General features: G+C 59.4%; 52 protein-coding genes (1 of these 52 only partly in view). 23 read left to right on the top strand and 29 right to left on the bottom strand.

Annotated elements, in window-relative coordinates:
• Positions 1-753, top strand: partial view of a mechanosensitive ion channel family protein gene (locus AC1RP7_RS18730; protein ID WP_493183108.1) — the 3' portion only. 546 nt of this gene lie to the left of the window's left edge; 753 of the gene's 1,299 nt are visible here — the last part of the coding sequence; the start codon falls outside the window, past its left edge; it ends in the stop codon at positions 751-753.
• Positions 754-885: 132 nt separating this feature from the next.
• On the opposite strand, the gene AC1RP7_RS18725 is transcribed toward AC1RP7_RS18730, so the two are convergent.
• Positions 886-1,530 (bottom strand): hydrolase, encoded by a 645-nt coding sequence (locus AC1RP7_RS18725; RefSeq protein WP_008018228.1) that lies wholly within the window; start codon positions 1,528-1,530, stop codon positions 886-888.
• Positions 1,531-1,689: 159 nt separating this feature from the next.
• On the opposite strand from AC1RP7_RS18725, the gene AC1RP7_RS18720 reads away from it, so the two are divergent.
• The gene (locus tag AC1RP7_RS18720; protein ID WP_349737029.1) at positions 1,690-2,577 is read left to right on the top strand and encodes a LysR family transcriptional regulator; all 888 of its coding nucleotides are present in this window, start codon (positions 1,690-1,692) and stop codon (positions 2,575-2,577) included.
• Positions 2,578-2,638: 61 nt separating this feature from the next.
• On the opposite strand, the gene AC1RP7_RS18715 is transcribed toward AC1RP7_RS18720, so the two are convergent.
• The 4 genes from AC1RP7_RS18715 to AC1RP7_RS18700 all read right to left on the bottom strand — a co-directional run bounded on the left by AC1RP7_RS18715 (position 2,639) and on the right by AC1RP7_RS18700 (position 6,595).
• On the bottom strand, positions 2,639-4,072 hold the full coding sequence (locus AC1RP7_RS18715; RefSeq protein ID WP_489339973.1) for a S41 family peptidase: 1,434 nt from the start codon (positions 4,070-4,072) through the stop codon (positions 2,639-2,641).
• 163 nt (positions 4,073-4,235) lie between these two features.
• Positions 4,236-5,102 (bottom strand): carboxylate/amino acid/amine transporter, encoded by an 867-nt coding sequence (locus tag AC1RP7_RS18710; protein ID WP_493183110.1) that lies wholly within the window; start codon positions 5,100-5,102, stop codon positions 4,236-4,238.
• Positions 5,103-5,446: 344 nt separating this feature from the next.
• Entirely contained in the window at positions 5,447-6,046 is a 600-nt protein-coding gene (locus AC1RP7_RS18705; protein ID WP_046043697.1) for an FMN-dependent NADH-azoreductase, read from the bottom strand.
• Between the two features lie 234 nt (positions 6,047-6,280).
• Positions 6,281-6,595, bottom strand: coding sequence for a hypothetical protein (locus tag AC1RP7_RS18700; RefSeq protein ID WP_057715974.1), 315 nt, complete (start codon positions 6,593-6,595; stop codon positions 6,281-6,283).
• 49 nt (positions 6,596-6,644) lie between these two features.
• On the opposite strand from AC1RP7_RS18700, the gene AC1RP7_RS18695 reads away from it, so the two are divergent.
• The 5 genes from AC1RP7_RS18695 (at position 6,645) to aqpZ (ending at position 11,880) form a co-directional block, all read left to right on the top strand.
• Positions 6,645-7,568 carry a PA3225 family LysR-type transcriptional regulator gene (locus AC1RP7_RS18695; protein WP_057715975.1) on the top strand — a complete coding sequence of 308 codons (924 nt, stop codon included), beginning with the start codon at positions 6,645-6,647 and terminating at the stop codon, positions 7,566-7,568.
• Between the two features lie 14 nt (positions 7,569-7,582).
• A complete protein-coding gene (locus tag AC1RP7_RS18690; protein ID WP_493183112.1) occupies positions 7,583-8,386 on the top strand; it encodes an alpha/beta fold hydrolase in 804 nt (267 codons plus the stop codon).
• A gap of 3 nt (positions 8,387-8,389) precedes the next feature.
• Positions 8,390-8,953, top strand: a complete 564-nt coding sequence (locus AC1RP7_RS18685) for a peptidylprolyl isomerase (RefSeq protein ID WP_057715977.1) — start codon at positions 8,390-8,392, stop codon at positions 8,951-8,953.
• 94 nt (positions 8,954-9,047) lie between these two features.
• Positions 9,048-10,880: an ABC transporter ATP-binding protein gene (locus AC1RP7_RS18680; RefSeq protein WP_493183114.1), complete on the top strand. Its 1,833-nt coding sequence runs from the start codon at positions 9,048-9,050 to the stop codon at positions 10,878-10,880.
• 301 nt (positions 10,881-11,181) lie between these two features.
• Positions 11,182-11,880, top strand: coding sequence for an aquaporin Z (gene aqpZ / locus AC1RP7_RS18675; protein ID WP_090453724.1), 699 nt, complete (start codon positions 11,182-11,184; stop codon positions 11,878-11,880).
• 11 nt (positions 11,881-11,891) lie between these two features.
• Here the strand turns inward: aqpZ and AC1RP7_RS18670 are convergent, their stop codons facing one another.
• Positions 11,892-13,016 (bottom strand): GNAT family N-acetyltransferase, encoded by a 1,125-nt coding sequence (locus tag AC1RP7_RS18670; RefSeq protein WP_493183116.1) that lies wholly within the window; start codon positions 13,014-13,016, stop codon positions 11,892-11,894.
• Positions 13,017-13,297: 281 nt separating this feature from the next.
• On the opposite strand from AC1RP7_RS18670, the gene AC1RP7_RS18665 reads away from it, so the two are divergent.
• Positions 13,298-14,629: a putative porin gene (locus AC1RP7_RS18665; protein ID WP_057715980.1), complete on the top strand. Its 1,332-nt coding sequence runs from the start codon at positions 13,298-13,300 to the stop codon at positions 14,627-14,629.
• Positions 14,630-14,939: 310 nt separating this feature from the next.
• On the opposite strand, the gene AC1RP7_RS18660 is transcribed toward AC1RP7_RS18665, so the two are convergent.
• The 3 genes from AC1RP7_RS18660 to aceK form a co-directional block, all read right to left on the bottom strand.
• The gene (locus AC1RP7_RS18660; RefSeq protein ID WP_057715981.1) at positions 14,940-16,061 is read right to left on the bottom strand and encodes a beta-ketoacyl-ACP synthase III; all 1,122 of its coding nucleotides are present in this window, start codon (positions 16,059-16,061) and stop codon (positions 14,940-14,942) included.
• A gap of 322 nt (positions 16,062-16,383) precedes the next feature.
• A complete protein-coding gene (gene hrpA / locus AC1RP7_RS18655; protein ID WP_493183118.1) occupies positions 16,384-20,295 on the bottom strand; it encodes an ATP-dependent RNA helicase HrpA in 3,912 nt (1,303 codons plus the stop codon).
• Between the two features lie 178 nt (positions 20,296-20,473).
• Positions 20,474-22,192 (bottom strand): bifunctional isocitrate dehydrogenase kinase/phosphatase, encoded by a 1,719-nt coding sequence (gene aceK / locus AC1RP7_RS18650; protein WP_057715983.1) that lies wholly within the window; start codon positions 22,190-22,192, stop codon positions 20,474-20,476.
• A 159-nt stretch (positions 22,193-22,351) separates the two neighbouring features.
• Between aceK and AC1RP7_RS18645 the strand changes: the two genes are divergently transcribed.
• A complete protein-coding gene (locus AC1RP7_RS18645; RefSeq protein WP_057715984.1) occupies positions 22,352-23,260 on the top strand; it encodes a DMT family transporter in 909 nt (302 codons plus the stop codon).
• Between the two features lie 78 nt (positions 23,261-23,338).
• On the opposite strand, the gene AC1RP7_RS18640 is transcribed toward AC1RP7_RS18645, so the two are convergent.
• From AC1RP7_RS18640 to cysK, 3 genes are all read right to left on the bottom strand, one after another.
• Positions 23,339-24,202 carry a DMT family transporter gene (locus AC1RP7_RS18640; RefSeq protein ID WP_493183120.1) on the bottom strand — a complete coding sequence of 288 codons (864 nt, stop codon included), beginning with the start codon at positions 24,200-24,202 and terminating at the stop codon, positions 23,339-23,341.
• A gap of 481 nt (positions 24,203-24,683) precedes the next feature.
• Positions 24,684-25,622 carry an aspartyl/asparaginyl beta-hydroxylase domain-containing protein gene (locus tag AC1RP7_RS18635; RefSeq protein WP_493183121.1) on the bottom strand — a complete coding sequence of 313 codons (939 nt, stop codon included), beginning with the start codon at positions 25,620-25,622 and terminating at the stop codon, positions 24,684-24,686.
• A gap of 263 nt (positions 25,623-25,885) precedes the next feature.
• Positions 25,886-26,860 carry a cysteine synthase A gene (cysK, locus tag AC1RP7_RS18630; RefSeq protein ID WP_057715987.1) on the bottom strand — a complete coding sequence of 325 codons (975 nt, stop codon included), beginning with the start codon at positions 26,858-26,860 and terminating at the stop codon, positions 25,886-25,888.
• A 99-nt stretch (positions 26,861-26,959) separates the two neighbouring features.
• Between cysK and AC1RP7_RS18625 the strand changes: the two genes are divergently transcribed.
• From AC1RP7_RS18625 to AC1RP7_RS18615, 3 genes are all read left to right on the top strand, one after another.
• Positions 26,960-28,066: a DUF748 domain-containing protein gene (locus AC1RP7_RS18625; RefSeq protein WP_493183123.1), complete on the top strand. Its 1,107-nt coding sequence runs from the start codon at positions 26,960-26,962 to the stop codon at positions 28,064-28,066.
• A 145-nt stretch (positions 28,067-28,211) separates the two neighbouring features.
• Positions 28,212-29,057, top strand: a complete 846-nt coding sequence (locus AC1RP7_RS18620; protein ID WP_057715989.1) for an AAA family ATPase — start codon at positions 28,212-28,214, stop codon at positions 29,055-29,057.
• A gap of 11 nt (positions 29,058-29,068) precedes the next feature.
• Positions 29,069-30,247, top strand: a complete 1,179-nt coding sequence (locus tag AC1RP7_RS18615; protein ID WP_008055445.1) for a vWA domain-containing protein — start codon at positions 29,069-29,071, stop codon at positions 30,245-30,247.
• Between the two features lie 100 nt (positions 30,248-30,347).
• Here the strand turns inward: AC1RP7_RS18615 and AC1RP7_RS18610 are convergent, their stop codons facing one another.
• The 4 genes from AC1RP7_RS18610 to AC1RP7_RS18595 form a co-directional block, all read right to left on the bottom strand.
• On the bottom strand, positions 30,348-31,274 hold the full coding sequence (locus AC1RP7_RS18610) for a 5-oxoprolinase subunit C family protein (RefSeq protein WP_493183125.1): 927 nt from the start codon (positions 31,272-31,274) through the stop codon (positions 30,348-30,350).
• Entirely contained in the window at positions 31,271-31,975 is a 705-nt protein-coding gene (locus tag AC1RP7_RS18605) for a 5-oxoprolinase subunit B family protein (protein ID WP_154860798.1), read from the bottom strand. Before AC1RP7_RS18605 ends, AC1RP7_RS18610 begins: the two co-directional genes overlap by 4 nt.
• Positions 31,972-32,724 carry a 5-oxoprolinase subunit PxpA gene (locus tag AC1RP7_RS18600; protein ID WP_057715992.1) on the bottom strand — a complete coding sequence of 251 codons (753 nt, stop codon included), beginning with the start codon at positions 32,722-32,724 and terminating at the stop codon, positions 31,972-31,974. Before AC1RP7_RS18600 ends, AC1RP7_RS18605 begins: the two co-directional genes overlap by 4 nt.
• 73 nt (positions 32,725-32,797) lie before the next feature.
• Positions 32,798-34,084 (bottom strand): MFS transporter, encoded by a 1,287-nt coding sequence (locus AC1RP7_RS18595; protein WP_429522377.1) that lies wholly within the window; start codon positions 34,082-34,084, stop codon positions 32,798-32,800.
• Between the two features lie 146 nt (positions 34,085-34,230).
• Between AC1RP7_RS18595 and AC1RP7_RS18590 the strand changes: the two genes are divergently transcribed.
• Positions 34,231-35,145, top strand: a complete 915-nt coding sequence (locus AC1RP7_RS18590) for a LysR family transcriptional regulator (RefSeq protein ID WP_057715994.1) — start codon at positions 34,231-34,233, stop codon at positions 35,143-35,145.
• A gap of 155 nt (positions 35,146-35,300) precedes the next feature.
• Here the strand turns inward: AC1RP7_RS18590 and AC1RP7_RS18585 are convergent, their stop codons facing one another.
• The 3 genes from AC1RP7_RS18585 to AC1RP7_RS18575 are packed head-to-tail and all read right to left on the bottom strand — an operon-like array spanning position 35,301 to position 37,161.
• Positions 35,301-35,843 (bottom strand): DUF2937 family protein, encoded by a 543-nt coding sequence (locus tag AC1RP7_RS18585; protein WP_349737014.1) that lies wholly within the window; start codon positions 35,841-35,843, stop codon positions 35,301-35,303.
• An 11-nt stretch (positions 35,844-35,854) separates the two neighbouring features.
• A complete protein-coding gene (locus tag AC1RP7_RS18580) occupies positions 35,855-36,631 on the bottom strand; it encodes a class II glutamine amidotransferase (RefSeq protein WP_090453698.1) in 777 nt (258 codons plus the stop codon).
• 32 nt (positions 36,632-36,663) lie between these two features.
• Positions 36,664-37,161: a hypothetical protein gene (locus AC1RP7_RS18575; RefSeq protein WP_057715997.1), complete on the bottom strand. Its 498-nt coding sequence runs from the start codon at positions 37,159-37,161 to the stop codon at positions 36,664-36,666.
• 213 nt (positions 37,162-37,374) lie between these two features.
• Here AC1RP7_RS18575 and AC1RP7_RS18570 point away from each other — a divergent pair, with 213 nt between their 5' ends.
• Positions 37,375-39,429, top strand: a complete 2,055-nt coding sequence (locus AC1RP7_RS18570) for a S9 family peptidase (protein ID WP_493183127.1) — start codon at positions 37,375-37,377, stop codon at positions 39,427-39,429.
• Positions 39,430-39,646: 217 nt separating this feature from the next.
• Positions 39,647-40,120 carry a Crp/Fnr family transcriptional regulator gene (locus tag AC1RP7_RS18565; protein WP_057715999.1) on the top strand — a complete coding sequence of 158 codons (474 nt, stop codon included), beginning with the start codon at positions 39,647-39,649 and terminating at the stop codon, positions 40,118-40,120.
• Here AC1RP7_RS18565 and AC1RP7_RS18560 read toward each other — a convergent pair.
• Positions 40,117-40,407: a hypothetical protein gene (locus AC1RP7_RS18560; protein ID WP_057716000.1), complete on the bottom strand. Its 291-nt coding sequence runs from the start codon at positions 40,405-40,407 to the stop codon at positions 40,117-40,119. The two genes, AC1RP7_RS18565 and AC1RP7_RS18560, sit on opposite strands and share 4 nt — an antisense overlap.
• A gap of 95 nt (positions 40,408-40,502) precedes the next feature.
• On the opposite strand from AC1RP7_RS18560, the gene AC1RP7_RS18555 reads away from it, so the two are divergent.
• From AC1RP7_RS18555 to AC1RP7_RS18540, 4 genes are all read left to right on the top strand, one after another.
• Entirely contained in the window at positions 40,503-41,189 is a 687-nt protein-coding gene (locus AC1RP7_RS18555; RefSeq protein ID WP_493183128.1) for a spermidine synthase, read from the top strand.
• Between the two features lie 50 nt (positions 41,190-41,239).
• A complete protein-coding gene (locus AC1RP7_RS18550; protein ID WP_007898702.1) occupies positions 41,240-41,611 on the top strand; it encodes a YajD family HNH nuclease in 372 nt (123 codons plus the stop codon).
• Between the two features lie 193 nt (positions 41,612-41,804).
• Entirely contained in the window at positions 41,805-42,275 is a 471-nt protein-coding gene (locus tag AC1RP7_RS18545) for an RNA methyltransferase (protein WP_007993783.1), read from the top strand.
• A gap of 80 nt (positions 42,276-42,355) precedes the next feature.
• The gene (locus AC1RP7_RS18540; protein ID WP_493183130.1) at positions 42,356-42,742 is read left to right on the top strand and encodes a YgaP family membrane protein; all 387 of its coding nucleotides are present in this window, start codon (positions 42,356-42,358) and stop codon (positions 42,740-42,742) included.
• Positions 42,743-42,870: 128 nt separating this feature from the next.
• Here the strand turns inward: AC1RP7_RS18540 and AC1RP7_RS18535 are convergent, their stop codons facing one another.
• A complete protein-coding gene (locus tag AC1RP7_RS18535; RefSeq protein WP_493183132.1) occupies positions 42,871-44,100 on the bottom strand; it encodes a hypothetical protein in 1,230 nt (409 codons plus the stop codon).
• Between the two features lie 35 nt (positions 44,101-44,135).
• Positions 44,136-44,585: a YcgN family cysteine cluster protein gene (locus AC1RP7_RS18530; RefSeq protein ID WP_008015986.1), complete on the bottom strand. Its 450-nt coding sequence runs from the start codon at positions 44,583-44,585 to the stop codon at positions 44,136-44,138.
• 164 nt (positions 44,586-44,749) lie between these two features.
• Between AC1RP7_RS18530 and AC1RP7_RS18525 the strand changes: the two genes are divergently transcribed.
• Entirely contained in the window at positions 44,750-45,343 is a 594-nt protein-coding gene (locus AC1RP7_RS18525; RefSeq protein WP_340314871.1) for a nitroreductase family protein, read from the top strand.
• Positions 45,344-45,466: 123 nt separating this feature from the next.
• Here the strand turns inward: AC1RP7_RS18525 and AC1RP7_RS18520 are convergent, their stop codons facing one another.
• From AC1RP7_RS18520 to AC1RP7_RS18500, 5 genes are all read right to left on the bottom strand, one after another.
• Positions 45,467-46,399, bottom strand: a complete 933-nt coding sequence (locus AC1RP7_RS18520) for a D-2-hydroxyacid dehydrogenase (protein WP_102671295.1) — start codon at positions 46,397-46,399, stop codon at positions 45,467-45,469.
• Between the two features lie 119 nt (positions 46,400-46,518).
• Positions 46,519-46,812, bottom strand: a complete 294-nt coding sequence (locus AC1RP7_RS18515; RefSeq protein WP_057716006.1) for a YcgL domain-containing protein — start codon at positions 46,810-46,812, stop codon at positions 46,519-46,521.
• Positions 46,809-47,942, bottom strand: coding sequence for a ribonuclease D (gene rnd / locus AC1RP7_RS18510; RefSeq protein WP_057716007.1), 1,134 nt, complete (start codon positions 47,940-47,942; stop codon positions 46,809-46,811). The genes AC1RP7_RS18515 and rnd overlap by 4 nt, the downstream gene beginning before the upstream one ends.
• 232 nt (positions 47,943-48,174) lie before the next feature.
• Positions 48,175-49,824 carry a phosphoethanolamine transferase gene (locus tag AC1RP7_RS18505; RefSeq protein ID WP_493183138.1) on the bottom strand — a complete coding sequence of 550 codons (1,650 nt, stop codon included), beginning with the start codon at positions 49,822-49,824 and terminating at the stop codon, positions 48,175-48,177.
• Positions 49,825-50,014: 190 nt separating this feature from the next.
• On the bottom strand, positions 50,015-51,397 hold the full coding sequence (locus AC1RP7_RS18500; RefSeq protein WP_349737002.1) for a glutamine synthetase family protein: 1,383 nt from the start codon (positions 51,395-51,397) through the stop codon (positions 50,015-50,017).
• Positions 51,398-51,894: 497 nt separating this feature from the next.
• Here AC1RP7_RS18500 and AC1RP7_RS18495 point away from each other — a divergent pair, with 497 nt between their 5' ends.
• The 3 genes from AC1RP7_RS18495 to AC1RP7_RS18485 all read left to right on the top strand — a co-directional run bounded on the left by AC1RP7_RS18495 (position 51,895) and on the right by AC1RP7_RS18485 (position 55,062).
• Positions 51,895-53,079 (top strand): cyanate transporter, encoded by a 1,185-nt coding sequence (locus tag AC1RP7_RS18495; protein ID WP_489339955.1) that lies wholly within the window; start codon positions 51,895-51,897, stop codon positions 53,077-53,079.
• A 13-nt stretch (positions 53,080-53,092) separates the two neighbouring features.
• The gene (locus AC1RP7_RS18490; RefSeq protein WP_493183134.1) at positions 53,093-54,010 is read left to right on the top strand and encodes a DMT family transporter; all 918 of its coding nucleotides are present in this window, start codon (positions 53,093-53,095) and stop codon (positions 54,008-54,010) included.
• A gap of 113 nt (positions 54,011-54,123) precedes the next feature.
• Positions 54,124-55,062, top strand: coding sequence for a LysR family transcriptional regulator (locus AC1RP7_RS18485; protein ID WP_493183136.1), 939 nt, complete (start codon positions 54,124-54,126; stop codon positions 55,060-55,062).
• 3 nt (positions 55,063-55,065) lie between these two features.
• Here AC1RP7_RS18485 and AC1RP7_RS18480 read toward each other — a convergent pair whose 3' ends face one another.
• Both AC1RP7_RS18480 and AC1RP7_RS18475 read right to left on the bottom strand, forming a co-directional pair.
• The gene (locus AC1RP7_RS18480; RefSeq protein ID WP_090453683.1) at positions 55,066-55,431 is read right to left on the bottom strand and encodes a 5-carboxymethyl-2-hydroxymuconate Delta-isomerase; all 366 of its coding nucleotides are present in this window, start codon (positions 55,429-55,431) and stop codon (positions 55,066-55,068) included.
• A 58-nt stretch (positions 55,432-55,489) separates the two neighbouring features.
• Positions 55,490-56,416: a LysR substrate-binding domain-containing protein gene (locus AC1RP7_RS18475; RefSeq protein WP_492588649.1), complete on the bottom strand. Its 927-nt coding sequence runs from the start codon at positions 56,414-56,416 to the stop codon at positions 55,490-55,492.
• Between the last annotated feature and the right edge of the window lie 227 nt (positions 56,417-56,643).

Raw genomic sequence — 56,643 nt, 5'->3', positions numbered from 1 at the left:
CTGTTGGTCTACAAGGACACGCTGCTATCGTTCGTTGCCAGCGTGCAATTGACCAGCAACGACATGCTGCGGGTCGGCGACTGGATCGAGATGCCCCAGGTGGGCGCCGATGGCGATGTGGTGGACATCACCTTGCACACGGTCAAGGTGCAGAACTTCGACAAGACCATCGTCTCGATCCCGACCTGGCGCCTGATGTCCGAGTCGTTCAAGAACTGGCGCGGCATGCAGGCTTCCGGCGGCCGCCGGATCAAGCGCAGCCTGTTCATCGATGCCAGCGGCGTACGCTTTCTGCGTGACGACGAAGAGCTGAAGCTGTCCCAGGTGCACTTGCTCACCGACTACATGACCCGCAAACAGGCCGAACTCAAGGCCTGGAACGAAGCCCAGGGCAACGTCGCGGCCATGTCGGCCAACCGCCGGCGGATGACCAACATCGGCACGTTCCGCGCCTATGCGCTGGCCTACCTGAAGAGTCACCCGGAGATCCAGCCGAACATGACCTGCATGGTGCGCCAGATGCAGACCACGGCCCAGGGTATTCCGCTGGAAATCTACTGCTTTACCCGCACCACGGCGTGGGCCGATTACGAGCGGATCCAGGGGGATATTTTCGACTACCTGCTGGCGGTGCTGCCGGAGTTTGGCTTGAGCCTGTACCAGCAGCCGAGCGGTACGGATTTACGTGCGGGGATATTGCCGGCGGTGCTGGGCTCGAGCCATCTTCCCGAAGCCGAAAAACGCAGAATGTAGCACCACAAAAAAATGTGGGAGCGGGCTTGCTCGCGAATGCGGTGGGTCATTCAACATTGATGTCGACTGACACTCCGTTTTCGCGAGCAAGCCCGCTCCCACAAGGGTTACATCGTTTTCAGAATTTGCGGGCTACTTGACCTGCCGCTGCGGTGCCTTGTGCACCATGGTGTAGGCGTAATCCACGCCCATGCCGTACGCGCCGCTGTGTTCCAGCACCAGCTCCATCACCGCCTCGTAAGTATCCTTGTGCGCCCAGTCACGCTGGTATTCGAGCAGCACTTGCTGCCAGGTCACCGGTACCGCGCCGGCCTGAATCATCCGTTGCACCGACATGTCGTGGGCCTCTTTGCTGGTGCCACCGGAAGCGTCGGTGACGATGTACACCTCGTAGCCTTCAGCCAGGGCTTCCAGTGCCGGGAAGGTCAGGCAGACCTCAGTCCACAGCGCCGCGATGATCAGTTTTTTGCGCCCCGTGGCTTTCACCGCGTCAACCAGTGCCTTGTCTTCCCAGGAGTTCATCGAAGTGCGTTCGATCGGCTTTTGATCCGGGTGCACAGCCAACAATTCCGGCCAGATGTAACCGCTGAAACTTTCGGTTTCGACCGAGGTGTAGATGGTCGGTACGTTGAAAATCTTCGCCGCCTTGGCGAGGCCGACGGTGTTGTTCTTCAGGGTCTGACGGTCGATGGACTGAACGCCGAATGCCATTTGCGGCTGGTGGTCGATCAGGATCAGGGCGGAGTTGGTTGGGTTGAGCAGTTCACGAATAGACATGGCGCGTTCCTTTTGATGTCGATATTTTCGAATGAATTCAGGGTTAGTCGACGTTGCCGCAAGAGGCTTTGCTGTCGGCTTGGATGTCACTTTAGGGGCTAGCTATAAAAGGGACAATTACCTAAAATCGAGAATAATTGATTCCAAAATAGGGACAATATGGATCGCGTTGAATGCATGCGTGCCTTCGTCGTCACGGTCGGCGAGAACGGCTTCGCCGCGGCCGCCAGGGCCATGGACGTGCCACGCTCGAAAGTCAGTAAACAGATTCAGGCACTGGAAGAAGCCATCGGCGTGCAATTGCTGCAACGCACCACCCGCAGCCTGCACCTGACCGAGGCTGGGGCCGAGTATTTCGAAGCAGCACGGGAAGTGTTGGCGGCGCTGGACGAGGCCGAGCAACGCGCCCGTGACGGCATCGGCGAGTTACGCGGTGTGTTGCGGGTCAATGCACCGATGTCGTTCGGTCTTCGGCGGTTGGGGCCGTTGATTCCACTGTTTCATGAATTGCACCCGAACATCGAGCTGCAACTGGTGCTCAGCGACCAGCAAGTCGATCCAGTGAGGGGTGGGTTTGACGTGACGATCCGCATCGCCAGCATGCCGGACTCGACGATGATCGCCCGGCAACTGGCGCCCGCACCGCGCATCATGGTGGCATCCCCTGCTTATCTCGAGCGCGCGGGCGTTCCGCAGACTCCACAGGATCTGCGCGCCCATCAATGCCTGAACTACGGCTATCTACAGAGTGGAGTCAGCCTGCAACTGTGCAATGGCAAGGAAACCCAGCGGGTAAACGTCACCGGCCCACTGCACGCCAACAACGGCGACTTGCTCGCCCAGGCCGCCGAAGCCGGCATGGGCATCGCCCTGCTGCCCGACTTCATCGTCGAGGATGCGCTGGCAGCCGGGCGCCTGGTGCCGGTGCTGTGCGAATGGCAGGCCCCGGCGATCACCATCAACGCGGTGTATTCGTCGGCACGGCGGGTGCCGCAGAAGACCCGGGCGTTTATCGAGTTTCTGGTGGATCAATTGGCGCCCAAATGACTTTTGGGCATCCCACAAGGTTGGCGTGTTGCGACGTGACTCAGAAATGGCGCCGTTCCGATCAAAAATGATCAAGCACCCATTCTTGAACTGCAGGTGTATCGTTTATATCGCCATTAAAAACAAATGGCGGATCATAACTTTGATTGTTTCCTCGAGCTCGGCCTCTCCATACCTTTAACGGCAGCCAGAACTGAGCACCACTCGGCAGTGTTTGAGAGCCTATGTCGATATAAAGTGTATCGCCGCTCGTTGGTAAACCTAAATGGACAACCCCCGGAACTGCAAGAACAACGTCCGCAAAGTCTAGACAGGCACTCGCGCAAAAAGAGTCAGTAACCAGTGCAAGCTTGCCTTTAAAACCTTGGGTATTGGATCCTCTCGCGCCTTCTTGAAGGACCGAGGATTCGTTCGGCTGTCGTAACCAGTCTTTCTTCTCGTGAAGCGCGAACTCCATCGACCCGGTCAGACCAAGAACAAACTTGTAAGCTTCGCTGTCTTTTCCATAATCACTCCCCATGGTAGTTAGAGCATTATTGAGCGTTGAGAGTGCAAAGGGAGAAACACGCCACATCGCATACGCACGAGATGGCTCACTCAGGTTTTTTACCCTTTGCGAGCCTAACAGCGCAGAAAGTATTTCAGCACCAACCAAGCTATTACCGCCGCGATTACCTCTTGTATCAAGCACAACCAGCTTGGCATCGTTAATACGCTTGATGGCCTCGAGCATTTTATCCAGGGAAGCATTCTCGGCTGCTGACGGCATGAAATTCGATACATGTATCCAATATCGCCCTTCTCCCAAACTCTGGAGCGATTGAGGTGGTTGGGGTTGGCGCAGGAAAGTCTTCAGCTGCCCGGAATCCTCTTGCCACAGCAACGCAAAGCTTTGTCTTTCCCCATTTGGAAGAGCAACCAGACAGTTTTTTGACAAGTCTCTCGCCAGTACGGGATAACTGGCATCATCGACAGTTAACTGCTGAGCCAAATGCAACCATGTGGACTGTAGATCAAGCCTGCGATCAATATATGGAGATATTTCACTCTCTATTTTTTCTCGGACCGATTTGTTATCACACGATATAACCTCGGAGCCTATCGGCGGCAGCGGCACAGGCCAATTTTCAGCGACGCGCCTTACAAAAAAACTCTGACCTCGCCTATCCAGAATAAAACCTGCCCAGGACGAACTTCCTTTATCCGGTTGACTCAGCCCTACGTGCCCGTCCTTAAAGCCTGCGATGTAGAAATTAAGCACAGCCAGGGAGTCTTTCCTTGAGTTGACGCGTCTGGACAGCTGACTGGCATCCACATAACCCCGTTCAACCCAGCCTGAAAAAGACTCATTTTCACGGTCTATAGCGCCCGGATGAGAAGTAACTACCAGTTGTCGAATGACAGAAAGATCATTAACAGTAATCGCTCTCCAGTCTTTTGCATGCACCTCATCAGCCAACACAAAAGATGGTAAATCAATAAGCAAAAGAAGCATTAAACATAAACGATTCAAGAGAAATACATTACACGTCATTTAAATAACCAGACAAATTATGCTCAGATAGAGGTCATCCGAGCATTGCGCACCAGTATGCCAACGCTCGCTGCTCACCGAATGCGAGCAGCTCTTCGTCAAAAATCGCAGCCTGCGGCAACGCCTACACGAAGCTGGTTGCGCGCCGTATACCCAACCGACTGATCCACACCGCCAGCAATATCACCGAACCGCCGAGCAACAACCGCCCCAGTTCTTCATGCTGGTTCCAGATCAGCAGGTTGATCAGCAACCCCACCGGCACATGCAGGTTGTTCATCACAGCCAGGGTCCCGCCGTTGACCAGGCACGCACCCTTGTTCCACCAGTAGAGCCCCAAAGCGGTCGAGACCAGGCCGAGGAACAGCAGCACCCCCCATTGCAGCGGTGCTTCGGGCAGGAAGTTCTGTTTGCCGAACAAGAGAAACGCCGGCAACGCCACCGCCAGTGCGCCGAGGTAGAAGAAGCCGAAACGTCGGTAATGCGGCAGATCACTCGGATGGCGGGCGACCAGGTGCTTGTAGAGCACCTGCCCGGCGGCGTAGGTGAAGTTGGCCAGTTGCAGCAAAAGGAAACCCATGAAGAAGTCCGGGTTGATCCGGTCAAAGCGGATCACCGCCGCCCCCGCCACCGCCACCAGCGCCGCGACCAGGGCCCAGGCATTGAAGCGACGATTCAGTGCATCCTCAATCAGGGTCACGTGCAGCGGCGTGAGGATGGTGAACAGCAACACTTCCGGCACCGTCAGTACGCGAAAGCTCAGGTACAGGCAGACGTAGGTCACGCCGAACTGCAACGCGCCGATCAACAGCATGCCTCGCATGAATGCCGGCTCTACCGAGCGCCAGCGGGTCAGTGGAAGGAATACCAGCCCGGCCAGCAGCACACGTACCAGCACTGCGAAGTAACTGTCGACATGACCGGCCAGGTATTCGCCGATCAAACTGAAGGAAAACGCCTGGATCAGCGTGACAATAAGTAGATAGCCCATGCTCGCCTCATTTCGAATGGCGGCGACGATAGCGGGTTTTGCTGCTGATCGCGAACACCCAAATAATACAAATTCCTTGTGGGAGCGAGCTTGCTCGCGATAGCGGTGGATCATTCAACATCATTGTCGACTGACACTCCGTCATCGCGAGCAAGCTCGCTCCCACAGGGTTTTGTCGGTGTTGGTTAAATCGCAGGCAAAAAAAAGCCCGATCTCGCTAAAGCGTTCAATCGGGCCAGGGCACTCAGGAGCAACAAGTGCGAAGGGAGGTTCGATGCGCGTACAGGCTTGAAGGGTTGCGCCAGGTCACTAGACCATCCAGCGATTATCTGGCGATTAACTGGTCAGGCCACTTGCGAAAGCTTGGCGTTCGCCTGGTTCAGGCCTTTCTCCTGGAAGTCTCCGCCCAGGTTCATGCCTTCGGCGTGGATGAACGTCACGTCGTGGATGCCGATGAAACCCATGACCTGGCGCAGGTACGGTTCCTGGTGATCGGCAGTGCTACCGGCATAGATGCCGCCGCGAGCCGTCAACACATACGCACGCTTGCCACTGAGCAGGCCTTGCGGACCGGTTTCGGTGTACTTGAAGGTCACACCGGCACGCAGTACATGGTCGAGCCAGGCTTTCAGGGTGCTGGGGATCGCAAAGTTGTACATGGGCGCGGCCATGACCAGCACATCGGCGGCGAGCAATTCATCGGTCAACTGGTTGGAGCGTTCCAGGGACGCCTGTTCGATGTCGCTGCGCTGCTCGGCGGGTTTCATCCAGCCACCCAGCAGGTTGATGTCCAGATGCGGCACCGGCTTGACGGCCAGGTCCCGGACGGTGATCTGGTCATTCGGGTGAGCGGCTTTCCACTGGCTGATGAACGTCTGGGTCAGTTGGCGGGAAACCGAGTCTTGCTGACGGGCACTGCTTTCGATGATCAGAACGCGGGACATGGGATGTAGCCTCCATCTGAGAATGCTGTAGGTCGATGGAGTGAAGGTTAAACAGAGTCATATCGATGAAAAAGCGCAAATAACTGCTATAACCCATCAATAAATTCGTTTATAAGCTCAGCATGCACTACCCCTGTAGGAGCGAGCTTGCTCGCGAGGCGTCGTGTCATTCAATTTTTCTGTTGCCTGACACACCGCTATCGCGAGCAAGCTCGCTCCCACAGGGGATTGATTTCATTTCGGGGTGCAGGTCAGCTCGATGCGCAGTTTGATGATGCTGCGGGTGAACTTGGCGGTGGCATTTTTGTGCTTGCCGGCCGGTACGTCGATCTTGCGGGTACGCGGTGCTTCCGGGCCATTGATGAAAACGACCTTGCAACTCGCATCGACGTCGCCGTAGTTGGCTACCTGAATGGAGCCGATGTCGTTATCCGTGTCGTAGGTCTGGTAATCGATCTTCATGCCGTTGAGGTCTTTTTTCACATCGATCGGGTAAGCCATCGCCGTCAGCGGCAGCAGCGCCAGCAGCACACAACAGAATTTTTTCATTCAGCAGCCTCCAATTAGGGCTGCCAGCTTAGGACAAGAGGAGTTCAACATGAAAGCGCCCCGCGTGACCCTCGATCAATGGCGAACGCTGCAGGCCGTGGTCGATCACGGTGGTTTCGCCCAGGCCGCCGAGGCGCTGCATCGCTCGCAATCGTCAGTCAGCTACACCGTGGCCCGCATGCAGGATCAACTCGGCGTGCCGTTGCTGCGTATCGACGGACGCAAAGCCGTGCTGACCGAAGCCGGCGGGGTGCTGTTGCGCCGTTCCCGGCAACTGGTGAAACAGGCCAGTCAACTCGAAGACCTGGCCCATCACATGGAGCAGGGCTGGGAAGCCGAAGTGCGCCTGGTGGTCGATGCCGCTTACCCAAGCGCCCGCCTCGTCCGCGCCTTGACCGCGTTCATGCCGCAAAGCCGTGGCTGCCGGGTGCGCCTGCGCGAGGAAGTGCTGTCTGGCGTGGAGGAAGTCCTGCTCGAAGGCGTGGCCGACCTGGCCATCACGGGTTTCAGTATTCCCGGTTACCTGGGCGCGGAGTTGAGCGATGTCGAGTTCGTTGCGGTTGCCCATCCGGAGCATCCCCTGCACCGCCTCAACCGCGAACTGAGCTTCCAGGACCTGGAAAGCCAGATGCAAGTGGTGATCCGCGACTCGGGCCGCCAGCAACCACGGGACGTCGGCTGGCTCGGTGCCGAACAGCGCTGGACCGTCGGCAGCCTGGCCACCGCCGCGACCTTCGTCGGCAGCGGCCTGGGGTTTGCCTGGCTGCCCAGACACATGATCGAACGGGAACTCAAGGAAGGTACGCTCAAGCTGCTACCGTTGGATCAGGGCGGCAGCCGTAACCCGAGCTTTTACCTGTATTCGAACAAGGACAAACCGCTGGGACCGGCCACGCAGATTCTCATCGAACTGCTGCGTACGTTTGACACCGCACCACTGGACGCACCGTTCGCCGCCCCCGAACAAGCCTGACACGGAGTGTATGCATGGCCTATTTCGAACACGAAGGTTGTAACCTGCACTATGAGGAATATGGTCACGGCACTCCGCTGCTGCTGGTCCACGGCCTCGGCTCCAGCACCCTGGACTGGGAAAAACAGATCCCGGCACTTGCTACCCGCTACCGGGTGATCGTCCCGGATGTGCGTGGTCACGGCCGTTCGGACAAGCCCCAAGAGCGCTACAGCATCGCCGGATTCAGCGCTGACCTGATTGCACTGATCGAACACCTCAATCTCGGTCCGGCACACTATGTCGGCCTGTCCATGGGCGGCATGATCGGCTTCCAGCTGGGCGTGGATCAGCCGCAACTGCTCAAGAGCCTGTGCATCGTCAACAGCGCGCCCGAGGTCAAGCTGCGCAGCCGCGATGACTACTGGCAGTGGTTCAAGCGCTGGAGCCTGATGCACGCACTCAGCCTGCGCACCATTGGCAAGGCACTGGGCGGCAAGCTGTTCCCCAAACCCGAGCAGGCCGATTTGCGACAAAAAATGGCCGAACGCTGGGCAAAAAACGACAAACATGCTTATCTCGCCAGCTTCAATGCCATTGTCGGCTGGGGAGTCCAGGAACGACTTTCGAAGGTCACCTGTCCAACCCTCATCGTCAGCGCCGACCGTGACTACACACCGGTGGCGCTGAAGGAAAACTACGTAAAACTGCTGCCCGACGCGCGGCTGGTGGTGATCGCCGATTCACGCCACGCCACGCCGCTGGACCAGCCGGAACACTTCAACCAGGCGCTGCTGGAGTTTCTGACCGCAGTCGACACCACCACTCAGGATCACTGACCCATGCTGAAAAAAATCGCCCTCGCCGCAGGCACCGTCCTGTTTGCCGCCAACCTGATGGCCGCGACGCCGGAAAAGGCACCGCATGTGCTGCTGGACACCACCAACGGCCAGATCGAAATCGAACTGGACCCGGTCAAGGCCCCGATCAGTACCAAGAACTTCCTTGCGTACGTCGACAGCGGCTTCTACAACAACACGATTTTCCATCGGGTGATCCCGGGGTTCATGGCGCAGGGCGGTGGTTTCACCTCCTCGATGCAGCAGAAACCGACCAAGGACCCGATCAAGAACGAAGCCAGCAACGGCCTGCATAACGTGCGTGGCACGCTGTCGATGGCGCGCACTTCCGATCCAGACTCGGCCACCAGTCAGTTCTTCATCAACGTCAAGGACAACGACTTCCTCGATCCGGGCCGTGACGCCGGTTATGCCGTGTTCGCCAAAGTGGTCAAGGGCATGGATGTAGTGGACATCATCGTCAACTCCCAAACCACCACCAAGCAAGGCATGCAGAATGTGCCTATCGACCCGGTGCTCATCAAGTCGGCCAAGCGCATCGACTGAGACTAAGCTGGACAAGGATGTCCGAGCCGTTGCCGGTGTTTGCCGGCAACGCTCAAAACGTTAAAAGGAGAGCCCGCTCGCGGGCGAACAACCAATGCTTTATCGCCGCTTTGAAAAACTGATCGATGTGTTCCGCGAAGCACCGACGGCGTCTCCGCCGGACCGGGTTTTCCCTTTCTACACTTATTACCTCAAGCAGGTCTGGCCGAGCTTCGCCGCCCTGCTGATCGTCGGCCTGATTGGCGCGCTGATCGAGGTGGCATTGTTCAGCTACCTGAGCCGTATCATCGACCTGGCCCAAGGCACGCCGAACATCAATCTGTTCCAGGATCACGCCCTCGAACTGACCTGGATGGTGATGGTTGCGCTGGTGCTGCGCCCCATCTTCGTGGGCCTGCATGACCTGCTGGTGCACCAGACCCTGAGCCCCAGCATGACCAGCATGATCCGCTGGCAGAACCACAGCTACGTGCTCAAGCAGAGCCTGAATTTCTTCCAGAACGACTTCGCCGGGCGCATCGCCCAACGCATCATGCAAACCGGCAACTCACTGCGCGATTCCGCCGTGCAGGCCGTGGATGCGTTGTGGCATGTGCTGATCTACGCCATCAGTTCCCTGGTGCTGTTCGCCGAAGCCGACTGGCGCCTGATGATCCCGCTGTTGACCTGGATCTTCGCCTTCATCGGCGCCCTCTGTTACTTCGTGCCACGGGTCAAGGATCGCTCGGTGGTGGCGTCCGATGCGCGCTCCAAACTCATGGGGCGGATTGTCGACGGCTACACCAACATCACCACCCTGAAATTGTTCGCCCACACCAACTTCGAGCAGCAATACGCCCGCGAAGCGATCAAGGAACAGACCGAAAAGGCGCAACTGGCTGGCCGTGTGGTCACCAGCATGGACGTGGTCATCACCAGCACGAACGGCTTGCTGATCGTCTGTACCACCGGCCTGGCCCTGTGGTTGTGGACGCAGTCGTTGATCAGCGTCGGGGCGATTGCCCTGGCCACCGGCCTGGTGATCCGCATCGTCAACATGTCCGGCTGGATCATGTGGGTGGTCACCGGCATCTTCGAAAACATCGGCATGGTGCAGGACGGTCTGCAGACCATCTCGCAACCGGTCAGCGTCACCGACCGCGACCAGGCCAAACCCCTGGCGGTGGCCCGTGGCGAAGTACGCTTCGAACAGGTGGATTTCCACTACGGCAAGCAGAGCGGGATCATCGGCGACCTCAACCTGAGCATCAAGGCTGGCGAGAAAATCGGCCTGATCGGCCCTTCCGGCGCCGGCAAGTCAACCCTGGTGAACCTGCTGCTTCGCCTGTACGACGTCGAAGGCGGACGCATCCTGATCGACGGCCAGAACATCGCCGACGTCAGCCAGGAAAGCCTGCGCGAACGCATCGGCATGATCACCCAGGACACCTCGCTGCTGCACCGCTCGATCCGTGACAACCTGCTGTATGGCAAACCCGACGCCACCGACGCCCAACTCTGGGAAGCGGTGCACAAGGCCCGGGCTGACGGTTTCATTCCTTCGTTGTCGGACGCTGAAGGCCGTACCGGTTTCGATGCCCACGTCGGTGAGCGCGGGGTGAAACTCTCCGGCGGCCAGCGCCAGCGCATCGCCATCGCCCGGGTACTGCTCAAGGACGCGCCGATCCTGATCATGGATGAGGCCACGTCGGCACTGGACTCGGAAGTCGAAGCAGCGATCCAGGAAAGTCTCGAGACCCTGATGCAGGGCAAAACCGTGATCGCCATCGCTCACCGGCTCTCGACCATCGCCCGGATGGACCGGCTGGTGGTGCTGGAAAACGGCAAGATCGCCGAAACCGGAACCCACGCCGAGCTGCTCGCCCATGGCGGTTTGTATGCGCGGTTGTGGCAACACCAGACCGGTGGGTTTGTCGGGATCGATTGATCCATTGGATCAACACACCAATCCCTGTGGGAGCGAGCTTGCTCGCGATAGCGGTGCGTCAGACAACATCATTGTCGACTGATACTCCGTCATCGCGAGCAAGCTCGCTCCCACAGGGATAAGCGCCATACCGAAGATCGAAATAACCGCCAGGGCCCGCCAACAACGGGCCCTGGCGGTTTTTTGTGCCTGCTGGAATTCTGAAAAAACCGTGCTGTACTGACTTCAACGTTCTGGAGATGGTTCTGCAGTCCATCGGCTGGATGCTAAAGGCAGCATAATCTCGAAAGGGCACTCTCCTATGTCTCTGTTAAAACGTTCGGCGACTGAGTTGGTAGGTACGTTCTGGCTGGTGTTGGGTGGTTGCGGCAGCGCAGTGTTGGCGGCGGCTTTTCCGGAGGTGGGGATCGGTCTGCTCGGGGTGTCCTTCGCGTTTGGCCTGACAGTGCTGACCATGGCTTTTGCCATTGGCCATATTTCCGGTTGTCATCTCAACCCCGCGGTATCCCTCGGCCTGGTGGTGGGTGGGCGGTTTCCGGCCAAGGAATTGCCAGCCTACATCATTGCCCAGGTCATTGGCGGTGTGATTGCCGCCGCGCTGCTGTACTTCATTGCCAGCGGCAAACCCGGTTTCGAACTGGCGGGAGGCCTGGCGTCCAACGGCTACGGCGAACACTCGCCTGGCGGCTATTCGATGGCGGCAGGGTTTGTCTGTGAACTGGTGATGACCGCGATGTTCATCCTGATCATCCTCGGCGCCACCGACAAACGTGCACCGGCAGGACTGGCACCCATTGCCATCGGCCTGGGGCTGACGTTGATCCACCTGATCTCGATCCCGGTCACCAACACTTCAGTCAACCCGGCGCGCAGCACCGGCCCGGCGCTGATCGTCGGCGGCTGGGCGATTCAACAACTGTGGATGTTCTGGGTCGCGCCGCTACTGGGTGCAGTGGTCGGTGGCGTGCTGTATCGCTGGCTGGGCAAGGAAGAAAGCTGACACGCTGAAGTTCAGCCTTGTCGATAAGGCAAGGCTGACTTCGCATCTTCTGCATAAGCCAGCACCCCCAGCCGCTCCTGCTCCAGGAAATCTTTCACCGCAGCTTTCAATCCCGAATGCCGCAAGTAGTGCCAGGAATGCGTAATGACTGGCTCGAATCCGCGAATCAGTTTGTGCTCGCCCTGGGCTCCGGCATCGAAACGCTGGAAACCATTGGCAATGGCATAGTCCATACCCTGGTAGAAACAGGTCTCGAAATGCAGGCGATCGAACTCCGCCAGGCATCCCCAATAACGGCCATAAAAACTGTCGCCCCCCACCAGACTGAACGCCATCGCCACCGGCCGTGAACCCTGTTTGGCCAGTACCACGCGAATCGACTCCGGCATGCGCTCGGCCAGCAGGCTGAAAAACTCCCGCGTCAGGTACGGCGCTTGCCGGCGCACCGCGTACGTATTGGCGTAGCAGGCATAGACGAAATCCCATTGCGCCTGGCTCAGGTCCCGCCCCTCCAGCCATTCGAACTCGAAACCCTGGCCGGCCACCTGCTCGCGCTCCTTGCGCATCTGTTTGCGCTTGCGCGAACTGAGCACGTCGAGGAAGTCCTGGAAATCCCGGTAGCCGCGATTCTGCCAGTGGTATTGACAGCCAACGCGCTGCAGCCAGCCCGGTTGCTCGCTCAGTGCCGCGTCGGTGAACGGATCGGTGAAATTGATGTGAGCACTGGAGAGCCCTTCAAGCTCCAGGTAGCCCGGCAGGCTTTTCAACAACTCGAAGCCGTCTTCGACCGTGGTCGCCAACAGCCGCGGCCCGGTGACCGGACTGAACGGCACCGCGCTCAACAGCTTGGGGTAGTAGTCGATGCCGGCACGTTCACAGGCATCGGCCCAGGCGTGATCGAACACGTACTCGCCATAGGAATGCCACTTGCGATAACCGGGGAGCGCGGCGATCAGTCGATCCCCTTCGACGTGCAATAAATGCTCGGGCTGCCAGCCAGTATGGGGTCCGACGCTGCCGCTGTCTTCCAGTGCGCTCAAAAAGGCGTGACGCAGAAAAGGCTGAGTCTCGGGCACCAGTGCGTCCCACGTCTGCGGGGCGATTTCTGACAGTTTTTGCAGGCGTTGCAACGGCATCACCATCCTCACTCTTCATGGCGTGAAAGCCCCGCGAGTATCGCCTATCGCTCTGCAATGCACACGGGCAAAACGACGACAGCGCTCTAACTCAATAGTTCACGGCAGCTTTGTATCGTCATCGACATGACATCACATTGCCACTGCTCTGTAATAAACCATCGCGATACTGGCGCCTGTTTTTAGAGCGCCGGGTTATACCCGGCCACTGTTTTCCGCCCCCTTATGGTCGGTTGTGTCCCGGATGGCTCTGTCATCCCCTCTCATCTTCGGAGATTGATATGCGTCTTGCTTCCACGAAAACTGCGGCGGCCTTGTGCGGTGGCCTGTTGCTGGCCATGAGTGTTCCGGCCAGTGCCGCAGTCGACGCCAAACTGCTCGACATGCTCAAGGCTAACGGCTCGATCACCAGCGCGCAGTACAGCGAACTGCAAGCCGAGCTGGCCAGGGATCAGAAAGAACAGCAGATCGCCCGTCAGGCTCAGCAAGAGACCAACGAGCAAATCGCGGCCACCGCGAAGAAAACCGACACACTGAGCGCTTTCGACCAGAAACTGGCCTGGGCTGCCAAGACCCAGTTCAAGGGCGACGTGCGCTTCCGTCAGGAAACCGTCCACAACGATGGCGTATCCAACAACAAAGACCAGGACCGTCAGCGCATTCGTGCCCGCCTGGGTGCCTACACCGAAATCAACCCGCAAGTCGACACCGGTATCCGTATCGCCACCGGCAACAACGACGACGCTCGATCCACCAACCAGAGCCTGGACAACTACTTCGACAAGAAGCAGATCTGGCTGGACCAGGGTTACGTCGACTACCACCCGGACGCGATCAAGAACCTGCACCTGGTTGGCGGCAAGATGCCGCAACAATGGGTGAGCATGGGCGACATCATCTGGGATAGCGACATCAGCCCGGAAGGTCTGGCCGTTACCTACAAGTACCCGCTGAGCGGCAGCACCGAGCTGTTCGGCAGCGCCGGTCACTACACCCTCAAGGACAACGTCGACGGTGAAGGCGTGCAGTTCAAGCACGACCTGCGCCTGTATGCCGGCCAGTTGGGTGGTCGCTTCGCCATCACCGACAGCATGAAAATGACCTTGGGCGGCAGTCTCTACGCCTACGACAACGATGACAGCAGCGCCTGCCCTACCAGCGGCACCGTCACCACGCCGTGCGCACTGGCCGTCAACGGCAACAGCCCGGGCGAACAGTTCAAACTGTACGAAGGCTTTGGCCAGCTGGACTTCTCCAACCTGCCAGTACCGCTGTCGCTGTACGGTCAGTACGTCAACAACGCCGATGCCAGCAACGACCAGGACACTGGCTGGTTGGCCGGTGTCAAGACCAAGCTTTACGGCTTCGGCGTGGACTACAACTACCGCGACGTACAGCGTAACGCTGTGGTGGGCGCCTTCACCGACTCCGACTTCGCCAACGGCTTCACCGGTTCGCGCGGCAGCAAGCTGAAAGTGAGCTACGAACTGGACAAGAACTTCACCCTGGGCGCGACCTACTACATGGCGACCTCGGACCAGACCAACGCCAACATCAAGAAAACCGATTCGGACATCAACACCCTGCAACTGGATGCCGAAGCCAAGTTCTGATTCACCCCGCTATACGACTCGGGCAAGGAAGCCCGGGACGCTTTTACAGCCTGTCGTTGTTATCTCGGTCCCCATCATCCTCCGATATAACAACGCCAGGCTGTTTTCATATCCCCGCCTGCACATATTCATTGTGGCGAGGGGGCTTGCCCCCGTTGGATCGCGAAGCGATCCCAAACCCGGCCACTGCAATTTGACAGACATACCGTATCAGCCTGTTCTACGTCGACTTCGTCGCCGAACGGGGGCAAGCCCCCTCGCCACAAAAGCCCTGCCAAAAAAAATCGCAGCTGCGACAGTTAAAACAAACTCAGCGCTTGCGCAGCAACACGCTACCAATCGAATAACCGGCACCGAACGAGCTGAGCACGGCCAGCGAACCTGCAGCCAGATCGTCCTGGTTCTTGTGGAACGCAATCACGGAACCGGCGGAACTGGTGTTGGCGTAGGTGTCGAGAATCACCGGCGCTTCCTGTTCGGTGGCGTCGCGGCCCAGCAGCTTCTTGACGATCAGGTGGTTCATGCTGAGGTTGGCCTGGTGCAGCCAGAAGCGCTTCACGTCGCTGACGTTGAGCTGGTTTTCCTGCAGATGCTCACCGATCAGCTCGGCAACCAACGGGCAGACTTCCTTGAACACCTTGCGGCCTTCCTGCACGAACAGTTTGTCCTTGGCACCGATGCCCTCTTCCGCCGCGCGGTTGAGGAAGCCGAAGTTGTTGCGGATGTTGTTGGAGAACTTGGTCAGCAGCTTGGTGCTGACGATGTCGAACTGGTACTTGGACGTCGCCAGGTCAGCACGCTCGATGATCACCGCGGTGGCAGCGTCACCGAAGATGAAGTGGCTGTCGCGGTCACGGAAGTTCAGGTGGCCGGTGCAGACCTCCGGGTTGACCATCAGGACCGCCCGGGCCTGGCCCAGCTGCACGCTGTTGGCGGCGGTCTGGATACCGAAGGTCGCCGAGGAGCACGCCACGTTCATGTCGAAACCGAAACCCTGGATGCCCAGCGCTTCCTGGACTTCGATGGCAATGGCTGGATAGGCGCGCTGCAGGTTGGAACAGGCGACGATCACGCCGTCGATGTCCGCGGCGGTCTTGCCGGCGCGCTGCAAGGCTTGTTCGGCCGCGCCGATGGCCATCTGGCACAGCACCGACCACTCGTCGTTGGAGCGCTCCGGCAGGCGTGGGGCCATGCGCTGCGGGTCGAGGATGCCATCCTTGTCCATGACAAAGCGGCTTTTGATGCCCGAGGCTTTTTCGATGAATGCGGCGCTGGATTCGGTCAATGCCTCCACTTCACCGCGCGCAATGGCATCGGCGTTGTCGGCGTTGAATTGCGCGACGTAAGTATTGAAAGACTGCACCAGCTCTTCGTTGGAAATGCTATTGGCCGGGGTGTACAGGCCGGTGCCGCTGATGACGACGTTATGCATGGTCGTGTCTCTAATCTGTTCAGGCAGAAAGCATTGGCACCGTCGTACCAATACACAAAGGGTCTATTCCCATCCGGGGGACGCAAACCTGGCATCGCTTTATTCCTGCTCGCAACCGTGTCGAAGGCTCTAGGTCGCGAAACTGGCGTTTATGGTCGCGAAGTTTGCCATAAACCTTGGGTTTTGGCGCCTTTTGCAAGAGCGACAACATACTTGTAGGAGCGAGCTCGCTCGCGATGAACCAGAGAACGCCGCGGGGTGTCAGGTTCCCAGCGTTATCGTTGACGACCATCGCGAGCGAGCTCGCTCCTACAAGGGTGTGTCAGGCCTCTACCTGACTCCACTGCTTGTTCAGGCGCTTGTCGGAGATCGGCACCTTGGTTCCCAGTTGCTGGGCAAACAACGAAACCCGGTATTCCTCCAGCCACCAGCGATACAACTCAAGCTGCGGATCGCGCTTGCCTTCCTGGGCGTGTTTGCTGGCGCGGGTCTGGTATTGCGTCCACAGGCCGCTCAATTCGCCGCTCCAGACCCGGTCGCGCTGCACCTGGGCACCGATTTTTTCAAAGCGCTGTTCGATCGCCTTGAGGTAACGCGGCAACTCCTTGAGCCACTGCATCGGCGTTTCCCGGACAAATCCCGGATAGACCAGGTAGCTGAGCTGCTGCTTGATGTCGTTCAGGGCCACGGCTTGGGCGAGATCGATCTTGCCCTTGAAGCGCTTTTGCAGGCCATGCCAGAGCTTGAGGATTTCCAGGGTCAGCTTCGCCACACGTTCGGCGTGCTCGGTCCAGGCGCCACGCTTGCGCTCGGCCAGGGACGCCAGACCGGCGCCGTCACGGGGCAGCGGGTCTTCACCTTCGAGAATGCAGCTGTCGAGGCTGGCCAGCAGAATGTCTTCCACCAGCGCATCGACCCGTCCCATGTCGCGGTACAGCAGGCCCAGCTCGGTCAGGCCCGGCAACTTGCCGCGCAGGAACTTCGCAGGCTCAGCCAGTTGCTGCATCAGCAAGCGTTGCAGGGCACGACGATGCTGGAACTCGGCTTCGGCCGGGGTGGAGAAACGCCCTTCCTTGACCGTCCCGGCTTCCTCCACCAGCGCCGGGTAGACCGTCATCGACAGCCCGGCGATCTTCTGTTGGGTTTTCTCGGCCACGGCGGCAAACACTTTCGGCTCCACCGGTTGCTGGCTCTTCGCGGTCTGCGGCACCGCCAATGCAGCCTGGCTGGCCTCGGCGAAACGCGCGGTGAGCTCGGCCAGATCGCGACCTTCGCCGAGGAATTTGCCCTGGGCGTCGACGATTTCCAGGTTCATCCGCAGATGACTTTCGACCTGCTGCGCGGCCTCGCTCCAGGCTTCATCGCTGACGCGGGCACCGGTCATGCGCAGCAGTTCGCGACCCAAGGCCTGAGGCAGCGAGCCCTCGGCAAAGGTCATGCGCTGCAAGGCCGCCTTGACGAAGTCCGGCACCGGTACGAAATTCTTGCGCAAGGCCTTGGGCAGGTTGCGCACCAGGGCAATGCATTTGGCTTCGATGACGCCCGGCACCAGCCATTCCAGGCGTTCCGGTGGCAGCATCGGCAACAGCGGTGCCGGCACGCGCAGGGTCACGCCGTCGCGCGGGTGATTCGGTTCGAAGTGGTAGCTGAGGGCTAATTCCAGATCGCCGATGTGCAGCGTATCCGGGTAATGCTGGGCGGTGACTTCACTGGCTTCGCGGGCCAGCACGTCTTCTTCGCGCATGATCAGCAGCTGCGGGTCTTTCTGGCTGTTGATGCGGTACCAGCTGTCGAAGGTCGCGGTCTGATGGATCTCCGCCGGCAGCCGGGCGTCGTAGAAGGCGTACAGGGTTTCTTCGTCGGCGAGGATATCTCGACGGCGGGCCTTGGCTTCCAGTTCATCGAGTTGTTCCAGCAGCTGTTTGTTGGCGGTCAGGCACTTGGCTTTCGACTGGATCTCGCCGCGCACCAGTGCTTCGCGGATAAACAACTCGCGTGAAACCACCGGATCCACCGGGCCGTAATGCACCGGCCGGCGCCCGACCACGATCAACCCGAACAGGGTGATCTGCTCGAACGCCACGACCTGGCCGCGCTTCTTCTCCCAGTGAGGCTCGAAGTGGTTCTTCTTGATCAAGTGCCCGGCCAGCGGCTCGATCCAGTCGGCATCGATCTTGGCGACCATACGCGCGTAGAGCTTGGTGGTTTCCACCAGTTCGGCGGTCATCAACCATTGCGGGCGTTTTTTGCCGATTCCCGACGACGGGTGAATCCAGAAGCGCCGCTGACGGGCGCCAAGGTAATCGCCGTCTTCGGTTTTCTGGCCGATCTGGCTGAGCAACCCCACCAGCACCGCTTTGTGCAGTTTCGGATAGTCCGCCGGCTCTTTATTGAGGCTCAGCTGCATGTCGCGGCAGATCAGGCTCAATTGGCGATGGGAGTCGCGCCACTCGCGCAGGCGCAGGTAATTGAGGAAATTCTTGCGGCACCAGTTACGCAGCGGACTGGCCGTCAGCGCCTGGCGCTGCTCTTCGAAACCACGCCACAGATTGACCAGCCCGGCGAAGTCCGAGTCGGCGTCTTTCCACTGGGCGTGGGCCTGATCCGCCGCTTGCTGACGCTCCGGCGGACGCTCGCGCGGGTCCTGGATCGACATGGCGCTGGCGACGATCAGCACTTCCTGCAGGCTGCCGAGCTTCGCCGCTTCCAGCAGCATGCGGCCCATGCGCGGGTCCACCGGCAGCCGCGCCAGTTGGCGACCGAGCGGAGTCAGTTGGCTGTTGCGGTCCACCGCCGAAAGTTCTTGCAGCAGGTTGTAACCGTCGCTGATGGCTTTGCCATCGGGCGGCTCGATAAACGGGAACGCGGTGACTTCGCCGAGGCGCAGATGCAGCATCTGCAAAATGACCGCCGCGAGGTTGGTGCGCAGGATTTCCGGATCGGTAAACTCCGGGCGACCGAGGAAATCCTCTTCGCTGTACAGGCGCACGCAGATGCCCGGCTCGACCCGTCCGCACCGGCCTTTACGCTGGTTGGCGCTGGCCTGGGAAATGGCTTCGATGGGCAGGCGCTGGACCTTGGCCCGGTAGCTGTAGCGGCTGATGCGCGCCGTTCCGCTGTCGATCACGTAGCGAATGCCCGGCACGGTCAGCGAGGTTTCCGCAACGTTGGTCGCCAGAACCACGCGACGGCCTGGGTGAGACTGGAAAATCCGCTGTTGCTCGGCCGGCGACAACCGCGCGTACAACGGCAGGATTTCGGTGTGCCTGAGCTGAGCCTTGCGCAGCATGTCGGCGGCGTCGCGAATCTCGCGTTCACCGGGCAGGAACACCAGCACGTCACCGGGGCTGCGGCGTTCGCTGCGCTCATAAGCGGCGATTTCGTCGAGGGTGGCGAGGATCGCCTGATCCACCGTCAGATCGTCCTCGACGCGATTGCCCTCTTCGTCCTGCTCAAGCGTCAGCGGGCGATACCAGGTCTCCACCGGGTAGGTGCGGCCGGATACCTCGACAATCGGCGCGTCATCGAAGTGCTTGGAGAAACGCTCCAGGTCGATGGTTGCCGAAGTGATGATGACTTTCAGGTCGGGACGGCGCGGCAGCAGGGTTTTCAGGTAGCCGAGCAGGAAGTCGATGTTGAGGCTGCGTTCGTGGGCCTCGTCGACGATGATCGTGTCGTAGCGTTCCAGATAACGATCATTCTGGGTTTCCGCCAACAGGATGCCGTCGGTCATCAGTTTGATCAGGGTGCTGGAATCGCTCTGATCCTCGAATCGCACCTGATAGCCGACCAACGCGCCCAGCGGCGTACCGAGTTCTTCGGCGACCCGGCTGGCGACGCTGCGCGCAGCGATCCGGCGGGGCTGGGTGTGGCCGATCAGGCCGTGCTGGCCGCGACCGATTTCCAGGCAGATCTTCGGCAACTGGGTGGTTTTACCCGAGCCGGTCTCACCGGCGATGATCAGCACCTGATGCTTTTCCAGCGCCTTTTTGATTTCGTCGCGCTTGGCGGCGATCGGCAGGCTGTCGTCGTAACGGATCACCGGCAGGCTGGCCTTGCGCGCCAGTACCTGCTCACAGGACGCCTGCATCCGCGTCACCCACTGGCCCAGCCTGGCCTCGTCGGGTTTCTTGCGCAGCTCAAGCAACTGCCGCCGCAGCCGGTGGCGGTCGGCGAGCATGGCGTGATCGAGGTTTTTCAGCAGTTTGTCGATGGAGGGCGATTCGTCGGTCATCGGGTACGCAATTCAGTCGTCTAGTGGCGCAGGGTGGCGATTGTCGCAGATTTTACGACCGCTGCGCGGCCGATCGCGAGCAAGCTCGCTCCCACACGGGATCTATAGCGACCACAAAATAAGGGCACACTACAGTCAAATGTGGGAGCGAGCTTGCTCGCGATGGCGTCGGTGAGAACTACTCGTTGTCCAGGCCTTTACGCCGATACGGAAACACATCAATCACCTTCCCCGCCCGAATCGCTTCCTGAAGGCTCTTCCAGTAATCGGCGTTGTACAACTCGCCATGCAACTGATCGAACAACTTGCGTTGCCCCGAATCGGCAAACAGGAACGGTGGAAACTCTTCCGGGAACACGTCCAGTGGCCCGATCGAGTACCACGGTTCGGACGCCATTTCATCTTCGGGTGTACGTGGCAACGGGATGTGGCGGAAATTGGCCTCGGTGAGGAAGCAGATCTCGTCGTAGTCGTAGAACACCACCCGACCGTGACGGGTCACCCCGAAGTTCTTCAGCAGCATGTCGCCGGGAAAGATGTTGGCCGCCGCCAGTTGCTTGATCGCCAGCCCATAGTCTTCCAAGGCCTCCCGCACCTGCGCCTCGTTGGCGTTCTCCAGGTAGAGGTTCAGCGGGGTCATGCGGCGCTCGGTCCAGCAGTGGCGGATCAGCACCGTATCGTCTTCCACCGACACTGTGGATGGTGCGACTTCCAGCAGTTCCTCCAGGCACGCCGGATCGAACTTGCTCAGGGGGAAACGGAAGTCGGCGAACTCCTGGGTATCGGCCATGCGCCCGACCCGGTCGACGCTTTTCACCAGGCGGTACTTTTCGATCACCGTGGCGCGGTCGACGTTTTTCGACGGCGAGAAACGGTCCTTGATGATTTTGAACACGGTGTTGAAACCCGGCAGGGTGAACACGCTCATGACCATGCCGCGCACGCCAGGGGCCATGATGAACTGGTCGTCGGTATTGGCCAGGTGATTGATCAGTGCCCGGTAGAACTCCGACTTGCCGTGCTTGTAGAAGCCGATCGAGGTGTACAGCTCGGCGATGTGCTTGCCCGGCAGGATGCGCCGCAGAAAGCCGATGAACTCCGCCGGCACCGGCACATCCACCATGAAATACGAGCGGGTGAACGAGAAGATGATCGACACGTCTGCTTCATCGGTGATCAGCGCATCGATCTGGATGCCGCGCCCCTCCAGGTGCAGCAATGGAATTGCCAGCGGCCATTGCTCGTCGGCGGTGTAGATGCGCCCCACCAGGTACGCGCCTTTATTGCGGTACAGCACCGAGGAAAACAGCTCGACGCTCAGCTCCGGATCCTTGCACACCCAATCCGGCAGGTTCTCGCGCAGTTGCGCTTCGAGGCGCTTCAGGTCACCGGCCAGGTCGGCGTAATCCTCACTGAAACGGTAGTCGGCGAAGATGCTGGCGAGCATCGCCGACAATTGGCCTTGCGGCTTGTAGGTGCGGGTTTGTGCGGCCCGGGCGCGGCGCAGGCTCGGCCGGGTGGTGTGGATGAACATGCAGCCGTCGCTGATCAGGTCATGGCTGAACAGCCCGCAGAAGATCGAGTTGTACCAGGTCTCGGACAGCTCATCGTCGAAACGCAGGTCGATCAGGCTGATGTAGGCGTTTTTGACCAGCGGCCAGCAGCTGACGTCCAGGGTGTCGGCGTCAAACGCGGTGCGCAGTCGCTCCACCGTTTCACCGACCTTGTCTTCATACAGATTGATCCGTGCCGCCGACGCCGTCTGCGTTTCCTGCCACTTGGCCTGTTCGAAGCGGGCCCGGGCACCGTCGGTGATCTGGCGAAAATGCTCGCGGTAATCGTCAAAGCCATCGAGGATCAAGCGGGCGATGTCGGCGGCTGGCCATTGCTGCGGCATGGTGAGACCTCTGCGGGAATTCGGGAGGCTTGAGCTTAGCCAGTGAACCGGGTGCAGGAGAAGCGTAATTTTCCGGGTGAATTAAATGCCCGGTTTTCGGTTGCCATCGATCACACACTCAGCAACACTTTCGCCCCTCCCCCAAGGAAGGACCGCTCTGTGAACCCCGTCGATATTTTCCGTTTACTGTCTCTGGCGGCCATTTGGGGGGCCAGTTTTCTGTTCATGCGCATTATCGCCCCGGTGATCGGCAGCATTCCTACCGCTTTTTTCCGTGTATCGATAGCCGCTGCCGGACTGCTGGTGATTCTCGGCCTGATGCGCATCAGTTGGGACTTCAAGGGCAAACTCAAGACCGTGATGCTGCTCGGGGTGATCAACTCCGGGATTCCGGCGACGCTCTATTCGGTGGCTGCGCAGGTGCTACCAGCCGGTTACTCGTCGATTTTCAATGCCACGACACCCTTGATGGGCGTGCTGATCGGCGGCCTGTTTTTCCATGAAAGGCTCACTGGCGCCAAACTCGGCGGCGTGTTCCTGGGGCTGTTCGGTGTGGGCGTGCTGACCCGCGCCGGTCCGGTGGCGTTCGATTTGGAACTGCTGATGGGTGCCGTCGCCTGCCTGCTCGCGACCACCTGCTATGGATTTGCGGGGTTTCTGGCCCGCCGCTGGCTCGATCAGGCCGGTGGTCTCGACAGCCGTTTGTCGGCAGTGGGCAGCATGCTTGGCGCGACATTGTTCCTGCTGCCGCTGTTCGGCTACAGCGTGATCAGCCAACCACCCGCGACCTGGGGCGGCTGGAGTGTATGGCTCTCGTTGCTGGGGTTGGGTCTTGGATGCACGGCGTTTGCGTACATTATTTACTTCCGCCTCCTGAGCTCGATTGGTCCGGTGAAATCGATGACTACGACCTTTTTGATCCCGCTGTTCGGCGTGCTGTGGGGGGCGTTGTTTCTCGATGAGCCACTGTCGATGGCGCATGTCTATGGCGGGATGTTGATTGCGCTGGCGTTGTGGTTGGTGTTGAAGCCGGCGGCGGTGAAACCGGGTTTGGTGGCTGGCCGGTAGTGTTGTGGCGTTGCGGATGACGCCAAAAATCACAAAGGCCCGGAGCATGGCTCCAGGCCCTTGCGGGTTTGCACGCAATTACGCGGCTTTACGGAACACAAACACCAGACCGACGATGATCAGCAGCATGCCGAACAGGCTCAACATCGCCAGGCGATTGCCGAAGATCAGATAGTCCATCACCGCCGTTACCGCCGGCACCAGATAAAACAGGCTGGTGACGTTCACCAGATTGCCTCGAGCGATCAAGCGGTACAGCAATAGCGTTGCCAGCACCGACACCACCAGCCCCATCCATAGCACCGGCAGGATGAATCCACTGCTGTGTTCGAAGTGAAACGGCTGGAAGGGTACGAAAATCCCGCACAACAGCAGTCCGGCCAGATACTGCACCGGCAGTGTGCCGAGGGGATTGTCGGTGATGCGTTTCTGCATGATCGAACCGAACGTCATGCTCGCCAGCGCCAGCAGACCGAAGAGCATGCCCGCCAAAGACATGCCGGCCAAACCGATGCCCTGGTAAACCACCATGATCAACCCGGCCAAGCCTAGCGCCAGACCGAACATCCGGCTTATTGATCGGTGCCGCTCCATGATCACTACGGTGAGAATCGGCTGCACGCCCATGATGGTCGCCATCACCCCGGGCGTGACTTTAAGGTCCAGGGCCAGCAGATAGAAAATCTGATACGCCCCCAACAACACCACGCCGGTGACCATCGCATACAGCATCGGTTTGCCGCCCTTGGGCAACTTCAGCTTGAGCAACGGCACCAGCAACACCAGGCCGCCCAGGGCGATGACGAAACGGAACATCAGGAAGGCAAAGGGCGACGCGTGGGCCAGCCCCCATTTGGAGAAGATCGCCCCGCTGCTCCACAGCAGAACGAACAGGCTCGTGGACGCCGCCGCGAGCGCGGAGTTTTTCGAAAGGACAAACATGAATACCACCTGTAGTCAGGCAAAAAGCCAACTCAGCCGAAGCTGAAATTCAGTCGTTTTTTTCAGGTAGGCAGGGGAACAGCAGAAAGCAGCTGCTCAGCCCGAAATGCCAACGCCTGGCGGTGAGACCACCGCGCACACTGGCGTGCGACTGACAGGAGGGGGGTAATGACTGATCTGCCCCGGCTGCTGATTCCCGCACGGCACGACGCCAGCGTTGACCGCTGAATCGACTACCGCGTTGAAGTGGGGTGCAGGCATTGGGCTGATCTTTATTCGAGGGATAAAAAAGTGAGTCCGAAACTCACCGTGCGCCGACTATAACCAGCGTTCGACATGGATTGCAACGACTCGACCAAAAGGCCAGCTACGACAGTCGGTACGGAGTCTGCATTGTGCGGTTGGAGGGGCATTCAGGGATTGCGCGAAAACCTGTAAAAAACCGCTCACAACGAACGGTTCTTTTATTCTGTATCCGGCGTTAGCCAAACAACCAATACCCCAACAACATCAGCACCAGCACCGCCAGTACCGGACGCAGTACACGGTAGGCCTCGGGATTGCGCCGCTTCCATTGCTTGACCACACCACTGAATTTATCGCTGGAGTTCTTGCTCCAGGCATAGACCCGGTTGATGCCCCCTACTCGCTCGTCATCAAGGTTCTGCGGTGCAGTCGCACGACCTAGCCAGGCGCTGATACTGCGATTGATGCGGGTCATGAAGCGATTGCTCAGCGGACGTTCGATATCGCAGAACAGTATGACACGGGTCTTTTGCGTTTCATTCTTGACCCAGTGCACGTAGGTCTCGTCGAACATCACGTCTTCACCATCGCGCCAGGCGTAAAACTGTCCGTCGACAAAGATGCGGCAATCATCGGAATTGGGGGTGGACAGGCCCAAGTGATAACGCAGGGAACCGGCAAACGGATCGCGATGCGGATTGAGGTGGCTACCGCCCGGCAGTAGCGCGAACATGGCGCCTTTGACGCTGGGAATGCTGTTGACCAGTTGCACGGTTTTCGGGCACAAGGCTTCGGCGGAAGTCAGCGGTTTGTCGTACCACTTGAGATAGAAGCGCTTCCAGCCCTTCTTGAAGAACGAGCCAAAGCCGGCGTCGTTGTTCTTTGCCGCCGCGCGGATATACCCCTCGTCGAACAAGTGCATCGCTTCGTCGCGAATCACCTCCCAATTGTCCTTGAGCACATCAAGTTCCGGGAACTTGCTGCGATCCAGATACGGTTTCGAAGGTATTCCGGAAAACAGGTACATCAGGGCGTTATAGGGGGCGAACAGTGCCGAATGGTTAACGAACTGGCGCAAAACCGGCAGGCGCGCCTTGCCGCGCAAATGCACATAGAGGGTGCTACCGAGAAACAGCAACAACAACGAGGCTTTCGCGGCAAACGACGGGATCATCGACAACTCCTTTGAAGATAAACGGCACCGCACCACGTCCATTGCCCGACGTGGCTACCAGCATGATAAACACTACCGCCCCGGTGAAAACCTGCACTTTTCAACATTCAATGTTAATGAATGTGCAACAAAGCACTTATTAACATAAGGTGCCTGAACGCTGGCTGATGCAATCCATCATCAACCGGAACAGATCAATGGATCGCAACCAGCGATAACGCCTCAACCGTCAGCGCCAGCCACGATCCGCCAATATCTGGCACTTACTGGCGATTCTCCTGTTCGGTAAACAGATCACTGAACAGCATGCTCGACAGGTAACGCTCACCGGAATCCGGCAAGATCACGACAAAGGTCTTGCCCTGCATTTCCGGGGTCTCCGCCAGTCTTACGGCCACCGCCATGGCGGCGCCGCTGGAAATCCCGCACAAGATTCCCTCTTCCTGCATCAAGCGCAAGGCCATGGCCTTGGACTCTTCGTCACTGACCAGTTCCACCCGATCGACGATCGACAAATCGAGGTTCTTCGGCACAAAACCGGCACCGATGCCCTGGATCTTGTGCGGGCTCGGCTTGATTTCTTCACCGGCCAGGGCCTGGGTGATCACCGGCGACACCACTGGTTCCACTGCCACCGAGAGTATCGGTTTGCCCTGGGTATTCTTGATATACCGTGAAACCCCGGTGATGGTTCCACCGGTTCCGACGCCTGCCACCAGCACGTCGACCGCGCCGTCCGTATCGTTCCAGATCTCCGGGCCGGTGGTTTTTTCGTGGATGGCCGGGTTGGCCGGGTTATCGAATTGCGCCGGCATGAAGTACTTCGACGGGTCGCCGGCAACGATTTCACCGGCTTTCTCGATGGCGCCTTTCATGCCTTTGGCCGGCTCGGTCAACACCAGTTCGGCGCCCAGTGCCTTGAGTACCTTGCGGCGTTCGATACTCATGGACGCCGGCATGGTCAGCATCAGCTTGTAGCCACGGGCGGCGGCCACGAAGGCCAGGCCGATGCCGGTATTGCCGGAGGTGGGTTCTACGATGGTCATCCCCGGCTTGAGTTTGCCGCTGCCCTCGGCATCCCAGATCATGTTCGCACCGATCCGGCACTTGACCGAGTAACCGGGGTTGCGCCCTTCGATCTTGACCAGGATGGTCACACCACGCGGCGCAATGCGATTGATCTGCACCAGCGGCGTATTACCGATGGAGTGGGCGTTGTCAGCGAAAATGCGGCTCATGGCTGGGTCCTTAACGACAGCATTGAAATAGGGCATCAAGGTAAGCCTCTTGCCCGCAGGCGTCCAGTCGGGTCGAACGTCCGCTTATCAGTGCAGTCAATGGCTTTAGACAGCCAGAGATTTGCCGCCATGAAACGTCGATACAGCTGGCCCCTGTGGACCCTCGCCGGCCTCGCTCTGCTGCTGGTTGCCTTGCACATTGCCCTGCCCTACATGGTGCGCGATTACCTCAACGAGAGATTGGCGAACATGGGTGACTACCGCGGCCAGATTACCGACGTGGACCTGGCCCTGTGGCGCGGCGCCTACAAAATCAATGGACTGAAAATCGTCAAGGTCAATGGCAAGGTCCCCGTGCCTTTCGTCAATGCGCCATTGATTGACCTCTCCGTCAGCTGGCACTCGCTCTGGCATGACCACGCAGTGGTGGCCGAGGCGCAGTTCGACAAACCCGAGGTCAACTTCGTCGATGGCGGTGCCAACAAGAAAAACTCCCAGACCGGTCAGGGCACAGACTGGCGGGCACAGTTGGAAAAATTGCTGCCGATAACCCTCAACGAAGTGCGGATCAACGACGGGCGGGTCACCTTTCGAAACTTCAATTCAAAACCGCCCGTGAACATGAATGCCACCCAGGTTAATGCCAGCATTTACAACCTGACCAACGTAGTGGACACCAAAGGCAAACGTGACGCCCGTTTCGACGGCAAAGCTCTGTTGCTGGGGCATGCACCGCTGGAAGCCCTGGCAACCTTCGACCCGCTGAGCAACTTCGAAGACTTCGAGTTCCGCCTGCGCGCCAAGAATCTTGAACTCAAACGCATGAACGACTTCGCCTCGGCTTACGGCAAGTTCGATTTCAATTCCGGCCATGGTGACGTGGTTATCGAAGCCGAAGCCAACAAGGGTCAACTCACTGGCTACATCAAGCCGTTATTGAGGGACGTTGATGTTTTCAATTGGCAACAGGACGTTGAAAACAAAGACAAAGGGATTTTTCGCTCCATCTGGGAGGCACTCGTCGGGGGTACCGAGAATGTGTTGAAGAACCAACCGAAAAACCAGTTCGCCACTCGCGTCCAGCTCAGAGGCAGCGTGCATCAACGAGATATCAGCGCATTCGAGGCTTTTTTGCAGATTTTGCGTAATGGTTTCATCCAGGCGTTCACTGCCCAGTACGAACGGCCCAAGCCGGATACGGACTGAGTCAAGATGTGACGCCCCATTCAGAGACTGAATAAGCCGTCTGCGTTCACAGTCGACCGGACACCGCGTTATAGTCGGGGCTGACTCTTTTATTGCCCCCCGCCCTGCCTCGTACAGGTCGGCGTTACCGTTCGAGGATTAGCAGATGAAGTTCGAAGGCACCCAGGCCTACGTCGCCACCGATGACCTGAAGCTGGCGGTCAACGCCGCCATCACCCTGGAGCGGCCGTTGCTGGTCAAGGGCGAACCGGGCACCGGCAAGACCATGCTCGCCGAGCAACTGGCCGAATCCTTTGGCGCCAAGCTGATCACCTGGCACATCAAATCCACCACCAAGGCCCACCAGGGCCTGTACGAGTACGACGCGGTCAGCCGCCTGCGCGATTCGCAGCTCGGCACGGAAAAGGTCCACGACGTTCGCAACTACCTGAAAAAGGGCAAGCTCTGGGAAGCCTTCGAATCCGAAGAACGAGTCATCCTGCTGATCGACGAAATCGACAAGGCCGACATCGAATTCCCGAACGACTTGCTGCAAGAACTCGACAAGATGGAGTTCTACGTTTACGAGATCGACGAGACCATCAAGGCCAAAAAACGTCCGATCATCATCATTACCTCCAACAACGAAAAAGAGCTGCCGGACGCCTTCCTGCGCCGCTGCTTCTTCCACTACATCGCTTTCCCGGATCGCGTGACGATGCAGCGGATCGTCGACGTGCACTACCCGGACATCAAGAAAGACCTGGTCAGCGAAGCGCTGGACGTGTTCTTCGACGTACGCAAGGTGCCGGGCCTGAAGAAGAAGCCTTCGACCTCCGAGCTGGTGGACTGGCTGAAGCTGTTGATGGCCGACAACATCGGCGAAGCGGTACTGCGCGAGCGTGATCCGACCAAGGCCATCCCGCCGCTGGCCGGTGCGCTGGTCAAGAACGAACAGGACGTGCAACTGCTGGAGCGTCTGGCGTTCATGAGCCGTCGCGGCAGCCGATAAGGGTCAACGCCATGTTGCTCAACCTGTTCAATGAAATGCGCGCAGCCAAGGTGCCTGTCTCGGTGCGTGAGCTGCTGGACCTGATCAACGCGCTGAAACAGCGCGTGACCTTCGCCGACATGGACGAGTTCTATTACCTGTCCCGGGCGATCCTGGTGAAGGACGAAAAGCATTTCGACAAGTTCGACCGGGCGTTCGGTGCCTACTTCAATGGTCTTGAAAAACTCGACGACCACTTGCAGGCCTTGATTCCCGAAGACTGGCTGCGCAAGGAATTCGAGCGTTCGCTGACCGACGAAGAGCGGGCGGCGATCCAGTCCCTGGGCGGCCTGGACAAGCTGATCGAAGAGTTCAAGAAACGTCTGGAAGAACAAAAGGAACGCCACGCCGGTGGCAACAAGTGGATCGGCACCGGTGGCACCAGCCCGTTCGGTTCCGGCGGTTTCAACCCGGAAGGCATTCGGGTCGGCGATGCCGGCAAGCGCCAGGGCAAGGCGGTCAAGGTCTGGGACCAGCGCGAATACAAGAACCTTGACGATTCGGTCGAGCTGGGCACCCGCAACATCAAGGTCGCCCTGCGGCGCTTGCGCAAGTTTGCCCGACAGGGCGCGGCCGAAGAACTGGACATCGATGGCACCATCGACCATACCGCCAAGGATGCCGGCTTGTTGAACATCCAGATGCGGCCGGAGCGGCGTAACACCGTCAAGCTGTTGCTCCTGTTCGACATCGGCGGCTCGATGGACGCCCATGTGAAGATTTGCGAGGAGCTGTTCTCGGCCTGCAAGACCGAGTTCAAGCATCTGGAGTACTTCTACTTCCACAACTTCATTTATGAATCGGTGTGGAAGAACAACATGCGCCGCACCTCCGAACGCACCTCGACCATGGACCTGCTGCACAAGTACGGTGCCGACTACAAAGTGATCTTCATCGGTGATGCCGCCATGGCGCCCTATGAAATCACCCAGGCGGGCGGCAGCGTCGAGCACTGGAACGAAGAAGCCGGTTACGTGTGGATGCAGCGGTTCAAGGAGAAGTACAAGAAACTCATCTGGATCAACCCGTATCCGAAGGACACGTGGGGCTATACCTCTTCGACCAACATCGTGCGGGATTTGATTGAGGACCAGATGTATCCGCTGACCCTTCGCGGGCTGGAGGAAGGGATGCGGTTTCTGTCCAAGTAGTTCTGCTGTCTGGACTGACGCCATCGCGAGCAAGCTCGCTCCCACAGGGTCTTATGTACGACAAAGATCCAATGTGGGAGCGGGCTTGCTCGCGAAGCTTTTAGCCTTTCAAAAAGCGCCGCAAATACTCGACCTGTTCTCGATGCGCCACATCCTGCACCACCGGCCGCAACCGCACCCGCGCCCCCGGCAGGCACTGCGCAAGCCGCGCCAGTGCCAACGGTGTCAACGCCCCCAATCGCGGATAACCACCGATGGTCTGTCGATCATTGAGCAACACAATCGGCTGCCCGTCAGGCGGCACTTGCACCGCCCCCAACGGAATACCTTCGGAAATCATCGGTTTGCCCTGGTACTGCAGCGCCGTGCCCAACAGGCGAATGCCCATCCGATCGGCTCGGCTGTCAAGACTCCACACGCTGTTGAACGCATCGAACAGACTCTGCCCGCTGAACTCGCCAATCTGCGCACCCAGCACCAGATCCAGCAATGGCTCGCCGGTGAAGTCCGGCACGCATTGGCTTGGCAACTCCCGCAGCAATACCAGCGAGTTCCCCGAGTAGCTCAAGGACGCGCCTTTACCCAGCGCATGGCCCATTCCGTCCAGGCCACCCAGCTCTTCACGGACCACCGTCGCGCTGCTGCCCAGCACTTTCGGTGCATCAAACCCACCCGGCGCCGCCAGATAGGCCCGGGCGCTGAGTAGCGGTCGGGCGAATTGCAAACGCTGACCTTTGTGCAACCTGAAACTGCGCCATGGCGCCAGCGCTTCGCCGTCCACCTGCGCGCCAAGATCCGCGCCGGCCAAGGCCAGCACGCAATCTTCCTCGGCCACGAGGGTGAATCCGCCAAGGGTGATTTCGATTACCGGCGCATCCAGCCCGTTGCCCAATAGCCAGTTGGCCCAGGACATCGAACGCCAATCGGCGGCTCCGCCCTGGGTCACGCCCAGATGCCGCACGCCAAATCGACCGGCATCCTGCAACAGGCACAGCGCCGTACTCGCTTCAATGGTCAGACGGCTCATGCCTGGGCCTCCAGTGGCGTATCGTCACCGCCCAGGTTAATGAATTCGGCATGGCCGACTGCTTCAAACCGTACGGTGTCACCGGGCTGCATCAGGCTGTAGCCGTCACGGTTGCGATCGAACAATTTGGCCGGCGTGCGGCCGATCAGATTCCAGCCCCCCGGCGACACCACCGGGTAGGCCGCCGTTTGCCGTTCGGCGATGCCGACACTGCCGGCGGCGACTTTCTTGCGGGGCGTGTTCAGACGCGGCGCGGCGAGCACCTCTTCCACCAGCCCCATGAAAGCGAAGCCCGGCGCAAAGCCCAGGGCAAACACCTGATATTCACGCTCGCAGTGACGACGGATCACCTCCTCCACCGCCAACCCGCTGCGTTGCGACAACAGGCTCAATTCCGGACCGACGCTCAAGTCGTACCACACCGGCAACACATGGCAGGTACCGCGCGTACGCGCATTGGGCGACAGATCGATCAGTGCCTGGGCAATCAACTCCCGGGCCTGGGCGGGACTCAGCGCGGTCAAGTCGTAATGCACCATCAAGGTGGTGTAGGACGGCACCAGATCAATCAGATGCCCGGCGAATGCCGTGCGCAGACTTTCACTGGCTGCCAGCATCCACGGCATGTTGGTTTCGGCAATTTCATCGAACAGGCGCACCATCAGGCAGTCCAGCGCCACCACTTCCACCCGCAGCTTCATGACGCGCTCTGCCGGTTCAAGGCTTCACGGATGCGTTGCACGGCAGCGACCGAACTGGCGTTGTCGCCGTGCACGCACAGGGTATTGGCCTGCAAATGCAGGGCGCTGCCGTCGCTGGCGGTGAGCGGATCGCCACGGGCGATGGTCAGCGCCTGCTCGATGATTTTTTCCGGATCGTGATGCACCGCTCCCGGCAGTTGTCGCGACACCAGCCTGCCGGCGCTGTCATAAGCGCGGTCGGCAAAAGCCTCGAACCACAGGGTCACGCCGTACTCATCGCCCAGTTGTTGGGCGGCGCTGTTGTCGCGGGTGGCCATCAACATCAACGGCAGGTTGCGATCATAGGACGCTACCGCTTGCAGCACCGCGCGCAGTTGTGCCGGGTTGGCCATCATGTCGTTGTACATCGCGCCATGGGGTTTGACGTAACTGACACGACCGCCCTGGGCCCGGCAGATGCCGTCGAGGGCGCCGATCTGGTAATGCAGAATGTCTTGAAGTTCCTGGGGGGCATAGGCCATGGAACGACGGCCGAACCCCACCAGATCCTGATAGGCCGGATGCGCGCCAACTTGCACACCGTGGCTGAGGGCCAGGCTGACGGTCTTGCGCATGATGCTCGGGTCGCCGGCGTGAAAACCGCAGGCGATGTTGGCGCAATCGATGAAGGGCATGATTTCCGCGTCCAGACCCATGGTCCAGCTGCCGAAACTCTCGCCGATGTCGCAGTTCAATAGCAGGCGGCTCACACTGAACACTCCTGTAGGCTTTATTCTTTTCAGCTGCGGGACATATCTGTAAGACAGCCCCGCAGATTATCAGTTACTGGGCGTCGAGTTGCTTGCCACGGGTTTCCGGCAAACTCAAGGCCGCGAGGATCACCACGCCGTAGGAAACCGCCGCAAAGGCACCGATGCCTACACTCAGCGGCACGGTCTGGCTGAGCAGGCCAATCAACAGTGGAAACAACGCCGCCAGCGCCCGTCCGATGTTGTAGCAAAAACCCTGGCCCGAACCGCGAATGCGCGTGGGGAACAACTCGGTCAGGAATGCACCCATGCCACTGAAGATCCCGGAGGCAAAGAAGCCCAGCGGAAAGCCCAGCCACAGCATCACGCCGTTGCTGACCGGCAGTTGCGTGTACAGCAACACAATGGTGAACGAGCCGACGGCGAACAGGATGAAGTTCTTTTTACGTCCGAGGATGTCGGTCAAATAGGCGCTGATGACATAACCCACGTAGGACCCGATGATCACCATCGCCAGATAACCGCTGGTATTGAGCACGCTCAAACCGCGTTCGTTCTTCAGAAAAGTCGGCAACCAGGACGTGATCGCGTAGTAGCCGCCCAGGGCGCCGGTGGTCAGCAACGAAGCGCGAATCGTGGTGAAGAGCATGCCGGGGGCGAAAATCTCGTAGAACTTCGACGGGTTGCTCGGCTCCTGCCTGGCTTTGGCTTCACGATAGATTTCCGGGTCCTTGACCAGGCGGCGGACGAATATCACGAAGATTGCCGGCACGATGCCGAGGATGAACAGCGCGCGCCAGGCGTCTTCCGGTGGCAATACCGAGAACAGCAGCGCATACAGAATCGCCGTCAGCCCCCAACCCAGCGCCCAGCCGGACTGCACCATGCCCACGGCCTTGCCACGGTCCTTGGCTCGAATGACTTCACCGATCAGCACCGCGCCGGCCGTCCACTCGCCGCCGAAACCGAAGCCCATCAGGGTCCGTGCAATCAGCAGTTGCTCGTAGTTCTGGGCAAAGCCGCAGAGGAAGGTGAAGAAGGCAAACCACAACACCGTCAGTTGCAAGGTGCGCACACGACCGATGCGATCGGAGAGAATCCCCGCTACCCAGCCGCCGATGGCCGAAGCGATCAGCGTGCTGGTGTGAATCAGCCCGGCCTGGCCGGTGGTGATGCCCCACATGGCAATCAGGGTTGGCACCACAAAGCTGAGCATCTGGGTGTCCATGCCGTCCAGGCCATAGCCGATTTTGCAGCTCCAGAAGGTGCGGCGTTCCTGCTGATTGATGTTGCGATACCAGTCGAAAGGTCCCGGACGGGCCGAGGCTTTCGGAATGGCGGTGGTGTCGGGCGCACTCATGGCAAATCTCCGCACTGATTTTATTGGTATTGTTCTGAGCCCCGACGACGCCTATCGTGGGAACCGGATGCGCCGATTTTTGGACACGCGCCCCTGCTGCGTCCAACTAATAAAAACCCGCCTTAGACATAAGAAATCTTTATCCCATGAACCTGAAGTTTCTCGAGACCTTTGTCTGGGTCGCCCGACTCAAGAGTTTCCGCCTGACCGCCGACAAGCTCTTCACCACTCAGGCCTCGATTTCCAGCCGCATCGCAGTGCTTGAAAGCGAGCTGGGGGTAAAGCTGTTTCTGCGGGATTCGCGCGGCGTGAGCCTGACGCCCGAAGGCCTCAAGGTGCTCGATTACGCCGAGCAGATGATGGACACCATGCAGGCGCTCAAACAGTCGATCGAGACCCGCTCGAGCAAGGCCGGACGGGTGCGCATCGGCGTGATGGACACGGTGATCCATACCTGGCTCAGCCCGTTGGTGGCGCAGATGACCGATCACTACCCGCTGGTGGAAATCGAACTGGTGGCCGATACCTCGCTCAACCTCTGCGATCAGCTGCAAAAAGGTTTTCTCGACGTGATCCTGCAAACCGACCTGCTGCGCCAGGAAAGCGTGCGCAGCCTGGAACTGGCCAGCCACCCCATGGGCTGGATTGTCGCCAGCAACTCGATCTACAACCGCAATTACACGAACGTCGCCGAACTGGCACGTGAGCGGATTATCACTTATTCGAAAAACTCCCATCCGCATCAGGAAGTTCTGGCGCTGATGCAGGCCAATGGCGTCATGACACCGCGACTGAACTGCGTGAATTCGGTGTCGGCCATCACCCGTTTGTTGCGCGACGGCTTCGGCATCGGCGCATTGCCACCGGTGCTGGTGGCCGAGGAACTGGAGCGGGGGGAATTGACCTTGCTGGCCATCGACCAACGCCCGCCCAACCTGCAAGTGGTGGTGTCATGGCGGGTCGGCGCGGAGTGGGTCGAGGAGATTGTGACGTTGTGCCAGCACGTGGTGGAGCAGTATGCGCGGAAGGTGGGTGACGACTACATCACTCTGGCTGACTGATGACGTCCTGTGGCGAGGGGGCTTGCCCCCGATCGGCTGCGCCGCAGTCGTAAATCTGATAAACGCAGTACACCTGAAAAAATGGGGTATCTGGTTTTGGGGCTGCTGCGCAACCCAACGGGGGCAAGCCCCCTCGCCACAGGGACCGCGCAGTATTACAAACCGCGCAAATCCCGTTCTTCGATCGGCCGGCTCTGGCGCAGACGCTTGCCGCCCAGCACCACCCAGTCGATCAGTCGGAACAGGCACTCGATCCCTAACGACAGCAGTAAGGCGCCGCTCATGCCCCAGACCATCGCTTCGGGCGTCAACAGGATCTGGTAGCTGTAGCCATTCCAGGTTTCCTTGCGGATATCCGGATCGGCGGCCAGCACCACTTGCAGGAAGCGGATGTACCACGGGCCCTGCATCGCCTGGAATTGCTTGTCCAGCGCCACCTGACGGGTCAGCAGGTTGCCCAGGCTGTCGGCGTCGCTGCGAAAGATCGGGTCTTCGCTGGCGCGGTAATGCGCGACCAGAGCCTGCATGTCACCCTTGAAGAACTGATTGGCGGTGTTCTGGAAGCCGCTCAGACTGGTCTGCGCCTCGATCAGGTGCGCCTCGACCCGTTTGGCGTAATCGCTGATGAAGCCCGGCACCTGGACACCGATCAACAGGCCCGCCGCAAACAACACCAGCCGTAGATAACTGAGCAACATGCAAGGAGTCCTTATTCGGTCTGGCCCTGGCTGACACATTCGCCGCGTCGCCACAGGCTCCATTGACCCGGTTCGTAACGGGTCCAGGTTTCGTTTTCGGTCAGGGGTTCGGTGGCGATGACGGTCACCACATCGTTAGGCGTGGTTTCGGCCTGAAAGTCGACGATCACGTCGACATCTTTCAAGCGCGCCGGGCCAAACGGTGCACGACGGGTGATTTGCGCCAGCTTGGTCGAGCAATAGCAGAACAGCCAGTCACCGTCGCTGAGCAGGCAGTTGAACACGCCTTTGCTGCGGTATTCGGCGCACGCTGCCACCAGGTCAGGCAGCAGCTCTTCGACCTCGACCGGCTCGGGGAACGCCGCACGCACACGGTTGAGCAAATCGCAAAACGCTGCTTCGCTGTCGGTATCACCGACCGGGCGATAGAAACTGGCCACTGGCTGGAAGTCCGCCAACTGGCCGTTATGGGCGAAACACCAGTTGCGCCCCCACAGCTCACGGACGAACGGATGCGTGTTGGATAGGGAGACCTTGCCGACGTTGGCCTGGCGGATGTGCCCGATCACCACTTCGCTCTTGATCGGATAGCGCTGCACCAGGTTCGCGACCTCCGACTCGCAGCTCGCCGCCGGGTCCTGGAACAGCCGCAGTCCACGGCCTTCATAGAAGGCAATGCCCCAGCCATCGCGGTGCGGGCCGGTGCGTCCGCCGCGCTGCATCAGCCCGGTGAAGCTGAACACGATATCGGTCGGGACATTGGCGCTCATGCCCAATAACTCACACATGCTCGGACTCTCGCTCAATCGCAGGGGCAAGGTTACAGACGGGGTTCGACTCGCATCCGCTGAGGAGTGCTCGGCACGGGCGGACGACCATAACGATCATCGCCGGCACCGCCGAACGGTTGATCGTCCTCGGGCTCGTCGGCACGGACGGCGGCTTTGGCGGCGGCAGCCTGCTCCCTGCGGGCATTGGAGGCGCGCTCGATGGGGAAACGGATCGCCACCAGCACCAGATAGAGGCCGAACGCGATCATGCCGTACATGAACAGATCGGAAATCGCCCGCCAGGCGTTGTTGCCGACCTTGAACAGCAGGTCGAGCGCGGTAATGGCGAGAGCCGGTGCGATTTTGTCCTTGACCGGGTCGATGATGGTCGGGCTGAACAGCAGCACGACCATCGCCAGCCGTAGCGGCTCACGCAGCCAACGCCACATCCAGCGGGTCAAGCGCATCCACACCAACAGGCAGCCCAAAGCGGCGAAGGCGTAGAGGCCCCAAGCGATCAGATAGTCGTTCTCGGTCATGGTGTCCATGGCAAGGCAGGCAAAGAGGCGCTTATGATAACGGCTTTTCGCCCATCAGGCTGCATCAATGCCTTCGGTCAAGACATAGAACCCTGTGGGAGCGAGCTTGCTCGCGATGGCGGACTGACAGTCAACATTGATGTTGGATGTACTGGCCTCATCGCGAGCAAGCTCGCTCCCACAGGTTCCAAACCTATTCCGTACACTGTTCGAGAGCCCTTCATGCCCCAATCCGCCAACATTCACGACGCTCCGATTGCCCACAAGGCTGAAGGCTCCGACCCGTATGCCTGGCTGCAAGAGCGCGACACCGAGGCAGTGCTCGACTACCTGAAAGCCGAAAACAGCTATCAGCAAGCGCAAACCGCCGACCAGGCCGCATTGCGCGAAACCCTGTTCCAAGAGATCAAGGGGCGGATTCTCGAGACAGATCTATCCCTGCCCTCGCCGTGGGGCCCCTATCTGTATTACACCCGCACCACGGCAGGCGATGAGTACGCCAGGCACTACCGCTGCCCGCGTCCGGCCGATGACAGCCTGACCCTCGACGAAAGCCGAGAACAACTACTGCTGGACCCCAACGAACTGGCCAAGGGTGGTTTCTTTTCGCTCGGGGCGTTCAGCATCAGCCCGGACCACCAGCGTCTGGCCTACAGCATCGACTCCAGCGGCGAGGAGATTTACACGCTGTTCGTGAAAGAATTGTCCGACGGCCGTGTCAGCGAGCTGGAATTCCAGGACTGCGACGGCAGCATGACCTGGGCCAACGATAGCCTGACGCTATTCTTTGGCGAACTGGATGACACCCATCGTCCGCACAAGCTGTATCGCTATCGACTGGACGGCACGGCGGCCGAAGAAGTGTTCCATGAGCCGGACGGGCGCTTCTTCATGCATTGCTACCGTTCAAGCTCCGAGCAGCAATTGCTGCTGTCCGTGGGCAGCAAGACCACCAGCGAAGCCTGGGTGCTTGACGCCAACCAACCGCAGCACGCCTTTGCCTGCATCGCGCCACGGGTCGAGGAGCATGAGTACGACGTCGATCACGGCGTACTCGACGGTCAATGGACCTGGTTCATTCGCAGCAACCGTGACGGCATCAATTTCGCCTTGTACACGGCCGTCGATACCGGCGCCGCGCCCACCGAAGCCGACTGGCAGAACCTGATCCCCCACAGCGACACGGTGATGATCGACGGCATCAGCCTTAACACCGGGGCCATGACCCTGAGCCTGCGGGTTGGCGGCTTGCCGGTCATTGAAGTTCACCCACAAAGCCTGGCGCCTTATCGTGTGCAACTGCCGGATGCGGCCTACAGCCTGCATGTGCAAAACAGCCTGGAGTTCGAAAGCAACCGGATTCGCCTGCGCTACGAAGCGTTGAACCGTCCGGCACAAATCCGCCAGCTTGAACTGGCGACCGGCGAGCAGAAAGTCCTCAAGCAAACCCCGGTGCTCGGCCCGTTCGATGCCGACGCCTACGTCAGCCAACGCCTGTGGGCCAGTGCGCCGGACGGCACGCAAGTGCCCATCAGCCTGGTGATCAAGCGCGCAGACCTGGGCAAACCCGTGCCGCTGTACCTCTACGGCTATGGTGCCTACGGCGAAAGCCTCGACCCATGGTTTTCCCACGCGCGCCTGAGTCTGCTGGATCGCGGCATGGCGTTTGCCATTGCCCACGTGCGTGGCGGCGGCGAACTGGGGGAAGCCTGGTATCGCGCCGGCAAGCAGGAGCACAAGCACAACACCTTCAGCGACTTTATCGCCTGCGCCGAACACCTGATCGCCCAAGGCTTCACCACTGCACCGCAGTTGGCTATCAGTGGCGGCAGCGCCGGTGGCTTGCTGATCGGCGCGGTGCTCAACCAACGGCCGGAGCTGTTTGGCGCCGCCATCGCCGAAGTGCCGTTCGTCGACGTACTCAACACCATGCTCGACCCTGATCTGCCATTGACCGTGACGGAGTACGACGAGTGGGGCAACCCTGAAGAGCCGGACGTCCATGATCGGATCAAGGCCTACGCCCCGTATGAAAATGTCACCGCGCAAGCTTATCCGGCAACCCTGGTGATCGCCGGCTACAACGACAGCCGCGTGCAGTATTGGGAAGCAGCCAAGTGGGTGGCGAAATTGCGCGCGACCAAGACCGACAGCAATCCCCTGCTGCTCAAGACTGAATTGGGTGCCGGGCATGGCGGAATGAGCGGTCGATATCAGGGATTGCGTGACGTAGCACTCGAATATGCATTTTTGTTCAAGGTTTTGGGCATGGCCTGAGGAACCCGGGCCGATGAACCGGTCTTAATTCCACACACTGGTAGCCGATACAACACCAGTACCCTGTGGGAGAGAGCTTGCTCGCGATGGCGTCAGCACATTCAACATTACCGTTGCCTGTGAAGCCGCAATCGCGAGCAAGCTCGCTCCCACAAGGGGTTTTCGGTGACTTCAAATTCGAGCCAGTAACAGACACAACAATAAAGACCGTGACGACATGTCTGAACCAACCTTTCTGAACAACGAAATTCGCGACTGGCTGATGGATTGCGGCCTGTTCAATCAACTGCAGCCAGCCGACTTCGCCGCGGCTTCGGGCTACTTCAGTATCAGCACCATTGCCCAAGGCGAAGAGATCTTCCAGGAGGGCGATGCCGGCAGTTTCATGTGCATCATCCATACCGGTCAGGTGGCGGTGCAGAAAACCAACGCTGACGGGCAGCGAGTCACCATCGCCACGTTGCGCAGCGGCCGCTCGTTCGGTGAAATGGCCGTGCTCGACGGCGAACGGCGCTCGGCCAGTTGCGTGGCCGCAAGCAACTGCCAGTTGCTCAACCTGGGCAAGGACTCGCTGGAAAAGATGCTCAACGACGCACCGAAAATCGCCGCCAAGATCATCCGCGCCCTCGCCGTTTCCCTTTCCAAACGACTGCGCATGGCCGACGGTCAACTGCTTTCGCAGCAGGTCTAGCCGCCCGGCGATTTGGTTTTCGGCGGATTGGGCTCCAGGCCCGGTATCGGCTGGTCCTTGATCGGCGGGCTGGGCATTTCAATCGGCACCAACGGCGGACCGCTACTGCCGGGGCCGACTTTAGGCAAAGGCGCCGGGCTGATTTGCGGGTACGGCGTGGGCGTCGCGGTGCCGGGCGAACCGGGTATCGGCGCGGGGCTGACGGGAATCGATTGCAGCTGTTGCGCCTGCACTGCAGTTATCGAGAGCGCGGCCAGGGCAATGACCGTTAGAATGGTGCGCTTCATCAATGGCTCCGTTGGCCTTGTCGTCATAAACAGGCTACTCCCAACTGCGTCTGTTTGCCCTCCCGAGTTCTGCCAATTTTCTTCAAGTGAGCCCCATGAAACGTTTCGTTCTGCTGGACACCACCCCCATCCCTGAAAACGGCGGCGCCCTGTGCCTGTTCGAATACGGCGAGGATTTTGTCATCAAGATCCAGGGCGGCGACGGCGGACAATTGATGAACACGCGCATGCACGGCTCCGAAGATGCCCTGGCCGAGATCCCGTGTCGCAAGGTCGCCGGCCGACCGGGTTCACGGGTGCTCATCGGCGGCCTGGGCATGGGTTTCACCCTCGCTTCGGCGCTCAGGCACCTGGGCAAGACTGCCGAAGTGGTGGTCGCTGAATTAGTGCCTGGCGTTGTGGAGTGGAATCGCGGGCCACTCGGCGAGAAAGCCGGAAACCCGCTTCAAGACCCGCGGACCGTGATTCGCATGGAAGACGTGGCCAAAGTCCTGCAGTCCGAGCCCCAGGGTTTCGATGCCATCATGCTCGACGTCGACAACGGGCCCGAAGGCCTGACCCAGAAAGCCAACAGCTGGCTCTACTCCGCCGCAGGCCTCAGTGCCTGCGCCAAGGCCCTGAGACCAAAAGGCGTGTTGGCCGTCTGGTCGGCCAGCGCTGACCGGCAGTTTTCCGACAAACTGAAGAAGGCGGGTTTCAAGGCCGAGGAAGTGCAGGTCTTCGCCCACGGCAACAAGGGCACCCGCCACACCATCTGGATTGCCGAGAAGCTCAAGGGCTAGGCTAAACTTCACCCTATAACCGTCATTAGTCTTTCTACAAAGGTGAACCCATGAGTTCGTCCACCCCGACCAACACCTCGAAGCTGGATCGCATCCTCGCCGACAACCAGCGCGACAAGGAAATGGGCTACCGCGACAAGGCCCTCAAGATGTACCCGCACGTCTGTGGCCGCTGCGCCCGTGAGTTCTCCGGCAAGCGCCTGAGCGAACTGACCGTGCACCACCGCGACCACAACCACGACAACAACCCGCAGGACGGCTCTAACTGGGAGTTGTTGTGCCTGTACTGCCACGATAACGAACACTCGCGGTATACCGACCAGCAGTATTTCGACGAAGGCTCGCTGAGCACGCCGAAAATCGCCAAGGCTACGCACAACCCGTTTGCGGCGTTGGCGGGGTTGATGAAGAAAGAAGACTGAAGATTTTCAGCGCCTGATCCGGCCTCATCGCGAGCAAGCTCGCTCCTACAGTTGATTTTGTGAACGACACAGATCAAATGTGGGAGCGAGCTTGCCCGCGATGGCAATAGCCCTGCCACCGCCAATCTCCAAACTGACCGCTGCCGCCCAATCCCCGTATAATCCCGCTTTTTTCCCGAAAGGCACCCCGCTCGTGGCAGACAAACGGTACAGCTGCATTGGTTTGTATAACCCCAAATCACCGGAGAACGTCGGTTCGGTGATGCGCGCCGCTGGCTGTTATGGCGTGGCGTCGGTGTTCTACACCGGCAAGCGCTATGAGCGCGCCGCCGACTTCGTCACCGATACCAAGCGCGTGCACTACGACATCCCGCTGATCGGCATCGACGACCTGAAGAAAATCCTGCCCCTCAATTGTGTGCCCGTCGCCGTGGAACTGGTCGAGGGCGCCCGCCCGTTGCCGGAATACACCCACCCGGATCGCGCGCTCTACATCTTCGGCCCGGAAGACGGATCGCTGGATAAAGAGATTCGCGACTGGTGCGAAGACGTGGTCTACATTCCGACCACCGGTTGCATGAACCTGGCCGCCACGGTCAACGTCGTGCTCTACGACCGCATGTCCAAGGGGCTCAATACCCGCTCCGGACCAAAATTCCGCTGAATCGCCACACATCCGATTGAACGAGCTGCCCGCCCAGGCTGTCAGTTTGACTATCGATCACTGAAGCCTGGAGACAGACCATGAGCGAACTCAAACCCGTCGAGCGTATCGAATCCACCCCGTTCCAGAGCCCTTCCGAGCAAAACGTGCAGGGCTGGGAACGCATTGGCTCCCTGGCCGGCGGCGTGGTGATGGTGGGCAAGGGACTGCGGCGTGGCGGGATCTTTGGCCTGATCCAGGTGGCCATCGGCGGCGTGGCCCTGGCGCGTGGAATTACCGGCCACAGCTCGGCGAAAAGCCTGCTGGAGAAAAGCCGTCAGGACATGAACAACGTGCGGGCGAAAATTCAGCGGGCGGGTGAAGAGTTGAAGACGCTGAAGACGCTGAAGGCCAATGCCGAGGCGGCGACCAAAACCGCAACCGTTACCGGCAATGATTCCTTGAAGTCGCCGAAAGCCGGGGTTTGAATCGGGATTTGCGCTGAAGCCACTGGCCTCATCGCGAGCAAGCTCGCTCCCACAGGGTTATGTGGCGCTCACAACATTTGTGTTCACCCCCAATCACTGTGGGAGCGAGCTTGCTCGCGATGACGGACTCACTGAAGTAAACCGGTATCAAGGACTTTGGAAGAGTCGCCAATAACACTCTCCGACAGCTGCACAAAGTCCTTGGTATCAACGTTATCCAGCCGCATCGCCCCGCGCAGCACATCATCGAGCGAACGCTTGTTGTGGGTTTTCAGGCGAATCTCGCGGTCCAGTTCCTGCAGCAACACCACTGCCCTGGCCACCTGCGTCGAGCTGATCCGCTCACCGCGCAGCGTGGTGACTTTCTGGCTGATCTTGACCAATTTGCGATGCAGGCTCTCGTAGCGCTCATCGCTCATGCCGCCAGCCCGACGCACCAGTTCGATGGCGTAATACTCAGCAAAGCCCTCACTGATCCAGTCACTGCGCCGGGTGCCTTTGACGCGCCCGAACACCTGGGCCAACTCACGGACCAAGGCACTGGTGCCGCTTTCGCTGACCACCGGCAGACGACTGTTGAGGTAGATCGACTCGTGCGCCGATTGGCTGCCGCGCCACATTGGATCATTAGCCCCGACGATCAGCAGTTTGCCCGGGTGTCGCGGATACAGCGCCTGCACTTGCGGCCAGACGAAGGTCAGCAGCGTCAGCACATCCATACGGCGCATGCCCTGCCCCAGCGGCGAGGCGACTGTGACTTCGGTCTCGCCCAGACGAGTGCGGCGACTGCCGAGCTCACCTGCGAGCATCCAGCCGGTAGGCCGGTCGAACAGTCGGGAAGGGTTATCGATACGGAATTTATTCGGGCCGATTCGTGGCCAAGCGGTTTCAACGCTTTTCCAGCCACCGGGCAGCTCGAACTCAAGACGTGAAACCAGTTCGATGCCGTCCTGTTGATCGAGTCTGGCAGCCGGCACCAGATTGTCGCCGCGCATCAACGCCCAGCTTGGCGTCATGCGCGTGTCGAAGCTGCCGCTCTTGCGCCCGTGGCTGATACTCACGCGGTAGGTCAGGCTGGCCTTGTCCGCAGCCGGACGCCAGACACCGCGCGCCGCTTTGCCGGGGGTCAGTTGCCATTGGCCGTCAGCCTTGAAATCGCTGTAGTGGCTGCCGTCGCCAAGGTCGAAATCCAGGCTGCGTACCGCCGAGCCCTGGGCGAGCGTCAGGCGCACTTCGGCCTGATCGCTCTGCGGCAACAGGCGCACGTGGTAATCCAGATTGACCTTGTTCGCAGCCCATGCCGGCGAATTCACGGCCAGTAATCCAAGGATCCACGCCTGCCGCCATCCCACAGCCATACACACTCCTTCGTGAAACGTTGAACCTCAGCCAATCAGCCTGCGCGGAAAATCAGATGATCTTCCCAATCATCTTCCGGTACGCTGCCTTCGGCGAGCATGCGCCCGGACTGGGAAATCCGCTCGTGATGAACGGCATCGCGATCACCGCACACCAAGTGATGCCACAACGGCAGGTCCTTGCCTTCGCTAACCAGGCGATAGCCACAGGTCGGTGGCAGCCATTTGAATTCGTCGGCTTTGCCCGGTGTGAGCTGGATACAGTCCGGCACCGAGTCACGGCGGTTGGGATAGTCCGTGCACTGGCAGGTTTTCAGGTCCAGCAACTTGCAGGCGATGCGCGTGTAATAGACGCTGTTGTCGTCTTCGTCTTCAAGCTTTTGCAGGCAGCACAATCCACAGCCGTCGCACAGCGACTCCCATTCCTCCTGATCGAGTTGATCAAGGGTCTTGCGTATCCAGAACGGTTCTACTTTGGCGGCCATGGTTCGAGTATCGACATCAGGTGGTGAAAAGGCCGCCAGTCTAGTGCCCGCAGCTCCGCGGGCCAAGCATTGGCGACTGCCGGTACGCCGGGCTTGTCAGTTTTTGCGCTGCCAAGTAGGGTTTTGTGTTGCTCCCACTTTCAAACGTAGCCAGGAATCTCTTGATGAGTGCCAACCCACGCGTTGCCGATTACGCCATTCACCCTCAGTTCACCGATCGCTGGTCGCCCCGCGCCTTCACTGGCGAAACGATTCCGGAGGAAACCCTGCTGAGCTTCTTCGAAGCCGCCCGCTGGGCACCCTCGGCCTACAACTCGCAACCCTGGCGCTTTCTCTACGCACGTCGCGACACGCCGAACTGGGAGCGTTACCTGGGCCTGCTGAACGAATTCAACCGCAGCTGGGCGCAACATGCTTCGGCCTTGGTGATCGTGATTTCGAAAACCACCTTCGCCGTGCCTGGCGCCGCCGAAGAAACCCCGGCCCTGTGGCACACCTTCGACACCGGTTCCGCCTGGGGCCACCTGGCCTTGCAAGCGAGCCTGAGCGGCTGGCACACCCACGGCATGGCCGGCTTCGACCAGGAGCTGACCCGCAAGGCGCTGAACATTCCTGAAGGCTACGCCCTGCACGCCGCCGTCGCGGTGGGCAAGCTGGGGGACAAGGCGAGCCTGGCGGAATATCTGCAAGCCCGTGAAGAACCCAGCCCGCGTCGTCCGTTGAGCGAACTGGCGGCCGAAGGTGACTTCACCCTCTGAGCCATACTGAAAATCCCTGTGGGAGCGAGCTTGCTCGCGATAGCGGTAGGACAGTCAATATTGATGTTGAATGTACCAGCCTCATCGCGAGCAAGCTCGCTCCCACAGTTTTTGAGGGTGTGTTCAATACCCGCGATCGAAATCCACTTCCCCGCGCAACGCCTCTCCCGCCTCATAAGCCCGCAGGTTCTCGACAAACAGCTTCACCATCATCGAAGGCGAAGTCGGGGCCGAGCTGTGGCCGGTCAGCAGCAGGCCCCAGGCCGTCCAGAACGGATGACGCTGGGGCAAGGGTTCCTGACGGCACACATCGATCACTGCACCCGCCAGATGCCCTTCCTTCAAGGCATCCACCAGATCCGCATCAACCACCGCCACTCCGCGCCCGGCGTTGATGAACAACCCGGTCGGCTTGAATTGCTTGAACAGCGCCGCGTCGTAGACATCGTGGGTGTCCGGCGTGTTCGGCAACAGATTGACCACGTAATCGACTTCACCGACCAGCCGCGGCAAATCCGCCATCGAACCAACTTCGATAAACGGTGCCTGCTCCCGTGCGCTGCTGGCAACGCCATACAGTTCGACGCCAAACGGCACGAGGAACTGCGCGACACTTTGACCGATATCACCGGTGCCGACGATCAACACCCTGCGCCCCGCCAGGCTCTGGACCTGGCGACTGTCCCACTTGCGCTCGACCTGGCTGACCAGTCGCGCCAGCACTTCACGCTCGTGACCGAGCATGTACGTGAGCACGTACTCGGCCATGACCTGGCCAAAGATTCCGACTGCACGGGTCAGCCGATAGTGCCGCGGCAAGCCATCGGCCAGCAGCGGCGTGATGCCGGCCCAGGTCGATTGCAGCCATTGCGGTTGATGACCCTGGCGTAACAGGGTCGCCAGCAAATCAGGCTGGCCGAGCCACACCGGGCAATCGGCGGCCTGGCTGGCCAGTTCGGCGGAATCACCGCTGGTCAGTACCTCCAGGTCCGGTGCCGCCTCGCGCAACAGTTGGGCGTACACGGGGTGGTCGTGTTCAGCAATCAGGACGCGCATGCTTCAAACCTTTCAAAAACAGTGCAGACGGCCGCCGACAGAGCAGTGCTCCGTCGATGCTGCCATCGCTAAAATCAATCAGTGTTTCATAACCACTCTGAACAGAGTCTGTCTGCCGCTCACATCGGATCGTTGCGACGCAACAATTCTTCCGGCAAGTGCTCGATGTACTCGTCTTCGGCAGGCGGCATTTGCAGGTGATAACCCTGTTTCTCGAGGTTTTCCAGCACGACCGTGATGTCCTCGCGCGACAGCTTGCGCTCGGGGCTCAGCACCAGGTCGAACGCGTGGATGGCCTTGCCGAAGGCTGCCATCAGGGTATCCGGCACGCGCTCCAGAGCATCGCTCTTGAGCACATACAGGTACATTTCGTTTCTTTTCGAGCTGCGGTAGATGGAGCAAATACGTTTCAAGGCTGTTCTCCGGCGGTGGCCAGGCTGTCGAGCAGCGCCTGGCCCATCAATTCGCGGCGCCAGCCACGCAGCGAATCAGGCAATTGGTAGGGACCATTGGGGAAGCCGCTCTTGAGCAGCGCTTCCAGGGTTTTCTTGCGCAGCATCAGTTCCGGCGCGATGTTCAGGCGCTCGGCTTCGGCCTGGCCTATGGCCTTCATTTGTTTGAGCAGCGCAGCAGCATCCACCGGCAACGGCTCCGGCACGGCTGGCGGCCATTGATCAGGCGACACACTGCCAGAGCGCTTGATCAGATCAAGCAGAAACTCGCCGTCCTGACGCACGGTACGTGGGTGCATGTCTTCGATTTTCGCCAGGGCGCCGAGGTTATCCGGTTGCGTACGCGCCAGCGGCCACAACGAATGCTCGCGGATGATCCGGTTGCGCGGCAGGTCGCGCGCCCGGGCTTCCTTTTCACGCCAGGCGCAGAGCTCACGCAAAACGGCGAGTTGGGCGCGAGACAGCTTCCAGGCCAGCTTGGCATCGCGATAGACCTCGTACGGGTCGATCTCGCGGCGCAGGTTGGCCACCAGCTCGGCGCCATCCTCCAGGACCCAGGCGTATTTCTCGTTGGAAAGCTTTGGACGCAGTTTTACGAAAACTTCAGCCAAATGCACGGCATCTTCGGCGGCATAGCTGATCTGGGTTTCGGAAAGCGGGCGTTGCAGCCAGTCGGAACGGGTTTCCCCCTTGGGCAGGTCGATGCCGAGCACTTCCTGCACCAGCCGCGAATAGCCCATGGAAAAACCAAGGTTCAGATAAGCGGCAGCCAGTTGCGTATCGAACAGCGGCGCCGGCAGGCTGCCGGTCAGGCGTAGCAGGACTTCGAGGTCTTCGCTGCACGCGTGGACAACTTTGACCACCGCAGGGTTTTCCAGCAAAGCGGCCAATGGCTGCCAGTTGTCGATGGTCAGCGGGTCGATCAGATAGGCGCGAACGCCATCACCGATCTGCAGCAGGCCGGCGATTGGGTAGAAGGTGTCGACCCGCATGAATTCGGTGTCGAGGGCAACGAATGGCAACTGTTGCCACTCGGCACACAACCGTCCGAGGCTATCGTTGTCGCGAATCCAGTGAATATCGATGGCCACACGGCTCTCCCTTGAAGAATGGCGCGCAGTATATATCGCCCCCGGCGATTTCCGCGCATCCACTGAACAAGAGCATTAGCGAAAATTACTGCGTGACATAAAGAATAGTCCTACAAAGCCGAGCTAGCTGGTCTTACCCAGCACCTGGAACCGTCGCGAGAATCACCGTGTTCGGCCAACACCTGTCAAAAACCAGGTCGACGGCCGCTGCGTGAAAAAGAGTCAGAGGAGATCATTCCTTGGCCAACACGCCGTCTGTCACTGGACGACGACATCCGGCAAACATGTCCAGATCCTGGTGGTAGACCTTGCTGTCGACCTCCAGCAGCCCAAGCATCGAATGGAACAGGTTGTCCTGGCTGAGGGACTTTTCACGGCTCTGTTGCAAGCAGCGGGTATCTAGCGCAAACGACTTTTTATAGCTGTCGGAAAACCAGGCAAACATGGCGACATGCTTTTGCTGCTCCGGTGCCAGCATGTAGGGAGTGCCGTGGAGGAACAAGTTGTATTCACCCAGGGACTCGCCGTGATCCGACAGATACAGCATCGCGGTATCCACTTTGTCCTGGTTGCTGCGCAGCAGATCGATCAAGGTCGACAGTACATGGTCGGTATAGACCAGGGTGTTGTCGTAGCCATTGACGATACTTTCGCGGCTGCAATTGTTCAGGGCATTACTCTCGCAAACCGGGGTGAAGCGCTCGAACTCTTTCGGATAACGCTTGAAGTACTCAGGACCGTGGCTGCCCATCTGGTGCAATACCAATACCGTATCCTTGTCCAGGGTATCGATGAAATGCTGCAGCCCTTGCAGCAGGATTTCATCGCGGCATTCACTGTTGGCGCACAGCGCCGGGTCCTTCAGATTGCTGACGTCCTGAAGGGTGACGCGATCGCACGTACCTTTGCAGCCTGACTGGTTGTCACGCCAGATCACGTCGATACCCGCATGCTTGAGCACGTCCAACAGGCCTTCTTCGTTCTTTGCCTTGCCGGCGTTGTAGTCCTTGCGCCCCATGTTGGAGAACATGCAAGGCACCGATACGGCGGTTTCAGTACCGCAGGAGTGCACATCGGTGAAAGCGATCAGGCCATCTTCCTTACTCAGCTTCGGAGTGGTGTCGCGGCTATAGCCAAGGATGCCGAAGTTCTCCGCCCGGGCACTTTCACCCACGACAAGTACCGTCAGGGATTTGCGCCCGTGAGTTTGCCAGGCTGGATTGCGCCGGGCATCTTCACCGAGCTTCACAAAAGGTTGATGTGCAGACGCAACCTGCTCGCGCAAGAAGCCAGCCGAGGCACCAATGTAGTTACTTGGCACCACCATCAGGCGTAACTCGTGGTGATTGCGAAACAACGAAGACAGGCCTTGATAGTTAACCAGTGCAACTCCACCAATGACTGCTGCCGAGGCAAAAGTCACCAAAACTTTACTGAGCAGTTCACGGTGCCAACGACGATAATTAATCGGTGTCTTCCACAACAGCCAGGACGGCAAAACGCCGAGCAGTAAAATATAAACAAACAACTTGAGCGACAGTAAGTCACGCACTTCCGTTGCATTGGTCTCGGCGAAGTTACGCAACATGCCGGTATCGATCAAAACACCATACTGGCTCATGAAATACACCACGCCCGCGCTGGTCATGAACAGCAGGGTCAGGAGCGGCTTGAGCACCGGCCGGAATGCCAGCAGGGTCAGCACAATGTTGAAGGCCGCGAAGATCATCACCCCGAAGGCCGCGCGCATGACGATGCCTTTGCCATCGGATGCGGTGATTTCGAACAGGTGTTGCCAAAGTACGTAATTGAAGCCGACTAACAAAAACGTGCTGGCAATCAGTGTCACCCATTCAGGGCGCACGGCTTTAATCTTAAGCATGATATTTGGCGGATCCTGAAAGTAAGTATCTTCGGCAAATGTGAAAATTTCATTTACCAAGACAGCTGTAATTTTAGGTAGCCAACAATCAATTTTTTGTGAAAAATAAGCCAACAATTAGTTGGCTTATTAAGTCCGCCTGACACTTTCAGACTATTTGAGAATGGTTCAGCCCCGATTCAGATTCGACTCAGGCCTGATGCAAATACCAGCGCCAGTCCTGTTCACCGACCTCCCCCATGAATTGACGATACTCAGCGCGTTTCACCGCCAGGTAGACGCCGAGGAATTCACCGCCGAAGGCTTCCCTGGCCCAACTCGAACCTTCCAGTGATCGCAAGGTGGTCAGCCAGTCTGTCGGCAACAGTTTCGTGGCCTGGGCGTAGCCATTGCCTTCCACCGGCGCACCAGGATCGAGTTGTTCGCGGATGCCGCGATGAATACCGGCCAGAATCGCCGCAGCCGCCAGATAGGGGTTGGCATCTGCGCCACAGATTCGGTGTTCGATGTGCCGGGAATACGCCGGCCCACCAGGTACGCGCAAACTCACGGTGCGATTGTCCACGCCCCAGGTGGCCGCCAGGGGCGCATAGCTGTTGGCCTGGAATCGCCGGTAGGAGTTGGCGTTGGGGCAGAACAGCAACAGCGAATCGAGCAAGGTACTGAGCATGCCGGCGACGGCCTGCTTGAGCAGCGGCGTTCCATCCGCAGCTTCGCTGGCGAAGAGGTTGTTGCCGTCCTTGTCCGCCAGGCTCACGTGCATGTGCATCCCGGTGCCGGCAAGATCATCGAAAGGCTTGGCCATGAAACAGGCTGTCATGCCGTGCTTGTGCGCCACGCCTTTGACCAGACGCTTGTAGCGCACCGCTTCATCCATCGCCTGTAGTGCGTCGGTGCGGTGTTCGAGGGTGATCTCCACTTGCCCCGGCGCGTATTCGGAAATGGCCGTGCGCGCCGGAATCCCCTGGAGTTTGCAGGCACTGTAGAGATCGGCCAGGAACGGCTCGATCTGTTCAAGCTCGCGTAAACCATAGACCTGGGTGCCGTACGGACGCCCGCCATCGACATCCCGTGCCGGTTGCGGCCGGCCATTGCTGTCGCGTTGCTGATCCAGCAGGTAGAACTCCAATTCCGCCGCCATGACCGGGTAATAACCGTCTGCCTGCAAACCCTCGATGACTTTCGCCAGCAAATGACGGGGATCGGCAATAGTGGCGGGCATTCCCTCCGTTGGGTGCATGCTGACCTGCACGGCCGCGGTCGGTATCAGACGCCATGGCATACGCGTGAGGCTGCCGCTGATCGGGTAGGCCCGGCAGTCGATATCACCGACATCCCAGACCAGCCCGGAGTTTTCCACGTCATCACCGTTGATGCTCAGGCCGAGGATGGTGCTCGGCAATGGTCGCCCGCTTTCATACACCGCCAGCAACTCGTCACGATGCAGCAACTTGCCCCGCGGCACACCGTTGTTGTCGAGGATGAACAGCTCGAACATTTCAATATCCGGGTTCTGCTCCAGAAAGGTCAGGGCTTCTTGCCGGGTGGCAAACGAGGTCGTGGCACAACTCATGGGAACTCTCTTTTTCCGTGTCAGACGGGTACGCAAAAGCACCCGCACTTTAATCCCGCCATCAAGCGGAACAGGTAGGAACAATCAGCGGAAAAAGCAGGAATCCGGTGGGCGCGCATGGCGGCAATGCCACAGCGCCCAAAAAGCCAGTTCAGAAGGAAGTGCAGAGAGGTTTGGCGCGGTGGCAGGCGTGAATCGACGACCAAGGCTCGACGCTCGAACGCCGCGGGATGCCTTGCAGTGGATTGCGACTGGCCAACCGTCCATAGAGAGAACCGCAGAAAACAGATGACCCGCAGCGTCACACGATGGCTTAAGTCGTTAAATCAGGATTTGAAGAACCTTGGATGTCGTCTGGCTAAACATTTGGCTGTTTTGTGCTGCCTTCAGTGGGGAGAAGGCCTGTATTTGATTTCTAAATACCACCCCGGACTTTCTGATTTGCGCCCTTCGGGCCTCGCGCGCCTTAATCGCCTGCTATTCATCAAGGTCCGATCATGGAAAACACCCGAGCCACTTCCCGCCCTGCCCTCTGGCTCATGTTCAGCATTGTCCTGGTTGCCCTGAACCTGCGCCCTTCCATGGCCGCTGTCGGGCCGCTGCTCTCAGCGATTCGCGACGACATTGCGCTGAGCTTCAGCCAGGCTTCACTGCTGACAATGTTGCCGGTGACGGCCATGGGGCTGGCGATGTTTGTCGGCCTGCGCGTCAGTCAGCGATTCGGCGATCAACGCACGGTAGTCTTCTCGTTGCTGATCATCGGCGTGGCCACGCTTTCGCGGTTGTTCCTTGATTCAGCCCCGCAGTTGCTCCTCAGCGCGGTGCTGGCCGGTGTCGGGATCGCCCTGATCCAGGCCCTGATGCCAGCGTTGATCAAATCCCGCTTCAGCGACCACGTTGCGCTGTGCATGGGGCTCTACGTCACATCGATCATGGGCGGTGCGGCCATGGGTGCCTCCTTTGCGCCGCTGGTGATGGAGCGTACCGGCAGCTGGCGTATGGGCCTGGCGATCTGGGCCGTTCTCGCTGTGCTGGCATTGCTCTTCTGGCGCAGCCAAAGCGCGGGGATGCCAACACTGGATTCGAGGGCATCCGGCAAAGGTTCGTACTTTGCCAATTCCCGCGCGTGGTTACTCGCGATTTTCTTTGGCCTGGGCACTGCGTCCTACACCTGTGTTCTGGCCTGGCTGGCGCCTTACTACGTAGAAAAGGGCTGGAGCGAGCAACACGCCGGATTGCTGCTCGGTTTTCTGACCGCCATGGAAGTGCTGTCGGGTCTGTTGACGCCCGTCATCGCCAACCGCAGCCGCGACCGCCGCGTCGTGCTGATGGTATTGCTGACACTGATCATCGCCGGTTTCTGCGGACTGATTCTGAGCCCACGGCATTTGAGCCTGCTGTGGCCATGCCTGCTGGGGCTGGGCATTGGCGGCCTGTTCCCGATGAGCCTGATCGTATCGCTGGATCACCTGGACAATCCATTGCGTGCTGGCGGCCTGACCGCATTCGTGCAAGGCATCGGCTACTTGATCGCCGGCCTGTCGCCGCTGCTGGCGGGGATCATCCGCGACCAGCTCGGCAGCTTTGAATGGGCCTGGTGGTCGCTCACGGCGGTCATGGCGCTGATGATGCTGATGGTTTTGCGCTTCAACCCAAGGCACTACGCCCGCCACATCCATTGACCCGGAGCCTGCCATGAAAACCACCGTTTTCGCCGTCGCTCACGCCAGCATGCTGCTTTGGGCCTTGTTGATCGCCGCATCGTTTTCCGCGGCGGCGCAAGTCAGCCAGGCCATCGACCCGATCCTGCTGACGGGTTTACGCCTGCTGTTTTGCGCTTTGGTGTTTCTGCCGTTGTTGCTGCTCAAAGGCGATGCCGTCATGACCGCCCGCGCACTGTTTGGTCACGCGGTGCTCGGCCTGCTGCTGGCGCTGTACTTCGGTTCGCTGTTCGAAGCGTTGCGCTACACCTCGGCCGTCAACACCGGGACGATGTTCACGCTGGTGCCACTGATGACCCTGGGTTTCGAAGCCGTGCTCACACCTGACAGCCGTCTGAAACAACGGATTATGCCGATGCTGCTCGCCGCTGCCGGGGCAGTGTTGTTGATCATGAAAGGCATCGGCCCCAGCGAGTTGCCATCGCCCTATGCATTGACGGTGTACGGCATCGGTTGCTTGGCGATGGCGCTCTACGCCCCCCTCAGCCAGCGTCTGAAAGCCAATAGCCTCAAGGGACGCGGACCGGTGTCCATGACGTTCTGGAACATGCTGTTCGGTGCGCTGTTTCTGCTGGTGTTCTGTGGATTCAGTGGCGGTTGGCGTTCGGCATCATTACTAACGCTCAACGACTTCTATTGGCTGATGTACCTGGCAGTGTTCGCCACCCTGGCGACGTTCTGGCTGCTGCACCGGGCCATCGGCGTGATCGCGCCGTCCTCGGTGATTTCCTACATCTATCTGAGCACGCTGTTCATCACCTTGTTCCACTGGCTATGGGGACACCAGACGCCGCTGCCGCTGGAAATGACCGGCGCGGTGCTGGTGGGCCTCGGCATGTTCGCGCTATTGATGTCCAGCCGCCGCGCCGTGTCGGCGATGGTCCAGGGCTGACACGGCCTTGGGCGAAACGTCCTGCAAGGCATTCTCCCTGCTCGCCCATTCCGCTAGGATAATTCACCACCCTTGCACACGGTCAGCGCAAGGGACGCAGCGAGATGGAATGGATGCTGAACAGTAATTCGCTTAGAAAGCTCGACATGCAGGACCTCATGGTATTCGTCGCCGTGTATGAGCAGAACAACGTCACCGACGTATCCGAGACGCTTTGCGTCAGCCAGTCCACCGTGAGTTACTGCCTGAAAAAATTGCGCGCCAGTTTTGAGGACGAACTGTTCATCAATACTCGCACCGGCGGCATGCAGCCCACCGGCAAGGCCGGCGCGATGTACCCTCACGTGCTGAAAATCCTCGAAAGTATCAACCTGTGTCACGCCGGCTTACCCACGTTCGACCCAGGCCTGCAACCCGTGACCTTCAACATCTGCGCCCCGGAATATTTCGAGCAACTGATCCTGCCGCGCTTGTTGAAAACCTTCGACCTCGCCGATCTTCCGGTGATGGTCAATGTGTTCAAACTCCAGGCCGATATCCCTGCCCAAGCGTTGCGCGAAGGCAGCCTCGACCTGGTGATGTGCTTCGGCCCGAACTTTCATCGCAGTCACGTCGATTTCAAATCGCAGACGCTGCTCGAAGATGACCTGGTGTGTGTTTTCGACAAACGCGCCACGCCGGCAGAACCACGCTTGAGCCTGCAAACCTATGTCGAACGTCGACACGTGTTCCCGACACCCTGGACGTCCGCCACCAACATGGTCGACGGCTGGCTTGCGCAGCAGGCACAACAGCGCCATATCGTCGCACGCGCCAACAGTTACAGCGCAGCGTTGAAGCTGATTACCGGCACCGACTATGCCCTGACCCTGCCCCGACGCATTCAGCGACTGCTGGCCAGTGCAGACACCTTCAATCACTGTGAAGCGCCCGCTGGCCTGCCGGGTTTCACCCTCGACATGCAGTGGAACCTGGGTGTTGATCAGGACAGCGCCAACACCTGGCTGCGAGCGCAAGTGATCCAGGCCTGCTTCGAGCAGGAAACGGCCTGATGCTCAGTTGCTGATGGCGGTCTTGCTGTAGGAATCGCGATCGATGTCGAGAATTTCCACGCACAACTGGACTTCAACGCCGCTTGGCCACTCACACACGTCCTGCACCACCGCCAACAGGCTTTCAGACAGCTGTTTCTTGATCTGTGCGGAACGACCACTCAACAGTGCCAGTTTCACATGCACGAACGCCCGTTCAGCCAATGCAGTACCGACCTTGAACGCCTCGACCCTGATCGCACGGCTCTTGATGTCGAATTCGGCAGCAAACTGACCGGAAGCCACCAGCGTATTGTTCAACCGCATCAATGCCACTTCGGCATTCAGATCAGTCAGGTTGGCGGTGTATTCCATGTGCAGGTGAGGCATGAGTGGGTTCCTGTAAGTGGGGTGGAAAGGTCGTACATATAACACAGCGCCACCCTGTTCATTCGGGCAGCGGCAATACGGCACGCTCACTCATGAACGCCTCCAGGCGCGAACGTAACCAGCGCTCGGCAGGGTCGCTATCGACATGGCTGAGCCAGACCATGGATAGATCCAGGGTCGGTGTCTTGAAGGGAAAGGGTTCCTTGAACAGCATTCCCGATGCAGCCATCGCCGCAGCGGTGTAGTCCGGCAGACTGGCAATCAGGTCGGTGCCGGCAAGCAGGGCCGGCAATGCACTGTACTGCGGCACCGAAAGCACCACCTGGCGTGTGCGACCGATATCCGCCAGCCACTCGTCGGCATAGCCACTGACGTTGGCGGTATGGGACACCAGCACGTGCGGTCGCGCGCAATATTCATCGAGGGTCAGCGGTGTATCAGAGGCATCGGCGCGCAAAATGCTGGGCTGGATGTGTCGCAACAACTTGCGCTTGGCATTGGCCGGCAAGCCACGGGTCTGGCTGATACCTACCGTGATATCGCCGGCTGCCAGCAAGTCGGGAATCCGCCAGTAATCGACATGCTGCACCACAAACACCACGCTGGGCGCTTCCTGGCGCAGCGCTCGCAACAATGGCGGCAACAGCCCGAACTCGACATCGTCGGACAACCCGATGCGGAACGACATCGTACTGCTGGCCGGGTCAAAATCATGGGTCAGGCTCAAGGCCACGGACAAGGAATCCAGCGCCGGCGACAGGTGCCTGATGATCTCCTCGGCCCGTGCCGTTGGCTCCATGCGATGGCCAACGCGTATGAACAGCGGATCATTGAACATCGCACGCAAGCGGTTGAGCGCCGAACTGATGGTAGGCTGACCGAGAAACAGCTTCTCCGCCACCCGAGTGACATTGCGTTCGAGCATCAGCGTTTCGAATACCACCATCAGGTTGATATCCGCCTTGCGAAGTTCATTGCGATTCATCCACTGCCCCGATCCAAAAAATCTGCTGACAGTTTAGGTAGCTGGTGCGACTGCCGTCTATCCAACACAGGTCCAACAGCCTGATGCGGGCTGTCAGGGGATATTTCGCACTGAGGCCCATCGCGAGCAAGCTCGCGCCTACAGGGACGCCAAAAACAAAACCCCTACCTGCATACGCAGATAGGGGTTTCGGAATTTAATCTTGACGATGACCTACTCTCACATGG

The sequence above is a fragment of the Pseudomonas sp. GW822-FHT01E03 genome (assembly GCF_058802985.1).
The sequence above is the reverse complement of the archived record's forward strand: the minus strand, read 5'-3'. Positions and strand labels throughout refer to the sequence as shown.

Excerpts from the sequence above, each read along its gene's own strand:
- AC1RP7_RS18725 (WP_008018228.1), bottom strand. The coding sequence starts at position 1,530 with ATGTCTATTCGTGAACTGCTCAACCCAACCAACTCCGCCCTGATCCTG.
- AC1RP7_RS18720 (WP_349737029.1), top strand. The coding sequence starts at position 1,690 with ATGGATCGCGTTGAATGCATGCGTGCCTTCGTCGTCACGGTCGGCGAG.
- AC1RP7_RS18715 (WP_489339973.1), bottom strand. The coding sequence starts at position 4,072 with ATGCTTCTTTTGCTTATTGATTTACCATCTTTTGTGTTGGCTGATGAG.
- AC1RP7_RS18710 (WP_493183110.1), bottom strand. The coding sequence starts at position 5,102 with ATGGGCTATCTACTTATTGTCACGCTGATCCAGGCGTTTTCCTTCAGT.
- AC1RP7_RS18705 (WP_046043697.1), bottom strand. The coding sequence starts at position 6,046 with ATGTCCCGCGTTCTGATCATCGAAAGCAGTGCCCGTCAGCAAGACTCG.
- AC1RP7_RS18700 (WP_057715974.1), bottom strand. The coding sequence starts at position 6,595 with ATGAAAAAATTCTGTTGTGTGCTGCTGGCGCTGCTGCCGCTGACGGCG.
- AC1RP7_RS18695 (WP_057715975.1), top strand. The coding sequence starts at position 6,645 with ATGAAAGCGCCCCGCGTGACCCTCGATCAATGGCGAACGCTGCAGGCC.
- AC1RP7_RS18690 (WP_493183112.1), top strand. The coding sequence starts at position 7,583 with ATGGCCTATTTCGAACACGAAGGTTGTAACCTGCACTATGAGGAATAT.
- AC1RP7_RS18685 (WP_057715977.1), top strand. The coding sequence starts at position 8,390 with ATGCTGAAAAAAATCGCCCTCGCCGCAGGCACCGTCCTGTTTGCCGCC.
- AC1RP7_RS18680 (WP_493183114.1), top strand. The coding sequence starts at position 9,048 with ATGCTTTATCGCCGCTTTGAAAAACTGATCGATGTGTTCCGCGAAGCA.
- aqpZ (WP_090453724.1), top strand. The coding sequence starts at position 11,182 with ATGTCTCTGTTAAAACGTTCGGCGACTGAGTTGGTAGGTACGTTCTGG.
- AC1RP7_RS18670 (WP_493183116.1), bottom strand. The coding sequence starts at position 13,016 with ATGCCGTTGCAACGCCTGCAAAAACTGTCAGAAATCGCCCCGCAGACG.
- AC1RP7_RS18665 (WP_057715980.1), top strand. The coding sequence starts at position 13,298 with ATGCGTCTTGCTTCCACGAAAACTGCGGCGGCCTTGTGCGGTGGCCTG.
- AC1RP7_RS18660 (WP_057715981.1), bottom strand. The coding sequence starts at position 16,061 with ATGCATAACGTCGTCATCAGCGGCACCGGCCTGTACACCCCGGCCAAT.
- hrpA (WP_493183118.1), bottom strand. The coding sequence starts at position 20,295 with ATGACCGACGAATCGCCCTCCATCGACAAACTGCTGAAAAACCTCGAT.
- aceK (WP_057715983.1), bottom strand. The coding sequence starts at position 22,192 with ATGCCGCAGCAATGGCCAGCCGCCGACATCGCCCGCTTGATCCTCGAT.
- AC1RP7_RS18640 (WP_493183120.1), bottom strand. The coding sequence starts at position 24,202 with ATGTTTGTCCTTTCGAAAAACTCCGCGCTCGCGGCGGCGTCCACGAGC.
- AC1RP7_RS18635 (WP_493183121.1), bottom strand. The coding sequence starts at position 25,622 with ATGATCCCGTCGTTTGCCGCGAAAGCCTCGTTGTTGTTGCTGTTTCTC.
- cysK (WP_057715987.1), bottom strand. The coding sequence starts at position 26,860 with ATGAGCCGCATTTTCGCTGACAACGCCCACTCCATCGGTAATACGCCG.
- AC1RP7_RS18625 (WP_493183123.1), top strand. The coding sequence starts at position 26,960 with ATGGCTTTAGACAGCCAGAGATTTGCCGCCATGAAACGTCGATACAGC.
- AC1RP7_RS18620 (WP_057715989.1), top strand. The coding sequence starts at position 28,212 with ATGAAGTTCGAAGGCACCCAGGCCTACGTCGCCACCGATGACCTGAAG.
- AC1RP7_RS18615 (WP_008055445.1), top strand. The coding sequence starts at position 29,069 with ATGTTGCTCAACCTGTTCAATGAAATGCGCGCAGCCAAGGTGCCTGTC.
- AC1RP7_RS18610 (WP_493183125.1), bottom strand. The coding sequence starts at position 31,274 with ATGAGCCGTCTGACCATTGAAGCGAGTACGGCGCTGTGCCTGTTGCAG.
- AC1RP7_RS18605 (WP_154860798.1), bottom strand. The coding sequence starts at position 31,975 with ATGAAGCTGCGGGTGGAAGTGGTGGCGCTGGACTGCCTGATGGTGCGC.
- AC1RP7_RS18595 (WP_429522377.1), bottom strand. The coding sequence starts at position 34,084 with ATGAGTGCGCCCGACACCACCGCCATTCCGAAAGCCTCGGCCCGTCCG.
- AC1RP7_RS18590 (WP_057715994.1), top strand. The coding sequence starts at position 34,231 with ATGAACCTGAAGTTTCTCGAGACCTTTGTCTGGGTCGCCCGACTCAAG.
- AC1RP7_RS18585 (WP_349737014.1), bottom strand. The coding sequence starts at position 35,843 with ATGTTGCTCAGTTATCTACGGCTGGTGTTGTTTGCGGCGGGCCTGTTG.
- AC1RP7_RS18580 (WP_090453698.1), bottom strand. The coding sequence starts at position 36,631 with ATGTGTGAGTTATTGGGCATGAGCGCCAATGTCCCGACCGATATCGTG.
- AC1RP7_RS18575 (WP_057715997.1), bottom strand. The coding sequence starts at position 37,161 with ATGGACACCATGACCGAGAACGACTATCTGATCGCTTGGGGCCTCTAC.
- AC1RP7_RS18570 (WP_493183127.1), top strand. The coding sequence starts at position 37,375 with ATGCCCCAATCCGCCAACATTCACGACGCTCCGATTGCCCACAAGGCT.
- AC1RP7_RS18565 (WP_057715999.1), top strand. The coding sequence starts at position 39,647 with ATGTCTGAACCAACCTTTCTGAACAACGAAATTCGCGACTGGCTGATG.
- AC1RP7_RS18560 (WP_057716000.1), bottom strand. The coding sequence starts at position 40,407 with ATGAAGCGCACCATTCTAACGGTCATTGCCCTGGCCGCGCTCTCGATA.
- AC1RP7_RS18555 (WP_493183128.1), top strand. The coding sequence starts at position 40,503 with ATGAAACGTTTCGTTCTGCTGGACACCACCCCCATCCCTGAAAACGGC.
- AC1RP7_RS18550 (WP_007898702.1), top strand. The coding sequence starts at position 41,240 with ATGAGTTCGTCCACCCCGACCAACACCTCGAAGCTGGATCGCATCCTC.
- AC1RP7_RS18540 (WP_493183130.1), top strand. The coding sequence starts at position 42,356 with ATGAGCGAACTCAAACCCGTCGAGCGTATCGAATCCACCCCGTTCCAG.
- AC1RP7_RS18535 (WP_493183132.1), bottom strand. The coding sequence starts at position 44,100 with ATGGCTGTGGGATGGCGGCAGGCGTGGATCCTTGGATTACTGGCCGTG.
- AC1RP7_RS18530 (WP_008015986.1), bottom strand. The coding sequence starts at position 44,585 with ATGGCCGCCAAAGTAGAACCGTTCTGGATACGCAAGACCCTTGATCAA.
- AC1RP7_RS18525 (WP_340314871.1), top strand. The coding sequence starts at position 44,750 with ATGAGTGCCAACCCACGCGTTGCCGATTACGCCATTCACCCTCAGTTC.
- AC1RP7_RS18520 (WP_102671295.1), bottom strand. The coding sequence starts at position 46,399 with ATGCGCGTCCTGATTGCTGAACACGACCACCCCGTGTACGCCCAACTG.
- AC1RP7_RS18505 (WP_493183138.1), bottom strand. The coding sequence starts at position 49,824 with ATGCTTAAGATTAAAGCCGTGCGCCCTGAATGGGTGACACTGATTGCC.
- AC1RP7_RS18500 (WP_349737002.1), bottom strand. The coding sequence starts at position 51,397 with ATGAGTTGTGCCACGACCTCGTTTGCCACCCGGCAAGAAGCCCTGACC.
- AC1RP7_RS18495 (WP_489339955.1), top strand. The coding sequence starts at position 51,895 with ATGGAAAACACCCGAGCCACTTCCCGCCCTGCCCTCTGGCTCATGTTC.
- AC1RP7_RS18490 (WP_493183134.1), top strand. The coding sequence starts at position 53,093 with ATGAAAACCACCGTTTTCGCCGTCGCTCACGCCAGCATGCTGCTTTGG.
- AC1RP7_RS18485 (WP_493183136.1), top strand. The coding sequence starts at position 54,124 with ATGCTGAACAGTAATTCGCTTAGAAAGCTCGACATGCAGGACCTCATG.
- AC1RP7_RS18480 (WP_090453683.1), bottom strand. The coding sequence starts at position 55,431 with ATGCCTCACCTGCACATGGAATACACCGCCAACCTGACTGATCTGAAT.
- AC1RP7_RS18475 (WP_492588649.1), bottom strand. The coding sequence starts at position 56,416 with ATGAATCGCAATGAACTTCGCAAGGCGGATATCAACCTGATGGTGGTA.